Source organism: Jonesia denitrificans DSM 20603 (assembly GCF_000024065.1).
Taxonomy (GTDB): Bacteria; Actinomycetota; Actinomycetes; order Actinomycetales; family Cellulomonadaceae; genus Jonesia; species Jonesia denitrificans.
Window position 1 is genome coordinate 862,658 of sequence record NC_013174.1, and the last position, 57,671, is coordinate 920,328.

Annotated in this window: 56 protein-coding genes and 1 pseudogene (2 of these 57 running past the window's edge); 34 read left to right on the forward strand and 23 right to left on the reverse strand. The window is 57.9% G+C overall.

The window, feature by feature from the left end; genetic code table 11:
- Window positions 1–113: the beginning of a hypothetical protein gene (locus JDEN_RS14070; RefSeq protein WP_015771090.1), read on the reverse strand. Its footprint begins 196 nt before the window's first position; only the first 113 of its 309 coding nucleotides appear in the window; the start codon lies at window positions 111–113; its stop codon lies beyond the left edge, outside the window.
- A gap of 138 nt (window positions 114–251) precedes the next feature.
- Between JDEN_RS14070 and fdxA the strand changes: the two genes are divergently transcribed.
- The 3 genes from fdxA to JDEN_RS04025 all read left to right on the forward strand — a co-directional run bounded on the left by fdxA (window position 252) and on the right by JDEN_RS04025 (window position 3,317).
- Entirely contained in the window at window positions 252–569 is a 318-nt protein-coding gene (gene fdxA, locus JDEN_RS04015; RefSeq protein ID WP_015771091.1) for a ferredoxin, read from the forward strand.
- 6 nt (window positions 570–575) lie between these two features.
- Window positions 576–1,754 (forward strand): succinyldiaminopimelate transaminase, encoded by a 1,179-nt coding sequence (dapC, locus tag JDEN_RS04020; RefSeq protein ID WP_015771092.1) that lies wholly within the window; start codon window positions 576–578, stop codon window positions 1,752–1,754.
- Between the two features lie 240 nt (window positions 1,755–1,994).
- A complete protein-coding gene (locus tag JDEN_RS04025; protein WP_015771093.1) occupies window positions 1,995–3,317 on the forward strand; it encodes a citrate synthase in 1,323 nt (440 codons plus the stop codon).
- An 87-nt stretch (window positions 3,318–3,404) separates the two neighbouring features.
- On the opposite strand, the gene dapD is transcribed toward JDEN_RS04025, so the two are convergent.
- Window positions 3,405–4,361 (reverse strand): 2,3,4,5-tetrahydropyridine-2,6-dicarboxylate N-succinyltransferase, encoded by a 957-nt coding sequence (dapD, locus tag JDEN_RS04030; RefSeq protein ID WP_015771094.1) that lies wholly within the window; start codon window positions 4,359–4,361, stop codon window positions 3,405–3,407.
- A 121-nt stretch (window positions 4,362–4,482) separates the two neighbouring features.
- Between dapD and dapE the strand changes: the two genes are divergently transcribed.
- From dapE to JDEN_RS04050, 5 genes are all read left to right on the forward strand, one after another.
- Entirely contained in the window at window positions 4,483–5,598 is a 1,116-nt protein-coding gene (dapE, locus tag JDEN_RS04035) for a succinyl-diaminopimelate desuccinylase (RefSeq protein ID WP_015771095.1), read from the forward strand.
- A 60-nt stretch (window positions 5,599–5,658) separates the two neighbouring features.
- Window positions 5,659–6,462 carry an LOG family protein gene (locus JDEN_RS04040; RefSeq protein WP_015771096.1) on the forward strand — a complete coding sequence of 268 codons (804 nt, stop codon included), beginning with the start codon at window positions 5,659–5,661 and terminating at the stop codon, window positions 6,460–6,462.
- A gap of 85 nt (window positions 6,463–6,547) precedes the next feature.
- On the forward strand, window positions 6,548–7,414 hold the full coding sequence (gene folP, locus JDEN_RS04045) for a dihydropteroate synthase (RefSeq protein ID WP_015771097.1): 867 nt from the start codon (window positions 6,548–6,550) through the stop codon (window positions 7,412–7,414).
- A 129-nt stretch (window positions 7,415–7,543) separates the two neighbouring features.
- Window positions 7,544–7,711: a DUF3117 domain-containing protein gene (locus JDEN_RS13385; RefSeq protein WP_015771098.1), complete on the forward strand. Its 168-nt coding sequence runs from the start codon at window positions 7,544–7,546 to the stop codon at window positions 7,709–7,711.
- A gap of 3 nt (window positions 7,712–7,714) precedes the next feature.
- Window positions 7,715–9,328 (forward strand): leucyl aminopeptidase family protein, encoded by a 1,614-nt coding sequence (locus JDEN_RS04050; RefSeq protein ID WP_015771099.1) that lies wholly within the window; start codon window positions 7,715–7,717, stop codon window positions 9,326–9,328.
- 45 nt (window positions 9,329–9,373) lie between these two features.
- Here JDEN_RS04050 and JDEN_RS04055 read toward each other — a convergent pair whose 3' ends face one another.
- The gene (locus JDEN_RS04055; RefSeq protein ID WP_015771100.1) at window positions 9,374–10,009 is read right to left on the reverse strand and encodes an O-methyltransferase; all 636 of its coding nucleotides are present in this window, start codon (window positions 10,007–10,009) and stop codon (window positions 9,374–9,376) included.
- Between the two features lie 113 nt (window positions 10,010–10,122).
- On the opposite strand from JDEN_RS04055, the gene sigE reads away from it, so the two are divergent.
- The 7 genes from sigE (at window position 10,123) to JDEN_RS04090 (ending at window position 16,201) form a co-directional block, all read left to right on the forward strand.
- On the forward strand, window positions 10,123–10,656 hold the full coding sequence (gene sigE, locus JDEN_RS04060; protein WP_015771101.1) for an RNA polymerase sigma factor SigE: 534 nt from the start codon (window positions 10,123–10,125) through the stop codon (window positions 10,654–10,656).
- A complete protein-coding gene (locus JDEN_RS04065; RefSeq protein WP_015771102.1) occupies window positions 10,653–11,591 on the forward strand; it encodes an anti-sigma factor family protein in 939 nt (312 codons plus the stop codon). Before sigE ends, JDEN_RS04065 begins: the two co-directional genes overlap by 4 nt.
- Window positions 11,592–11,779: 188 nt before the next feature.
- Window positions 11,780–13,045, forward strand: coding sequence for a S1C family serine protease (locus JDEN_RS04070; protein ID WP_226926605.1), 1,266 nt, complete (start codon window positions 11,780–11,782; stop codon window positions 13,043–13,045).
- 45 nt (window positions 13,046–13,090) lie between these two features.
- Window positions 13,091–13,516 carry a Sec-independent protein translocase family protein gene (locus tag JDEN_RS04075; protein ID WP_015771104.1) on the forward strand — a complete coding sequence of 142 codons (426 nt, stop codon included), beginning with the start codon at window positions 13,091–13,093 and terminating at the stop codon, window positions 13,514–13,516.
- A gap of 88 nt (window positions 13,517–13,604) precedes the next feature.
- Entirely contained in the window at window positions 13,605–14,630 is a 1,026-nt protein-coding gene (gene trpS, locus JDEN_RS04080) for a tryptophan--tRNA ligase (RefSeq protein WP_015771105.1), read from the forward strand.
- A gap of 2 nt (window positions 14,631–14,632) precedes the next feature.
- The gene (locus JDEN_RS04085) at window positions 14,633–15,172 is read left to right on the forward strand and encodes a 2'-5' RNA ligase family protein (protein WP_015771106.1); all 540 of its coding nucleotides are present in this window, start codon (window positions 14,633–14,635) and stop codon (window positions 15,170–15,172) included.
- Window positions 15,173–15,253: 81 nt separating this feature from the next.
- Window positions 15,254–16,201: a YihY/virulence factor BrkB family protein gene (locus tag JDEN_RS04090; RefSeq protein WP_015771107.1), complete on the forward strand. Its 948-nt coding sequence runs from the start codon at window positions 15,254–15,256 to the stop codon at window positions 16,199–16,201.
- Window positions 16,202–16,324: 123 nt separating this feature from the next.
- On the opposite strand, the gene JDEN_RS04095 is transcribed toward JDEN_RS04090, so the two are convergent.
- The 4 genes from JDEN_RS04095 to sdhC are packed head-to-tail and all read right to left on the reverse strand — an operon-like array spanning window position 16,325 to window position 19,780.
- Window positions 16,325–17,083, reverse strand: coding sequence for a succinate dehydrogenase iron-sulfur subunit (locus JDEN_RS04095; RefSeq protein ID WP_015771108.1), 759 nt, complete (start codon window positions 17,081–17,083; stop codon window positions 16,325–16,327).
- Window positions 17,083–18,912, reverse strand: coding sequence for a succinate dehydrogenase flavoprotein subunit (gene sdhA / locus JDEN_RS04100; protein ID WP_015771109.1), 1,830 nt, complete (start codon window positions 18,910–18,912; stop codon window positions 17,083–17,085). Before sdhA ends, JDEN_RS04095 begins: the two co-directional genes overlap by 1 nt.
- 47 nt (window positions 18,913–18,959) lie before the next feature.
- A complete protein-coding gene (locus JDEN_RS04105) occupies window positions 18,960–19,400 on the reverse strand; it encodes a succinate dehydrogenase hydrophobic membrane anchor subunit (RefSeq protein ID WP_015771110.1) in 441 nt (146 codons plus the stop codon).
- The gene (gene sdhC / locus JDEN_RS04110) at window positions 19,400–19,780 is read right to left on the reverse strand and encodes a succinate dehydrogenase, cytochrome b556 subunit (RefSeq protein WP_015771111.1); all 381 of its coding nucleotides are present in this window, start codon (window positions 19,778–19,780) and stop codon (window positions 19,400–19,402) included. Before sdhC ends, JDEN_RS04105 begins: the two co-directional genes overlap by 1 nt.
- A gap of 249 nt (window positions 19,781–20,029) precedes the next feature.
- Between sdhC and JDEN_RS04115 the strand changes: the two genes are divergently transcribed.
- From JDEN_RS04115 to JDEN_RS04170, 12 genes are all read left to right on the forward strand, one after another.
- Window positions 20,030–21,187, forward strand: coding sequence for a mannose-1-phosphate guanylyltransferase (locus tag JDEN_RS04115; protein WP_015771112.1), 1,158 nt, complete (start codon window positions 20,030–20,032; stop codon window positions 21,185–21,187).
- 64 nt (window positions 21,188–21,251) lie between these two features.
- Window positions 21,252–22,451 (forward strand): amidohydrolase, encoded by a 1,200-nt coding sequence (locus JDEN_RS04120; protein ID WP_015771113.1) that lies wholly within the window; start codon window positions 21,252–21,254, stop codon window positions 22,449–22,451.
- A 303-nt stretch (window positions 22,452–22,754) separates the two neighbouring features.
- Window positions 22,755–23,831, forward strand: a complete 1,077-nt coding sequence (locus tag JDEN_RS04125; protein ID WP_015771114.1) for a BMP family lipoprotein — start codon at window positions 22,755–22,757, stop codon at window positions 23,829–23,831.
- 141 nt (window positions 23,832–23,972) lie between these two features.
- Complete coding sequence (locus tag JDEN_RS04130) at window positions 23,973–25,556, forward strand: ABC transporter ATP-binding protein (RefSeq protein WP_015771115.1); 1,584 nt, start codon at window positions 23,973–23,975, stop codon at window positions 25,554–25,556.
- Entirely contained in the window at window positions 25,553–26,797 is a 1,245-nt protein-coding gene (locus tag JDEN_RS04135; RefSeq protein ID WP_015771116.1) for an ABC transporter permease, read from the forward strand. The genes JDEN_RS04130 and JDEN_RS04135 overlap by 4 nt, the downstream gene beginning before the upstream one ends.
- Window positions 26,794–28,083 carry an ABC transporter permease gene (locus JDEN_RS04140; protein ID WP_015771117.1) on the forward strand — a complete coding sequence of 430 codons (1,290 nt, stop codon included), beginning with the start codon at window positions 26,794–26,796 and terminating at the stop codon, window positions 28,081–28,083. Before JDEN_RS04135 ends, JDEN_RS04140 begins: the two co-directional genes overlap by 4 nt.
- 122 nt (window positions 28,084–28,205) lie before the next feature.
- Entirely contained in the window at window positions 28,206–28,640 is a 435-nt protein-coding gene (locus JDEN_RS04145) for a cytidine deaminase (RefSeq protein ID WP_015771118.1), read from the forward strand.
- Complete coding sequence (locus tag JDEN_RS04150) at window positions 28,637–29,932, forward strand: thymidine phosphorylase (RefSeq protein WP_015771119.1); 1,296 nt, start codon at window positions 28,637–28,639, stop codon at window positions 29,930–29,932. Before JDEN_RS04145 ends, JDEN_RS04150 begins: the two co-directional genes overlap by 4 nt.
- A 70-nt stretch (window positions 29,933–30,002) precedes the next feature.
- Entirely contained in the window at window positions 30,003–30,851 is an 849-nt protein-coding gene (locus JDEN_RS04155; RefSeq protein ID WP_015771120.1) for a hypothetical protein, read from the forward strand.
- Entirely contained in the window at window positions 30,848–31,930 is a 1,083-nt protein-coding gene (locus JDEN_RS04160; protein WP_015771121.1) for an adenosine deaminase, read from the forward strand. The genes JDEN_RS04155 and JDEN_RS04160 overlap by 4 nt, the downstream gene beginning before the upstream one ends.
- Window positions 31,931–31,934: 4 nt before the next feature.
- Window positions 31,935–32,645 carry a deoxyribose-phosphate aldolase gene (gene deoC, locus JDEN_RS04165; protein WP_015771122.1) on the forward strand — a complete coding sequence of 237 codons (711 nt, stop codon included), beginning with the start codon at window positions 31,935–31,937 and terminating at the stop codon, window positions 32,643–32,645.
- 84 nt (window positions 32,646–32,729) lie between these two features.
- The gene (locus tag JDEN_RS04170) at window positions 32,730–33,533 is read left to right on the forward strand and encodes a siderophore-interacting protein (RefSeq protein ID WP_015771123.1); all 804 of its coding nucleotides are present in this window, start codon (window positions 32,730–32,732) and stop codon (window positions 33,531–33,533) included.
- Between the two features lie 108 nt (window positions 33,534–33,641).
- Here the strand turns inward: JDEN_RS04170 and JDEN_RS04175 are convergent, their stop codons facing one another.
- Together JDEN_RS04175 and JDEN_RS04180 are read right to left on the reverse strand one after the other, a co-directional pair.
- The gene (locus JDEN_RS04175; protein WP_015771124.1) at window positions 33,642–35,444 is read right to left on the reverse strand and encodes a phospho-sugar mutase; all 1,803 of its coding nucleotides are present in this window, start codon (window positions 35,442–35,444) and stop codon (window positions 33,642–33,644) included.
- Between the two features lie 11 nt (window positions 35,445–35,455).
- Window positions 35,456–36,292 carry a purine-nucleoside phosphorylase gene (locus JDEN_RS04180; RefSeq protein WP_015771125.1) on the reverse strand — a complete coding sequence of 279 codons (837 nt, stop codon included), beginning with the start codon at window positions 36,290–36,292 and terminating at the stop codon, window positions 35,456–35,458.
- A gap of 215 nt (window positions 36,293–36,507) precedes the next feature.
- Between JDEN_RS04180 and JDEN_RS04185 the strand changes: the two genes are divergently transcribed.
- Entirely contained in the window at window positions 36,508–37,983 is a 1,476-nt protein-coding gene (locus tag JDEN_RS04185; RefSeq protein WP_015771126.1) for an NAD(P)H-quinone dehydrogenase, read from the forward strand.
- Window positions 37,984–37,986: 3 nt separating this feature from the next.
- Here JDEN_RS04185 and JDEN_RS04190 read toward each other — a convergent pair whose 3' ends face one another.
- On the reverse strand, window positions 37,987–38,412 hold the full coding sequence (locus JDEN_RS04190) for an NUDIX domain-containing protein (RefSeq protein ID WP_226926628.1): 426 nt from the start codon (window positions 38,410–38,412) through the stop codon (window positions 37,987–37,989).
- On the opposite strand from JDEN_RS04190, the gene JDEN_RS14075 reads away from it, so the two are divergent.
- Both JDEN_RS14075 and JDEN_RS04195 read left to right on the forward strand, forming a co-directional pair.
- Window positions 38,362–38,715 (forward strand): hypothetical protein, encoded by a 354-nt coding sequence (locus JDEN_RS14075; RefSeq protein WP_226926659.1) that lies wholly within the window; start codon window positions 38,362–38,364, stop codon window positions 38,713–38,715. The two genes, JDEN_RS04190 and JDEN_RS14075, sit on opposite strands and share 51 nt — an antisense overlap.
- Window positions 38,712–39,818 carry a glycosyltransferase family 2 protein gene (locus JDEN_RS04195; protein ID WP_015771128.1) on the forward strand — a complete coding sequence of 369 codons (1,107 nt, stop codon included), beginning with the start codon at window positions 38,712–38,714 and terminating at the stop codon, window positions 39,816–39,818. Before JDEN_RS14075 ends, JDEN_RS04195 begins: the two co-directional genes overlap by 4 nt.
- On the opposite strand, the gene JDEN_RS04200 is transcribed toward JDEN_RS04195, so the two are convergent.
- The 9 genes from JDEN_RS04200 to JDEN_RS04240 form a co-directional block, all read right to left on the reverse strand.
- Window positions 39,815–41,029 carry a DUF6716 putative glycosyltransferase gene (locus tag JDEN_RS04200; protein ID WP_015771129.1) on the reverse strand — a complete coding sequence of 405 codons (1,215 nt, stop codon included), beginning with the start codon at window positions 41,027–41,029 and terminating at the stop codon, window positions 39,815–39,817. The genes JDEN_RS04195 and JDEN_RS04200 overlap by 4 nt on opposite strands.
- Window positions 41,026–42,024 (reverse strand): hypothetical protein, encoded by a 999-nt coding sequence (locus tag JDEN_RS04205; RefSeq protein ID WP_015771130.1) that lies wholly within the window; start codon window positions 42,022–42,024, stop codon window positions 41,026–41,028. The genes JDEN_RS04200 and JDEN_RS04205 overlap by 4 nt, the downstream gene beginning before the upstream one ends.
- Window positions 42,021–43,388 carry a polysialyltransferase family glycosyltransferase gene (locus tag JDEN_RS04210; RefSeq protein ID WP_015771131.1) on the reverse strand — a complete coding sequence of 456 codons (1,368 nt, stop codon included), beginning with the start codon at window positions 43,386–43,388 and terminating at the stop codon, window positions 42,021–42,023. The genes JDEN_RS04205 and JDEN_RS04210 overlap by 4 nt, the downstream gene beginning before the upstream one ends.
- Window positions 43,381–44,424 (reverse strand): glycosyltransferase family 2 protein, encoded by a 1,044-nt coding sequence (locus JDEN_RS04215; RefSeq protein WP_015771132.1) that lies wholly within the window; start codon window positions 44,422–44,424, stop codon window positions 43,381–43,383. Before JDEN_RS04215 ends, JDEN_RS04210 begins: the two co-directional genes overlap by 8 nt.
- A 2-nt stretch (window positions 44,425–44,426) precedes the next feature.
- A complete protein-coding gene (locus JDEN_RS04220) occupies window positions 44,427–45,317 on the reverse strand; it encodes an N-acetylneuraminate synthase family protein (protein ID WP_015771133.1) in 891 nt (296 codons plus the stop codon).
- Window position 45,318: 1 nt separating this feature from the next.
- Complete coding sequence (locus JDEN_RS04225) at window positions 45,319–46,590, reverse strand: acylneuraminate cytidylyltransferase (protein ID WP_015771134.1); 1,272 nt, start codon at window positions 46,588–46,590, stop codon at window positions 45,319–45,321.
- Window positions 46,591–46,697: 107 nt separating this feature from the next.
- The gene (locus JDEN_RS04230; protein ID WP_015771135.1) at window positions 46,698–48,485 is read right to left on the reverse strand and encodes an acetyl/propionyl/methylcrotonyl-CoA carboxylase subunit alpha; all 1,788 of its coding nucleotides are present in this window, start codon (window positions 48,483–48,485) and stop codon (window positions 46,698–46,700) included.
- 155 nt (window positions 48,486–48,640) lie between these two features.
- Window positions 48,641–49,297, reverse strand: a complete 657-nt coding sequence (locus JDEN_RS04235; RefSeq protein WP_015771136.1) for a Maf family protein — start codon at window positions 49,295–49,297, stop codon at window positions 48,641–48,643.
- A gap of 2 nt (window positions 49,298–49,299) precedes the next feature.
- Window positions 49,300–51,003: a DUF885 domain-containing protein gene (locus JDEN_RS04240; RefSeq protein ID WP_015771137.1), complete on the reverse strand. Its 1,704-nt coding sequence runs from the start codon at window positions 51,001–51,003 to the stop codon at window positions 49,300–49,302.
- A 165-nt stretch (window positions 51,004–51,168) separates the two neighbouring features.
- On the opposite strand from JDEN_RS04240, the gene JDEN_RS04245 reads away from it, so the two are divergent.
- On the forward strand, window positions 51,169–51,831 hold the full coding sequence (locus JDEN_RS04245) for a vitamin K epoxide reductase family protein (protein WP_015771138.1): 663 nt from the start codon (window positions 51,169–51,171) through the stop codon (window positions 51,829–51,831).
- A gap of 70 nt (window positions 51,832–51,901) precedes the next feature.
- On the forward strand, window positions 51,902–53,014 hold the full coding sequence (locus JDEN_RS04250; RefSeq protein WP_015771139.1) for an acyltransferase family protein: 1,113 nt from the start codon (window positions 51,902–51,904) through the stop codon (window positions 53,012–53,014).
- Here JDEN_RS04250 and JDEN_RS14285 read toward each other — a convergent pair.
- A pseudogene (locus tag JDEN_RS14285) lies at window positions 52,986–53,153 on the reverse strand (acyl-CoA carboxylase epsilon subunit); the annotation flags it as partial. The gene JDEN_RS04250 and the pseudogene JDEN_RS14285 overlap by 29 nt on opposite strands.
- Entirely contained in the window at window positions 53,150–54,730 is a 1,581-nt protein-coding gene (locus JDEN_RS04255; protein ID WP_015771140.1) for an acyl-CoA carboxylase subunit beta, read from the reverse strand. The gene JDEN_RS04255 and the pseudogene JDEN_RS14285, both read right to left, overlap by 4 nt.
- A 134-nt stretch (window positions 54,731–54,864) precedes the next feature.
- Here JDEN_RS04255 and JDEN_RS04260 point away from each other — a divergent pair, with 134 nt between their 5' ends.
- Together JDEN_RS04260 and JDEN_RS04265 are read left to right on the forward strand one after the other, a co-directional pair.
- On the forward strand, window positions 54,865–55,701 hold the full coding sequence (locus JDEN_RS04260) for a biotin--[acetyl-CoA-carboxylase] ligase (protein ID WP_015771141.1): 837 nt from the start codon (window positions 54,865–54,867) through the stop codon (window positions 55,699–55,701).
- A gap of 36 nt (window positions 55,702–55,737) precedes the next feature.
- Window positions 55,738–56,841, forward strand: a complete 1,104-nt coding sequence (locus JDEN_RS04265; RefSeq protein ID WP_226926604.1) for an adenylate/guanylate cyclase domain-containing protein — start codon at window positions 55,738–55,740, stop codon at window positions 56,839–56,841.
- Here the strand turns inward: JDEN_RS04265 and JDEN_RS04270 are convergent.
- Both JDEN_RS04270 and def read right to left on the reverse strand, forming a co-directional pair.
- Window positions 56,804–57,616, reverse strand: a complete 813-nt coding sequence (locus JDEN_RS04270) for an SOS response-associated peptidase (RefSeq protein WP_015771143.1) — start codon at window positions 57,614–57,616, stop codon at window positions 56,804–56,806. The genes JDEN_RS04265 and JDEN_RS04270 overlap by 38 nt on opposite strands.
- 14 nt (window positions 57,617–57,630) lie before the next feature.
- A protein-coding gene (def, locus tag JDEN_RS04275; RefSeq protein WP_015771144.1) for a peptide deformylase crosses the window boundary here: on the reverse strand, window positions 57,631–57,671 show its 3' end. The gene runs 607 nt beyond the window's last position; 41 of the gene's 648 nt are visible here — the last part of the coding sequence; its start codon lies off the right edge, out of view; the stop codon is at window positions 57,631–57,633.

Sequence of the window (57,671 nt, forward strand, 5' to 3'; positions counted from 1 at the left end):
ATGACGCGTTGTCCCACCGGCCACTGTCGCCACACCGAGGCGTGCATCACATCAGGGGGTGCTTGGGGCTGTGGGTTGTTGGCTTCGCCGGGCTCAGTTGTATCGTTGCTCATGACAAGTCCACGGTACACCGAGCACGGTGAGGTTGTTTGTTAACGAACAGCCGCCTACTGATCGAGAGTGCTGCCTGGTGCACTGGTGGGCGATAATAAAGGGCAAGCACCATCTGCCGGTTGTGAAAGGACAAGCACGTGACCTACGTGATCGCCAAGCCTTGCGTCGACGTCAAGGACAAAGCGTGCATCGAGGAATGCCCCGTTGATTGCATTTACGAGGGAAACCGTTCGCTGTACATCCACCCTGATGAATGTGTGGATTGTGGTGCGTGCGAACCGGTGTGCCCGGTGGAGGCAATCTACTACGAAGATGATGTCCCTGAAGAGTGGTCAGAGTTCTATCAGGCGAACGTTGAGTTTTTTGACGATCTCGGTTCCCCTGGTGGTGCAGCAAAGATGGGGCAGATCGATAAGGATCACGCCATCGTTGAGGCACTTCCACCTCAGGCGTGATGCCGCGTGGGGTTTGCTGACATTTCCCACATTGCATTTCCGTGGGACCTGCTTACTGGCTTTGCTGCGCATGCGCGTGCACACCGGGACGGCTTGATTGATCTGTCTGTGGGGACTCCCATTGACGACACCCCTGAGATTATTCAACAGGCGCTTGCGCAGGCTGCTAGTGCTCCTGGATATCCGGCGACTGCGGGTAGTGTTGATCTGCGTCAGGCGGTGGTTGAGTGGTTTGCGCGCCGCCGTCAGGTGCCAGGGCTTGATCCACGCGGAGTGATGCCCACGGTCGGTTCCAAGGAGTTTGTGGGACTGGTGGCATCATTGTTGGGGTTGGGACCAGGCGACGTTGTCGTGCACCCTGATGTTGCTTACCCCACCTACGATGTGGGTGCGCGGCTTGCCGGGGCGGCACCTTTCGCGGCGTCTGATGTGGATCAGTGGCGTCATAACCCTCGGGTGCGGTTGGTGTGGGTGAACTCGCCAGGGAACCCCCATGGCCGTGTTGCCTCAATTTCTGAGTTACGCGATGTTGTACATGCTGCTCGAGCGCTTGGTGCAGTGGTCATTAGCGATGAGTGCTATGCAGAGTTGGCGTGGTCACCTGAGTTACGAGACGGCGGTGTACCGAGCCTGTTGGATCCACGGGTCACTGACGGTGATCTTTCCAACCTTCTGGTGACGTATTCGTTGTCGAAACAGTCCTCAATTGCGGGTTATCGGGCCGCGTTTGTGGCAGGTGACGTTTCTGTTGTGCAGAGGCTCATTGCGACTCGTAAGCACCTGGGAATGATTGTTCCTGCACCGGTGCAACACGCGATGGCTGTTGCTCTTCGTGACGATGCGCATGTTGCTGATCAGCGTGCCCGCTATGGTCGCCGCCGAGCGCTGATGCGTCCTGTTCTTGAGAGTGCTGGTGTTGCGTTGTCACATTCTGAAGCTGGATTGTATCTGTGGGGATCGGCATCACGTGCGCTGGGTACGTTGTCTGATGAAGCGACCCGACTCGCAGTGACTGCGAGGGGAGAACTCCCCGGTGAGTGCTGGGATGTTGTCGGTTACTTCGCTGACCGGGGAATTCTTGTGGCGCCAGGGGCTTTTTATGGTCGGGCTGGTGCCGATCACGTTCGGATTGCTTTGACCAGTTCCGACTCAAGTATTGACCAATTCATTACCCGACTCTCATAATTGCATGAAGATCATTGTGGGTTCCTCCAGTAAATAGAGGCTCTCGTTGTGATTGTTATCACGTGAACATTAGGTCTTTTGGCCCCATCGAACTTCAGTTTTCGAGCAATTGGCGGGTACCGTCAGATACAGACAGCACAAGTGGCTGCTGGAACCGGATGCGTAACGATGACCGAACCGTTACCCGGTGACACGGCGTTCTGCGGCTGATGACGGCGTCAGTGCGCAAGAAAGGATGACATGTCTGACAACCCACAGGCACATGTATCGCTGCACGTAGGGGATGACACCCATGAACTGCCCATCGTGCGGGCGAACGAAGGAAATGACGGAATCGTTGTTTCATCTTTGCTGAAGTCCACGTCGATGGTGACCGTAGACCCAGGCTTCATGAACACCGCATCATGCGAATCACAAATCACCTACATTGATGGTGATGCTGGGATCCTTCGCTACCGTGGTTACCCCATTGATCAACTAGCGGAGAAATCCTCGTTCCTCGAGGTCGCCTACCTCCTCATTCATGGGGAACTACCCACAGCAGACGAGCTGTCAGCCTTCGAAGCTCGCGTCAACCGGCACACCCTTGTTCCTGAAGGGTTCCGTACCTTCATGGGAACATTCCCGGTGAAAGCGCACCCAATGGCCGTCATGGCGTCGGCCATTAATGCACTGTCGACCTTCTACCCGGAGTCGCTGAACCCCTTTGACGACGACACTGTCGAACTCGCCACTGTGCTGTTGCTAGCAAAAGCGCGCACAATCACCTCCTACCTTCACCGGCGCCGCCATGGTGAACCGTTGCTCTACCCCGATTACTCACGCGGGTACGTGGAAGACTTCCTCCGCATGACATTCTCCGCGCCCTACCACAGCTACGATGTGGACCCCACGGTGGTTGACGCACTCGACAAACTCCTCATCTTGCACGCAGACCATGAGCAAAACTGCTCCACCTCAACCGTGCGTGTCGTCGGGTCAAGTCACGCGAATCTCTACGCATCTGTTGCCGCGGGGATCAACGCATTGTCTGGTCCACTCCACGGTGGCGCCAACGAATCTGTCCTTCAAATGCTCACGGCCATTTCCGAAAACGGGGGAGACCCCAAACAATTCATGGAGCGTGTCAAGAACAAAGAAGACGGCGTACGCCTCATGGGCTTTGGCCACCGGGTCTACAAGAATTACGACCCACGGGCCGCGATCGTCAAAGAGTCCGCACACGCTGTGTTAGCGACCCTGGGACAGCAAGACGAACTCCTGGATATCGCCATGGAACTTGAAGAAATCGCTCTCAACGACGACTACTTCATCTCCCGTAAGCTCTACCCGAACGTCGACTTCTACACCGGGCTCATCTACAAGGCAATGGGATTTGAACCAGCCATGTTCACCCCACTCTTTGCGCTAGGGCGCATGCCAGGGTGGATCGCCCAATGGCGCGAGATGATGAAGGACCCACAAACCAAGATCGGGCGACCACGTCAGATCTACACCGGGGCAACAGAGCGCAACTACGTTGATCTAGCGAACCGACCACCATCGGGCAGCGCCACTCACTAAGTACAGCAGACGCCGTGCACACAACATAGCGGGGGCCAACCACACAATGTGGTTGGCCCCCGCACGTGTGACGAAAAAAGGTGACGGTTAGTTTGCGTGGAGATCCGCGTTCAACGTAATCCCATGACCAGTGCGCTCCACAACCTCAACCTGACCAGTGAGCGAGTTGCGACGGAACAAAAGATTCGGTTGCCCTGACAGTTCACGGGCCTTCACAACAAGTGGGTACCCATCTTTATTCGTTTGCCCAACGACATGAACCTTCGTGCCCGCAGTCACATACAACCCAGCTTCGATGATGCAATCATCACCCAGAGAGATTCCCAGACCAGAGTTCGCGCCAAGCAATGAGCGTTCCCCGATCGAAATAACCTCTTTACCACCACCAGATAGCGTTCCCATGATTGATGCGCCACCGCCGATGTCAGAACCATCACCGACAACCACACCAGCCGAAATCCGGCCCTCGACCATAGAAGTCCCCAGGGTACCCGCGTTGAAGTTGACGAACCCTTCGTGCATCACAGTGGTGCCCTCAGCGAGGTGAGCTCCCAAACGGACACGGTCCGCATCAGCAATACGCACACCACTTGGCAGAACGTAGTCAACCATGCGAGGGAACTTATCCACCGACTGGATGGTCACAGTTCCCCGTCGCCGTAACCGCGCACGTGTCACTTCAAAGTTGTGCGGAGAACAGGGACCAGCACTGGTCCACACCACATTGGCAAGCGCCCCAAAGACACCGTCAAGGTTGATCGTGTGCGGGCGCACGAGACGGTGAGAGAGCAGGTGCAGCCGAAGATACACGTCTGCAGCATCTGCAGGTGCCTCATCCACATCAATTACGGTCGTCACTGTTGACAGGGAGACATCCCGGTCGTCGTCACGGCCTTCCAACGCGGTCAATTCTGAGGGGACCGTAAGGTCATCAGGTGCAGGGGTCAGCGCCGGAGACGGATACCACACATCCAGCACAGTACCGTCAGCAGCGATCGTCGCGAGGCCATGGCCCCACGCAGTTCGAGAGAGATTATCAGCCATAACACCAGCCTAAAACCAAAAAGCAGAACATGGGTTGGCATGTCCGATAATGAACACCACCAACGATGCGTGGTGCGTTATCGTGGAACACGACGACACCCATCACAGGAACGGAATCTGCGTGCACCAGCACACGACGAACCCCTTGACCGCTGCAGCTGCCCACGGCCCCATCGCTCTCACTCGCGCAGTGTGTGACATCGAATCAGTCAGCGGGAACGAACGCGAACTCGCAGACGCCGTTGAGGACCTGCTCACGCAAGCCACCCACCTCACAGTGACGCGCATCGGCAATAACGTTATCGCGCGCACCAACCTGGGACGGGACCGTCGAGTCGTCATCGCTGGGCACCTCGACACAGTCCCCGTTGCGAGCAACCTTCCCAGTGAACAACGCACCATCGACGGACGTGAGTGTATTTGGGGTCGCGGAACCGTCGACATGAAAGCAGGAGTTGCAGTTCACCTGGCACTCGCACTCGAACTGGACAACCCACACCACGACATCACCTGGTGCTTTTACGACAACGAAGAAGTTGACGCCCACCTCAACGGCCTTGGCGTGGTCCACCGAACCCAACCTGAACTGCTCACAGGTGACTTTGCCATACTCGGGGAACCATCGAACGCCATCATCGAAGGGGGCTGCAACGGCACACTCCGCGCTGTCATCACCACCAAAGGAATTGCCGCGCACTCCGCACGATCGTGGATGGGAGACAACGCAATCCACGCAGCAGCTGACATCCTCGTACGCCTCTCCGCCTACGAACCAGCGACGATCACCGTGGACGGGCTCGATTACCGCGAAGGACTCAACGCAACCGGCATCACCGGAGGAATCGCAGGCAATGTGATCCCCGACCTCTGCGAAGTGATGGTGAACTACCGGTACGCCCCATCCCGGAGCCTCGACGAAGCAGAAGCCCACGTACGTAGCGTATTTCACGGCTACGAGGTGCGCATCGTGGACAAAGCACCCGCCGCTCGGCCAGGACTGGACGCACCCATGGCGGCCGACTTCGCTAAAGCCGTCCGCTGCGCTACAGGGCAACAACCAGCCCCCAAATACGGGTGGACAGACGTGGCGCGCTTCGCCGAACTCGGCATCCCCGCTGTGAACTTTGGACCAGGAAACCCTTCGCTAGCCCACCACGACAACGAACACTGTCCAACCAGCGACATCACGGCAGTCTACAACTCACTGAAAGCCTGGCTCAGCGCCCCCAACTCCTAACGCACACCGCCTCAGGCTGCTACACCCGCCTCACGCATCCAACGACGAAAGGTGCACCCCATGACGACGTCCTACCGCCACCTTGGCCCGGGCTACCGCAAAGGCCCCATCCTGCTCCGTGGTAACCAAATTCCCGGTGAAACCTCCGACAAGCGCCTCCTTGACAAGTCAGAATCCGCTGACTGGGTTCACCAAGACCCCTGGCGTGTGCTGCGCATTCAAAGTGAGTTCGTCGAAGGGTTTGGTGCCCTGGCTGAACTAGGCCCAGCCATTTCGATCTTTGGCTCAGCACGGACAAAACCTGATCACCCAGACTATGAGCTTGCCCACACCTGCGCTCGCCTCGTTGTGGAACGGGGCTACGCGGTGATCACCGGTGGTGGACCAGGCGTCATGGAAGCGGGAAACCGAGGGGCCTATGAAGCAGACGGCGTGTCCGTAGGGCTCGGTATTGAACTTCCGTTCGAGCAAGGGATGAACGAGTACGTCAACCTTGGAGTCAACTTCCGTTACTTCTTTGCCCGCAAAACCATGTTTGTGAAGTACGCCTCTGGGTTTATCGTTCTGCCCGGTGGCTTCGGTACCTTCGATGAACTTTTCGAAGCACTGACCCTGGTACAAACGCATAAAATCACCGAATTCCCCATCGTTCTCGTGGGTAAAGACTACTGGGCGGGGCTGATCGCCTGGTTGAAAGACTCCGTGGCTAAGCGCGGCATGATTAACCCCGCCGACGTCGACCTTTTCCACGTCGTTGACACTGCTGAAGAAGCAGTGCAGATCGTGGCCGACCACGCCGACTCAGTGCACGCAGCAGCCCTGGAATCCTTCAGCGACAGTGACGAGGAACCCGTTGAAGGATAACGGGCCACATGTTCCGCCCTCAGGAACTCGGTTCGTCGTTCGAGGGCAAACTATTGGCGGAAGTGGGGGTGCTGCTCCAGCTGTCATGGCAATTGTGAACAGAACCACCGATTCCTTTTGGTCTGGCGCACGCCAATGGGACATTGATGTGGCACTGCGGGCGGTGGAGGATGCTGTCACCCATGGAGCTGACATTGTGGACATCGGTGGCGTTCGCGCAGGTGTGGGCCCACCCATCAGTGTGGACGAGGAAATCGGCCGTGTTGTTCCCTTCATACACCAGGTGTGTCAGCTATTTCCTGACACGGCGTTTTCCGTGGATACCTACCGTGCCCCTGTCGCCCAGGCCGCCGCACAGGCCGGCGTTCACATCATTAATGACACCTGGGCTGGGCACGACCCCAACCTTGTGACTGTTGCTGCCACATATCACCTTGGCCTTGTGTGTTCCCACACCGGTGGATTGCTTCCCCGAACTGACCCCTATCGAGTCGCTTACCCACGTCGGATCGACCAGGCCACCGCCGCAGGGCCAGACAACGGCGATCCACGTGATGGCGTCCTCGACGATGTCCTGGCAACCGTCCTCGCCACAGCGAACCGTGCAGAACAAGCAGGAGTGCCGCCCGAATCTCTTCTGATCGACCCGACCCACGACTTCGGGAAAAATACGTGGCACTCACTTCATCTTGTCCGGGCAACACAACAACTCGTCGCCACCGGCTATCCCGTTCTGATGGCGCTGTCGCGAAAAGACTTTGTCGGTGAAACACTCGGCCTCGGCCCTGACGAACGCCTCGAGGGTACCTTGGCGGCAACTGCTGTGGCTGCCTGGAACGGCGCCAAGGTCTTTCGGGCGCATGACGTCAAAGAAACGAGGCGAGTCCTGGATATGGTGGCGGCATTACGAGGAGATATCCTCCCCCAGCGTGTGACAAGGGCCACAAACTAGGGGGGTTTCTGTGGCTGACCTCATGGTAAGGGCTGTCAAGACTTCCGTGATTAGGTAAAATAGACGAACGCGCCGCAGACGCGCAAGCGACGCTCCTCTGAGTCATGCACAACGAATGGAGAACACCAGATGGCCGCGATGAAGCCCCGAACAGGTGATGGACCCATGGAAGTCGTACGAGAGGGTCGCGGCATCATCATGCGAGTCCCACTCGAAGGCGGCGGACGACTCGTCGTCGAACTCAACCAAGCCGAAGCCAACGAACTCGGCACCGCCATTCAAGCAGTCATGGATTAACACGTGAGCCCCAACACTGATACCCACCACCTCGACACAACACGTGGGCGGGACCTCCCCTCCATCGTGGTCCACCCAGGAACACTCGAAGACTACGAAATCCTTGGACCCGACCATGTCGATGCACTCGCTGTAGGTGTCGGGGCTCCAGTTGACGACGACGACGAACTTCAACCGCGGGCAGGAGTGGTTCACGTTTCCGCTCGCTACCGAATCAACCTCTCCGAGCTTGCAGAACGTGCCCGTTTTCGGGGAGCCGCCGGGACAACTCACATCATTGACCTGCCACGGGTCCACACAGGATCAACCACTGAACTGCCCTGGGACGGCCTGCCACTACGGATCATCCTCGTGGGCGTAGGGCACTCAGAAGCCAACGATATGGCCAAAGCGGGCGCTGCCCTCGGTCAAGCAACACGCGGGCTTCACCGAGTTGTCACCACAGTGGCAGCCACCGGCAACCCCAACGATGCGCGTGCCTTTGCCCGCGGCTACCTCCTTGCCGCGCCCCGCCCCTGGTCAGCCAAGTCACGCACACAACCAGGTCCCGCCGACGAACTCGTCCTTCTTGTTCCCGACCACGATGTCACCGAAACCACTGAGCAACTCCCCGCAGCACGCACCTCAGCATGGGCCACCTGGTTCGCACGCGACCTCACCGCGACCTCGTCGAACATCAAAACACCCAAATGGTTCGCCGACCAACTGGTGACACAAGCGAAAAACTACGACACCGTGACAGTCACAGTTCGTGACCACACCTGGTTGGACAAGAAAAAATACGGTGCACTGCTCGCAGTTGGCCAAGGTTCCCAACACCCACCGCTCCTGGTCGAGGTTACACACACCCCACAAGCCAAGACTCGCCAGCACGTTGCTATCGTCGGGAAAGGCATCACCTTTGACACCGGTGGAATTTCGCTGAAACGGCCACGCGAAACAATGATCCCCATGAAAACGGACATGGCTGGGGCCGCCAGTGCTGCAGCAGCGGTCTTCGCCGCCGCCCAAAACAACCACCCCACAAAAGTCACCGCGATCCTGGCGCTTGCTGAAAATCACATCGGTGCGCGATCCTACCGTCCCGGTGACATTCTCCGCACCCACCGTGGCACCACCATCGAAATCACCAACACAGACGCAGAAGGTCGTCTTGTCCTTGCAGACGCACTCGAACACGCCGTTCACACCGTGAAGGCTGATCTTGTCATCGACATCGCAACCCTCACAGGGGCCGCGTCCATGGGATTGGGACGTGACCACGGAGCTCTTTACACGGTGGACCCGATCCTTGCAGAACGCATGAAAGCAGCAGGTGAAGCAGTAGGAGAACCGGTCTGGCACATGCCTCTCGTGACCGACTACGCCGATGACCTCCAGTCTGATGTCGCCGATGTCGCCAACACCTCGCGCACCCCCGGGGGTGGGTCCATTACCGCAGCGCTCTTCCTTCAACGATTCGTGCCCCAGGTGCCATGGATTCACCTTGACATCGCAGGACCCGCCAGAAGCGACAAAGCTCGAATTGACGCCCCGCAAGGGGCAACCGGGTATGGGGCTCGGCTCCTGACAGAGTTCCTCCACCGACACGCAACCTCGTCAAGCACACAACTGTGATGCGCATCGGCTGACATCACCTCACGATGCGCGAGCAGCGTTGTCCTACACGTCCTGTTTCATCAAACACAACAGCCCGTCACCCATCGGCAAGATAGACGGTGCCCACAACGTGGAATCACCCAACGATCGATACCACTGGCGAAGGCCAACAACTGCCTCATCACGGTTCGCAGGGTCAGACAGACGACCCGAAGCAAAAGCATGAGTGATCACCGCGACGCCCCCGGGGCGTAACAGCCGGTATGCCTCATCGCAGAGAAGTTCCGCCTGGAGTGCGCCAGAAGTCACCACAAAGAGGTCATAGCCGCCATCGGCGAGGCGGGGGAGGACCGCATCAGGATCACCCGTAATTGCTCGCGTACGATGCGTGGTCACCCCTGCGTCTGAGAATGCTTGTTTCACCGCACGCTGATGAGCAGGGTCAGGATCAATCGTTGTTAACACCCCGTCACGAGGCATCCCTTCAAGTAACCACAACGATGCCACGCCGGCACCAGAACCCACCTCAACCACCGTGCGAGCCTGAGCGGCAGCAGCAAGAAGCCGCAATGCAGACCCTGTTGATGGACCGATAGTCGAACACCCCAATTGGTGAGCACGTTCACGAGCCGCGACAATTGCGTCAGGTTCCTCGATGAACCCCTCCGCGAACGCCCAGTTCGCAGCCATGTGCGACATGCGTGCCACCCTCTTTCTCCATCTCCCTAGGTATCTTACGGTGACATCGGCGTCAACGCTGGGAATACAAGGGTTTTCAGCAACCTTCCAGCCGATTGCCTTAGTGTTCTCACATGGAGCCACAGCCCTGGGAAGAGATCGTCCGCAACCACTCTGCACGCGTGTACCGGCTCGCGTACCGTCTCACCGGGAACCAACAAGACGCTGAAGACCTCACCCAAGATGTTTTCGTCCGTGTCTTCCGTTCACTTGACACCTACGAACCAGGTTCTTTCGAAGGGTGGCTCCACCGCATCACCACCAACCTCTTCCTCGACTCTGTGCGTCGTCAACGCCGCATCCGCATGGACCATATGGGAGACGAAGACTACGCTGTCATCGATCACAACACCCAAGCTCTGCCAGAGCGTGTCTACGAACACAACAACCTTGACGTTGATATTCAACGAGCACTCAGTTCTTTGTCGCCTGATTACCGTGCCGCAGTCGTCTTGTGCGACATTGAAGGGCTATCCTACGAAGAAATCGCCACGACTCTCGGTGTAAAACTTGGAACTGTGCGCTCCCGCATTCACCGGGCACGTACGCAACTGCGCCGAGAACTTGAGCACCGAACTGTCCCCACACCCGCGGAGGTGACGCAGTGAGTCCACACTTGGGGCCGTCGATCTCTGCGTTCATCGACGATCAACTCACCCCACACGAGAGAGATGGGGCACTGAACCACATTGCGTCCTGCTCATTGTGTGCCAGTCTTGTGCGCGAGGAACGCATCGCGCGTGGATTACTGCACCAGTGCACTGATCCGACTCCTTCTGACGGATTGATGGCAGGGCTTTTGCAACTTGCTCCTTGCGAATCAACAAACCCTACAGACGCACCCAGCCGCCGAAAACCAGATCCATTTGTGCCCTGCACAGCCCTGAGCACACATGCGTGGTCGGGCACAGTGCGCTCACCGTCACGTGCCTGGTTCACTATCGCCGGGTCGATCCTTGCACTCGGAGTGCTCTCGCCCATTGTGATGTGGTCAATGGATGAATCACAGCTTGTAACACCACTGACCGACCAGCGTGCAGTTCACGACCACATCAACGAACTCGTCGATGACCCAAACTTTGCCCCTATCGCCGAACTCAGCGAGCCATCGCGAGCATTGGAACCAGATCAAGTGAGCCAATGGGCTCAATCAGCGGGCTGGATTGCTCCGATGATCACCCAGTCAGACTCCACCGTCACCATCGACCGTGTGGGGTTTTCTTCGACCGCCCCCACGCATTTAGAAATCGTCTTAAGAGCAGGTGACACCCGCGCACTGATTAGGCAAACCCGTGGCACGCTCGATCGTGGGGCTCTGGGGGACGCGAAACACGTCATGGTTAATGGGGTCCCGCGAACCATGATGTCCACAGACCCCATTCACGTTGTTTGGCAAAGTGACTCGACGGTGTTTGAATTGATCGCGCCGCGCGACACAGCGACCGCGATGGACATGGTTGCGCTATTTCCCGCTTCTGAACCGCACCAAGGGTTGTCCTCAGTGGTGACGGCACTTTCTGACTTCGTAGGAGGAGCACGATGACCTACCCGCCATCACACGAGCGGTTCGCTCCTCGACCGCTCCCGCAAAACCACGGTGACGCGTCACAACACCCACCAGCGCCTCAACCTGAACCAGCCCCGCAACATGCGGAGCCAGAACCTCAAACGTCTCCTGTTCCCCAACCTCTGCCACTTGCGTCGCCAACACCGCCCCCACACTCTGGGCCTGTGACCGGATTTGTCGTTCCCGGTACTCGTGGACCACAGCAGCGGCCACCATCTGCTCCACAATCGAACTCGACAAGTGCCTTCACCACAGGGGTTCCTCAACCGCCACAACCACCTACCTGGACGTCCACCCAGCCTGGTCCCTCCTCACCACCCCGCGCTCCTCGCCGCCGAGGGGGAACGGTCGCCCTCGTCTCAGTTGTTGCCGTTGTTGCCTCGCTTATCGGTGGTGCACTGGGCTCACGGTTGGCAACCAATGACTCAGTAGCGCGATCCTCAGTGATCTACCAGTCGGCAGAACAAGACAATGCGGCACTGTCGCGACAAGAGGGCAGCGTCGCAGACATCGCTGCACAAGTTCTTCCCTCAGTTGTTGCTATCGAGGTGTACTCGTCTTCTGGCGGATCAACTGGTTCCGGATTTGTTATGACTAAAGATGGCTACATTCTCACCAACGAACACGTGGTCGCTGAGGCTTCGTCAGCGAACGACGTGATTGTCACCTTCTTCGATGGCACCGAGCACGAGGCGGAGGTCGTTGGGTCCACGGTTGAGTACGATCTTGCGGTGCTTAAGATTGACCGGGACGATCTCACTGCCCTTCCCTTAGGAAATTCTGACGATGTTGTCGTCGGAGACACCACCATTGCTATCGGAGCTCCACTTGGCCTGCAGGGGACTGTAACCACGGGAATCGTGTCGGCGTTGAATCGCCCTGTGAGTGCAGGCGGCGGGGAAGACGACATCTCCTACATCAACGCCATCCAAACAGATGCTGCCATTAACCCTGGTAACTCAGGCGGTCCTTTAGTCAACGCCCGCGGCGAGGTCATCGGCGTGAACTCTGCCATTGCTCAACCGCCAGGCTCAATGGTCACCTCCCCAGCAGGAAGCATTGGATTGGGATTTGCTATTGGCTCCAACCAGGCAGCACGCACCGCAGGTGAGATTATCGAACGAGGATACGCAACCTATCCAATCATCGGGGTTGTGCTCGACTCCACTTATCAAGGGCAGGGCGTCCAAGTGATTCGTAGCCCGCAAGGGGGAAGCGATCCGGTCACCCCAGACGGTCCGGCTGATCGTGCCGGGATAGAAGCTGGCGATGTGATCACTGCCATTGACGAGCGGCCAGTCACCTACGCTGACGAACTCATTGTCGCGATCCGCGCAAAAGCACCTGGAGACACGGTCACGCTGACTGTGCGCACCTCAGGCGGTGAACGACAAGTCAAGGTAACCCTTGATGAGGCACGAAGCGAATAGGCTAGGCTGAGAACACACAATGGTTCAACGGCTCGAGGTGCACTAATGTTTGGGATCAATGGCGGAGAGTTCCTCGTCATCCTGCTCGTTGTTGTTCTCGTTGTTGGACCAGAGCGGCTCCCGCAATACACTGAACAGCTCGCGAAATTTGTCCGGGGTGCACGCACATTCATCACGGAAACAAAAGCGAAGGTTGACCAAGAACTTGGTCCGGAGTTTCGGGATGTTGACTGGCAAAAGTTAGACCCCCGCCAGTACGATCCTCGTCGTATTGTCCGTGACACCTTACTTGAGGACACCATTCTTGATCCCGCACGTCATCAGGCGGCGGTGAGTGCACCTGCCGCGGCAACGTCAGCGATGGCAGCTGCTCGTGCACGGTCCTCACAGGCCGCTTCACCACCGGCATTTCCCACGTTTACCCCGCTACCTCACGGGACTCCACCACCGTACGACCCGGAGGCAACTTGAGTGTCCTGCAAGATGGCTCATAACGAGCGCCACAGCGTATAGTTCGCCAGTTTTTATGAAGTACCGCCAACCTGATACAAGAGAGACCATGACGACACCATCAGCCCGCCAGCGCATCTTGTCTGGAATGCAACCCACCAATGATTCCCTCTCTATTGGAAACTACATTGGTGCGATGACCCAATGGGTGAGCCTCCAAGATGACTTCGATGCGTTCTACATGGTGGCGGACTTGCATGCGCTGACAGTCAACCCAGACCCTGACAAACTCCGGGAGCGGACCCGCCGCACCCTCGCCCAGTATCTTGCGGGGGGAGTGGATCCGGAACGGTCCACTCTCTTCTTGCAGTCGCACGTGCCGGCCCACGCTGAACTGTCGTGGCTGTTGTCCTGCCACACAGGTTTTGGCGAATTGAGTCGAATGACGCAGTTCAAAGACAAAGCAGCGAAACAAGGGACGGAAACCGCCACAGCTGGACTGTTTAGCTACCCCGTCCTCATGGCTGCCGACATACTTCTTTATGACGCGGCCCGTGTTCCTGTGGGTGAGGACCAACGTCAGCACCTTGAATTGACACGCAATCTCGCCGAACGCATGAACAGCCGTTACGGTGCGGACACCTTCGTGGTTCCGGAACCACACATCGTCAAAGCAGTAGCAAAAATCTATGACTTGCAACAACCAACGCAGAAAATGTCGAAATCTGAGGTTGGTAAAGGAACAATTTGGTTGCTGGACGACCCGGCGAAAGCAGCTAAAAAAATCAAATCAGCTGTCACTGACGCTGGAACTGACATTACCTATGACCCGGTGAACAAACCAGGGATCTCGAACCTGCTCACAATATTTGCCTACCTGACCGACCGAACCATCAGTGATCTCGAGCACGAGTTCGAGGGACAACAATACGGCCATCTCAAGGTCGCACTCGCAGACGTTGTCGCTGAGTTCCTGACTGAGTTCCAAACGAAAGTCCACACATTTTTGGATGACCGCGCTCAACTTGATGCGATCCTCCGTGTTGGTGCGCACAAGGCTGGCGACGTTGCACAGGACACCCTTCGGCGAGTCAACGACCGGCTGGGGCTGCTCCTGAGCGGTGAGCAGGCTTAAGGATGTCTCACCAAGGACGTGAGGGTGGCCTCCAACGTATCGGTGTGTCCATTGCTGTGCCACCTCCCTTTGATGAGGAACTGTCAGCTGCACGGCGCGCTAGTGGCGATCCCTTGGCTGATGCTATTCCTCCGCACATCACGTTGTTAGGTCCCACAACGATCGCAACAGACTCCATGGATGTCATCTGCGATCACATTACGCGAGCATGCCACGCAATTGATCCCTTTGATGTTCATTTACGGGGCAGTGCGACTTTCCGTCCTGTTTCACCAGTTGTTTTCATTCAAGTGGTTCAAGGAATCGCAGAATGTGAACGCCTTGAACAAGCGATTCGCTGTGGTCCTTTGGCTCAGGAACTTCGCTTCAACTACCACCCACACGTCACCATTGCTCACGAAGTTCACGACGACGCACTTGACTCCGCATTTCACACAATGGCTTACTACGAGGCGCGATTTACCGTATCAAAGATTCATCTCTTCGAACACGGTGATGATGATGTGTGGCGACCAGTGCAGGAGTTCGTGCTCGGTACTTAAGCCCAGGCACTAATCAGTGGTGGGGAGTGGGGCCATACTCTTCGACATGCCCGGTAGGACGCTCTCACCTAGGCTAAGGGGGTGAAAACAACAGCTGACTCATCGTCAAAAAAGCCTCTTGACCGTTGGAAAGATCGGGCGCGCTCGTTTATTGCTTGGGTTAAGGAAACGCGTGCTGTTCGTGCCGTGCGGCGTTACCAGTTGGCAAATGGGTCCATTCTTGCTGGTGGTATCACCTACACGGCGCTTTTTTCTTTGTCCGCTGCCCTCACCATCGGTGTGACGCTCCTGATGAGGGTTTTTGGAAACAACGAACAGTTGCGTGACCAAATATTCGAGTCGCTTGATCAGTCTGTGCCCGGGCTCATTAATACTGGTGACAACGGGGGGCTTGTGCGCCCTGAGGACCTGACAGTGTCTCCCACTGTGACGTTGACAAGTGCGATCGCGGTGGGTGTGTTGTTGTTCACGGCGCTTCGTGTGATGGCCGCGTTTCGTAAGTCGTTGCACGCCATGTTTGGGATGGTGACTGCCCGAAAGAACAAGCCCATTGATAAGCTCCGCGAGCTCATTGGTTTTGCGGTAATCGCGGTGGGTGTGTTTGTGTCAGCGGTGGCCACGATCGCGGTGAGTGCAGTGGGCCGCTGGATGTCTGGTCAACTTGTTGGCGGTGAACTGTGGTCGGCGTTGATTCCGGTAGGAAGTATCCTCGTGGGGGTTCTTGTGGACGCAGGGATGTTTGTCTTGCTGATGCGGGTCCTTGCCGGGTTGAAGATGCCACGCAAAGACCTCTTTGCTGGAGCTGCTGTTGCCGCAGCAGGGCTGGGGTTGTTACGGGTGCTTGGGACTTCTGTTGTGGCAGGATCAGCCACCTCAAATCCGTTGTTTGCGTCCGCAACAGTCATCATCACGATTCTGGTGTGGATCAACACGTCAGCGCGCATTATTTTGATCGCGGCTGCGTTTGCCGCTGATCCACCGCACGCCATATTGACTCGGGAAGAGGAGATGTCAGCGATGTCAGTGTGACGTGAACACGGATCGCTGTGAACTGCGTGTGGGCGGTCACCATCATGGTGATGGTGACCGCCCACACGTGTATGACGTTGTTGCTGTGACGATCGACGACGACAGCTGTGGCTTGCTGAGAGATCAGAAAGCTCGGCGGATCATTGCCTGCTTCACTTCCTGGATGGCCTTGGTTACTTCGATACCTCGAGGGCATGCTTCAGTGCAGTTGAAGATTGTGCGGCACCGCCACACCCCTTCTTTGTCGTTGAGGATTTCGAGGCGTTGAGTGGTGCCTTCGTCACGCGAGTCAAAGATAAACCGGTGAGCGTTGACGATCGCAGCTGGCCCAAAGTATTGGCCGTCAGTCCAAAACACAGGGCAGGAGGATGTGCACGCAGCGCAGAGGATGCACTTCGTGGTGTCATCGTAGCGTTCTCGCTGTTCAGGGCTTTGCAAGCGTTCTTTGGATGGTTGGTTACCAGCTGTGACAAGGAACGGCATGATTTCACGGTAGGACGCGAAAAACGGTTCCATGTCGACGACGAGGTCTTTGATGACCGGCAACCCTTTAATGGGTTCCACAGTGATGGGACCCTTTTCTGGGTTGAGGTCTTTGAGGAGCACCTTGCACGCCAACCGGTTGCGACCATTGATACGCATCGCATCGGAACCACAGATCCCGTGAGCGCAGGAACGACGGAATGTCAGCGACCCGTCGTGATCCCACTTGATTTTGTGGAGCGCGTCGAGCACACGGTCGGTGCCGTACATCGTGAGTGTGTGTTCTTCCCAGAATGCTTCGTCAGATTGTTCTGGGTTGAAGCGGCGTACTTTGAGGGTGACCTCGAAGGAAGGGATTTCGCCGGCCGTGGTTTCTTGGGTGTCGAGTGTCGCAGTCATCAGTACTTACGCTCCATCGGCTCGTACCTTGTTTGCACGACGGGTTTTGCGCCGAGCACAACCTTGTAGTCGTCAAATTCGCTGACGTGGGAGAAAGCCTCGTCGGTGATGTTTCCAGACACCGAAGAGTCGAGCGGGCGCCGGTACACCATGGTGTGGTGCATGTAGGCCTCGTCGTTGCGGTCTGGGAAGTCTTCACGGAAGTGACCACCACGAGATTCACGGCGGTTTAATGCTGCGATGACGGTGACCTCAGCAATGTCAAGGAGGAACCCAAGTTCAAGCGCTTCCAGGAGGTCAGTGTTGAACATTTTGCCTTTGTCCTGAACTGAAACTCGGCTGTAACGCTCTTGAAGGGTGCGGATGTCGGCGAGCGCCTGGGTGAGTGATTCCTCGGTCCGGAAGACCTGCGCGTTAGCGTCCATGGTTTCTTGGAGTGTTTTGCGGATATCCGCCACACGTTCACCGTCAGGACGTGAGCGCAACTCTTCCAGTTGTCCCACGACCCAGGATGCTGCTTGGTCGGGAAGATCAACGAAGGACGCTGTCTTTGCGTAGGCTGCTGCGGCACGTCCAGCACGTTTCCCAAACACGTTGATGTCAAGGAGTGAGTTCGTGCCTAGACGGTTCGCGCCATGGACGGACACGCACGCGACTTCACCAGCGGCATAGAGACCTTTGACAACATCGTTCGGGTTCCGCAGAACCTCAGAGTCGATTGTGGTGGGGATCCCGCCCATAGCGTAGTGGGCGGTGGGGTAAACCGGAACAGGTTCGGTGTAGGGCTCAATGCCGAGGTATGTGCGTGCGAACTCGGTGATATCGGGCAGCTTAGCGTCGATGTGTGCGGGTTCAAGGTGGGTAAGGTCCAACAGGACATAGTCTTTGTTGGGTCCTGCTCCACGACCTTCACGGACTTCGTTTGCCATGGAACGAGCCACAATGTCACGTGGTGCAAGGTCTTTAATGGTTGGGGCGTACCGTTCCATGAACCGTTCGCCTTGGCCGTTGCGGAGAATCCCACCTTCTCCTCGTGCAGCTTCGGACAGCAAAATGCCCAGTCCAGCAAGACCTGTGGGGTGGAATTGGAAGAATTCCATGTCTTCGAGGGGGAGCCCGCGCCGCAACGCCAGGGCCATTCCGTCACCGGTGAGGGTGTGGGCGTTGGAGGTTGTTTTGTAGATCTTGCCGGCACCACCGGTAGCGAACACCACTGCTTTTGTTTGGAAGATGTGGATCTCACCGGTGGCGAGGTCGTAGGCGACAACACCGGTCGCGGTGACTTCTTCGCCCACGGGGACATCTCCAGCGGAGAGGTCGTGGTCAACAATGAGGTCAAGGACGTAGAACTCGTTGAAGAACTCCACGTTCTGTTTCACGCAGTTTTGGTAAAGGGTCTGCAAAATCATGTGCCCGGTGCGGTCTGCTGCGTAGCAGGCACGCCGGACTGCGGCTTCTCCGTGGTTTCGGGTGTGGCCACCAAAACGCCGCTGGTCGATGCGCCCCTCGGGGGTGCGGTTGAAGGGTAACCCCATGCGTTCTAAGTCGAGCACGGCGTCGATTGCTTCTTTGGCCATGATCTCGGCGGCGTCTTGGTCAACGAGGTAGTCGCCACCTTTGACGGTGTCAAAGGTGTGCCATTCCCAGTTGTCTTCTTCGACATTGGCCAGTGCTGCACACATGCCGCCTTGGGCTGCGCCTGTGTGGGATCGGGTGGGGTAGAGCTTAGAAATAACAGCGGTTCGTACCTCAGTTGATGCTTCGAGGGCGGCGCGCATGCCGGCGCCACCTGCGCCGACGATGACGACGTCGTATTGGTGGAATTGCATCGTGTCCGATGCCTCCTTACGGCTCAGTGCGATGGGGCTGACACGGGTCAGCAGAACGACGGGAGAAGATCAGCGGGTGCGTTGGCGGGGCACGGTTCGAAGGTGAAGATCACGAGTGTGCCCAGGACGACCGTGAGAATGAACGCACTGTAGAGAGCGAGTTTGAGGATCAGGCGTGTGATGTGGCGTTCGGAGTAGTCGTTAATGATTGTGCGGACACCGTTGGTGCCGTGAATCATGGCAAGCCACAACATGAGCAGGTCCCAGGTTTGCCAAAACGGTGACGTCCATTTTCCACCGACGAAGGCGAAGTCAATGCGGCTCACTCCTTCGCCCACCATGAGGTTAACGAACAGGTGCCCGAAAATGAGAACGACGAGGATCACGCCGGAGCCGCGCATGAAGAGCCAGCCCCACATCTCAAAGTTGGAGCGTGTGATTTTTTGGCGGCGGTAGGGCGCGCGGGGGTTGTCGATCTGGGTGGTCATCAGTGGCCTCCGAAGACGTTCATGAGGTGGCGAGGAAGGAACCCAGCCATAGTGACGATGACAAGGCCGATGACGACCCAGAGCATGATGCGCTGGTACCGGGGTCCTTTGGCCCAGAAGTCCACCAGGACAATACGTAGGCCGTTAAATGCGTGGAACACGATAGCGACGACGAGGCCTGCTTCTCCAAGTCCCATGATGGGGGTTTGGTAGGTCCCGATGACGGCGTTGTACGCCTCAGGGGACACGCGAACAAGTGCGGTGTCGAGGACGTGGACGAAAAGGAACAGGAAAATGAGTAGGCCGGTCACGCGGTGTGCGACCCACGACCACATTCCTTCGCGGCCGCGATAGAGCGTTCCTGCAGGTGCGCTGGGCACTGTGGCGCCTCCTGTGTGCGAGATCGTTGTGCCGGATGTGGAAGGTGGCTGTCCATTGGCTGGGGACTGCGTCGTCCAGATCCGCGTATGCTTCCACTTTAGTGAACATTTTGTGTGCTGAGGCACAGCGGGTGCGGGTTTCTCCGAGAATGACACCTGTTTGTGACTTATCCCACAGGTTTTGTGGTAGGTGGGGGCTCCACGGAGAGGTCCCAACGATTACCCGAACGATTGAGTAGGCTAGTGCGCATGACCTCCCACGCCGCCATCCCAGATCGACCGTCCCACCCGCCGGTCACGCGCATCGATGATTTCTACGCTGTCATCCCAGCAGGTGGGGCCGGAACTCGATTGTGGCCGCTGTCCCGTGCAGGTCAGCCCAAGTTTTTGCATGACCTCACTGGATCAGGGCGTTCACTGATTCAAGCCACATTCGACCGGGTCGCCCGCCTCGCAGACCACGATGGGGTCCTTGTTGTCACCGGAGAGTCCCACGCATCAGCAATTGTCGACCAACTCCCAACTCTCAGTCGTGGTGGCGTTCTCACTGAGCCATCACCACGCGATTCCATGGCAGCAATCGGCCTTGCCGCCGCTGTTCTTCACCGCCGTCATGGTGACGTTGTTTTCGGATCTTTCGCCGCCGACCACGTCATTACCGACCTCACCGGGTTTGATGCTGCTATCCGCGAAGCCGTCACCGCAGCTCGTGAGGGGTGGGTTGTCACCGTCGGCATCTCAGCCACCCGCCCATCGACCGCGTTCGGGTACATTCATGCCGGTGAGTCACTGAATATCGAGCGCGCACCTTCGGTGCGTGCCGTGGCTAGCTTTACCGAGAAGCCAGACGCTGCCACCGCTCGCACCTACCTATCCACCGGTGAATACCGGTGGAACGCGGGTATGTTCATCGCCCGCGTCACTGTTCTTCTTGACCATCTGCGCAACCAACGCCCTGCGTTGTATCAGGGTTTGATGGAAATTGCCGATGCGTGGGACACCGACCAGCAAGACGCTGTCGTTGCGCAGGTGTGGCCAAAGCTGGAAAAAATCGCTATCGACCATGCGGTTGCGGAACCGGTGGCGGCACTGGGTGGGGTTGCCGTTGTCCCGGGAAATTTTGGCTGGGATGACGTCGGAGACTTCAATTCACTAGCTGCTCTCCTTCCCTCAGATGATTCCCATGGTTCAAAAGTGTTGGGCGATCACACAGACGTCGTGCGAGTGGGGAGCGCTGGCTCGGTCATTGTCCCGCAATCGGGCCGTCTCGTGACCGTTTTGGGTCTTGACGACGTTGTCGTTGTGGACACTCCAGATGCCCTGCTTGTCACCACGCGAGCGCGCGCCCAACAGGTGAAAGACATGGTGACCGAACTTCGAGACCGTGGGCTTGACGAGTACATGTAGGCTACGGAGCACCCGGATCTGGGACGCCAGGCGCGCTGATCAATGACCGGAGTAGGCTCGAAGTGTGAATTACCCACTCGCATCACAGATTGACGACTACGCCAACGCCCTGCGTGAGGAACTCATCACGTTCCGACGTGACATCCACGCGCACCCAGAAACTGCACGACAGGAACATCGCACGACACAGCGCATCGCTGAACGGCTCGCTGCTGCCGGGCTCGAACCACAGTTGTTGTCCGGAACTGGGCTGATCTGCGACATCGGGCCGGGACCTGAAGAGTGTGGGGCGCCACGGGTTGCGCTTCGCGCTGACATCGATGCTTTGCCGTTGCAGGAAACCTCGGGGCTGTCCTTCGCATCGGTGAACGAAGGGGTCAGTCACGCGTGTGGGCATGATGTCCACACAACTGTGGTCCTCGGTGTTGGATTAGTGCTGGCGCGGCTTGCGCAGCACGGCGAACTGACGCGTGGAGTGCGGCTCGTGTTTCAGCCGGCAGAAGAAGTCCAACCCGGCGGCGCTTTGGACCTGTTAGCGCAAGATGTCCTTGACGATGTGGGGGAGATCTACGCACTACACACCGAGCCAAAGCTTGATTGTGGGCTTATTGGCTCGCGTATTGGGCCCATCACCTCGGCATGCGACACAATCACTGTGACGGTGACGTCGCACGGGGGCCATACCTCCCGACCTCACCTCACTGGTGACGTGGTCTATGCGCTGGGGGAGATCATCACCGAAGTGCCCGCAGTGTTGGGCCGGCGGATGGACCCTCGAGCTGGTGTCAACCTCACCTGGGGCACGGTGCAGGCTGGGTCAGCGCCCAACGCTATTCCCGCATCGGGAATCCTCATGGGAACGTTACGGTGCCTCGAAGTCAGCACCTGGGAGCAAGCTCAGCATGTCCTCAATGACACGGTGACCCATGTCGCATCCGCCTACGGTGTTGAGGTGGCGGTTCACCATCAACGGGGAGTGCCCCCGGTGGATAATGATGAAGAATGCACTCTGTCCATTGAAGCGGCGGCTCGCGATGCGCTGGGGGCTCACAGTGTGACGCTCACCGAGCAGTCTCTCGGCGGCGAAGACTTTGCGTGGTACCTCACAAAAGTTCCTGGGGCGCTCGTGCGGTTGGGTACCCGAACTCCGGGTGGAAAAACGTACGATATTCACCGAGGCGACCTGCAGATTGATGAGGAGTCACTTATGGTCGGATTGAGGACGCTTGCACGAGTCGCGACGGCAACGGTTGACGTTTCCTGACGCTCGGCAGACGGCCCCTCATCGGCAGTCTCGCGATGCGGACTGCGCCATTCCGTCAGGGAGGATATCGCTTCCAGATTGGTAACGAACTCGATTCGTTACCCAATCGACACAGAACGTTAACGGCTTAACGTCTACAGTTAACTGTAAGGCGAGTCACCCTGACTCGAGATACCGGAAAACCGCAACGTCGAGGTGACGGTCCCCGTTCACCGAGCGCGATGCACACCTCAACGTGAGGCCCGCACCAGCCGGTGCGGCATCCGCTGAGTTCCCTACCCCAATAGACACAGGAGAACTTACGTGAAGAAGTTCGCGCAGATCGCCGCCATCTCAGCGGCGGCAGCACTCGCCCTCGCAGCGTGTGGGGATGCCCCAGACGACGCAACCGCACCCGACAACGCCTCAGCAGACTTCAAAGGCTGCATGGTGTCTGACTTCGGTGGCTTCGATGACAACTCATTCAACGAAACCTCCTACTCCGGCCTCGAACGTGCAGGTAGTGAACTCGGCATCGAGATCGCTGATGCAGAATCCACAGACGCAGGTGAGTACAACACCAACGTTGACGCGATGGTTCAAGCCGGTTGCAACCTCATTTTCAACGTCGGCTTCAACCTCGCTGACGCGACAGCAACCTCAGCAGAAGCAAACCCTGAGCAGCACTATGCATTGATCGACTCCGGTGTTGAACCAGCAATGGACAACGTCAAGCCACTTCTCTTCAACACCCATGAAGCGGCCTACCTTGCTGGTTACGTGGCCGCAGGTGTCACCGAAACCGGTACCGTTGCCACCTTCGGTGGTATGCCTTACCCATCCGTGACAATCTTCATGGACGGATTTGCTGACGGTGTTGCTAAGTACAACGAAGACAACGACGCAGATGTCAAGGTTCTTGGTTGGGACAAGGCAAAGCCAGATGCTGGCTCCTTCACTGAAACCTTCGAAGAAATCGGTAAAGGTAAGGAAATGACTGAGCAACTCATCGCTCAAGGCGCAGATGTCATCATGCCTGTTGCTGGTCCTGTGGGTGAAGGTGCCATGGCAGCAGCGGCAGAGCACGACGGCGTCTACGTCGTTGGTGTGGACACCGACGCGTGGGAGAAGTACGAATCCTACCGTCCGCTCCTGCTCACCTCAGTTCTCAAGGCCATGGACCAGGCTGTCTTCGACACCGCGCAAACTGCGTTGAACGGTGAGTTCGACGCGACCCCATATGTGGGCACCCTCGAAAACGGCGGTGTTGGGATCGCTGACTTCCACGACCTCGCAGCAGAGGTCCCAGACGAGGTCAAAACCAAGGTCGAGGAACTCAAAGCAGCGATCATTGATGGTTCGCTGACCGTTGAGTCACCATCAGCTATTTCGGTGAACTAACCCCCGGCTGACCCCAGCCTGTGTGGCCTCGAAGCTCCCACGGCTTCGAGGCCACACCCCCCAATTCCCCCTGACACACGCAACGATGCGTGTGGACCCACCTGGCGGTTGCGTTCAAGCGCAGCGCGAAAGGCGTAGAGCATGAAGCTGGAACTACGCGGCATCACCAAGGTGTTCGGAACTTTCACAGCAAATGACAGCATCGATCTTGTTGTCGAACCTGGACAAGTTCACGCTCTCCTTGGCGAAAATGGTGCCGGTAAGAGTACGTTGATGAACGTCATCTATGGGTTGTATGACCCAGACGGTGGCGAGATCCTTCTCGATGACGCACCTGTCACGTTCGCGGGGCCTGGAGATGCCATGGCAGCCGGAATTGGAATGGTGCACCAGCACTTTATGCTGGTGCCCGTTTTCACAGTGGCTGAAAACGTCATCCTCGGGTTTGAACCCACCTCCATGGGCGTCATCTCGTTACGTGAAGCACGGAAGCGAGTCAAGGAGATCTCAGACCGGTTCGGCTTCAATATCGACCCCGATGCTCTTGTTGGTGACTTGCCCGTAGGTGCCCAGCAGCGTGTAGAGATTATTAAAGCCCTCTCCCACGACGCGAAGATCGTCATCCTTGATGAACCCACCGCCGTGCTGACCCCTCAGGAAACCGACGAGCTTCTGTCGATCATGCGCCAGCTGAAGGAGTCGGGAACCTCGATCGTTTTTATCACTCACAAACTTCGTGAAGTGAAAGCGATTGCAGACAAAATCACTGTGATCCGGCGGGGCAAGGTGGTCGGTAGTGCCGACCCGTCTGCCTCAGAAAAGGAACTAGCCTCCGCAATGGTGGGGCGGTCGGTGTCGCTCACTGTGGACAAGAAGGACGCGGAACCCCAAGGCACTCGGTTGACGGTTAAGGACCTATCGCTTGTCACACCAGATGGTCTCACTCTTCTTGACCACGTCTCCTTTGATGTTCAGTCAGGTGAAATCCTCGCGATCGCCGGTGTCCAAGGAAACGGACAAACTGAACTGACTGAAACACTTGTGGGGATGCACCCGAAAGCTCGGGGAAGCATCACGTTGAATGGTGATGAACTCCTTGGCCGTTCGATCCGCCAAGTCCTTGATGCTGGAGTGGGGTTCGTTCCTGAAGACCGCTCAAAGGACGGATTGATCGCGGGATTCACGATCGAGGAGAACCTGATCCTTGACCTCCACGACAAGGCCCCGTATTCCAAAGGGCTCGCACTGGACAAGAAGGTTATCGAAGACAACGCTGTGAAGTACGTTGAAGAATTCGATGTTCGTACGCAATCAGCGAAAGCTTTTGCCTCACAGTTGTCGGGGGGGAACCAGCAAAAGGTTGTTCTTGCTCGCGAAATGTCGCGACCGTTGCAGGTGCTCATTGCGTCTCAGCCCACACGTGGGTTGGATGTTGGTTCCATCGAGTTTGTGCACAAGCGTGTCATTGCTGAACGTGATGGTGGAACCGCGGTCATTATTGTGTCCACCGAACTTGATGAGGTCCTTGGGCTCGCTGACCGAATTGCTGTCATGTATGAAGGCAGCATTATCGGCATCGTTCCTAAAGACACCTCTCGTGACGTGCTGGGTCTGATGATGGCAGGCATGAAGTACGACGACGCGCTGGCAAAAGCTGCGCAGCACGAGACCGAACTGAGTGCCGTTGAATCTGACGGTGATCTTTCCCAAGGAGGCGCATTGTGAGCGTCGAGAGCCCTGACACATCAGCGCAAGCGCCCAAATCTGATCCGACACCTATAAACAAACCACACAATCCACCATCGCGGTGGGGAACTGTAGCGCGAGACATTGTGTCATCCAACGCCAGTGTGGTTGTGTTCGCGGTGATCGCAGCGTTGCTCATGGCGGCGGTACTGGTTGCTGCTGCGAACGCAGAGGTGCAGCGCACGGCCGGGTACATTTTCGCCCGTCCTACTGATTTCTTCACAGCTGTGTGGGATTCAGTTTCTGGCGCATATTGGTCATTGTTCCGTGGATCGATTTATGATCCGGAAGCACCAACCTTCTTGCGTCAGATCAAACCCATCACTGAGACCCTGACTGCAGCGACACCGCTCATTTTTGCCGGTCTTGGCCTTGGAATTGGTTTCCGTTCTGGCATGTTTAACATTGGTGCCCAAGGTCAGGTGATCCTTGGAGCAACAATCTCCGCGTTCATCGGATTCACCTTCCAACTGCCTGTGGGGCTGCACCTTCTGGTTGCTGTTCTTGGAGGTGTCCTTGGTGGGGCCGTCTGGGCCGGGATCGCCGGTTACCTGAAAGCACAGTTTGGTGCTAATGAAGTGATTGTGACGATCATGTTGAACTCCATTGCCGGGTTCCTCATGTCATACCTACTCACCACCGATCTTTTTAAACGCGAAGGATCGAACAACCCCATTTCTCAGCGGATCGACAGCGATGCGATGTTCCCTCAGTTCTTAGGAAGCGAATTCCGCCTCCACCTTGGGTTCGTCCTGGCGCTCGTTGTGGCTTGGGGTGTGTGGTGGTTGCTCGAACGGTCGACACTGGGGTTCAAGTTCCGCGCAGTGGGTTTGAATGCAGACGCAGCCCGCACTGCCGGTATCAAGGTCAACCGCATCTACCTGTACGTCATGCTCGTTGCTGGCGGGTTGGCAGGCCTGGGTGGTGTGTCACAGACCCTTGGAACAGAAGGTGTTCTGCAGGAAGGTGTTGCAGGATCTATTGGGTTTGACGCAATCACTGTTGCTCTACTCGGTCGGTCCCGCCCGATGGGAATCGTGGGTGCTGCCATTCTGTTTGGCGCGTTGCGTGCAGGGTCCCCGTTGATGCAAACCGCGAGTAACACTCCGGTGGACATCGTCCAGGTTGTGCAAGCTCTCGTTGTGTTACTGATCGCCGCCCCACCGTTGGTCCGCGCGATCTTCCGACTCCCTGCTCCGCGGAAGGAGGGCGCAGCATGAGCGCCACGACGCAGGCTCCCTCGTTAAAACACTACGAGGGTAACGTCCTCGCCCCAATCTCGTGGAAGGGCCCGATCACCTATGTGATCCTTGGGCTCCTCACTATTGGGTGGTTCGGTTTTGGTTCGCCCTCTGGAGCCCAAACCCGGTTTTTGCTGTCGCAGGGACGCGACGCGATTAAGCTGGATCCGCTGTTCCTTGCCGCACGTCCATGGGCGTTGTTCCTTGGCTTTGTCATCCTTGCGCTTGCTGGGTTTGCGGCATATGCAGCAGTCAAACGCTACCGATTCGGTGTGTGGTTGCCCGTGCTTGTCGGTGTCGCCGCAGTGTTCGCCTTCCTCTTGTGGTCAGGCGCCGGAAAAGAAGCGGCCATCCCGTTGTCACAGCTGTTGGCCCAGGGAATTGTGTTTGCCGTGCCGCTGGCCTTTGGGTCGATGGCAGGGTTGATCTGTGAACGTGTCGGTATCATCAATATCGCCATTGAGGGACAATTGCTTGCGGGTGCGTTTGCTGGTGCTGTTGTCGCCACAGTAACTGGTAACCCGTTCACTGCGCTGTTGGTGGCTCCGATTGCCGGGGCCCTGGTTGGTGCGCTGTTGGCGTTCTTCTCGATCAAGTATCGGGTCGATCAAATTGTTGTCGGTGTTGTGCTCAACGTCCTGGTCATTGGGGTCACGAGCTACTTGTTCTCCACCATTTTGAAAGACAACAAGTCGCTGTTGAACCAGCCCCCAGGGTTGCCGACGATACGGATTCCACTTCTCGCGGACATCCCTGTTTTTGGTGGGGTGTTCTTCAACCAGAACGTGCTCGTCTACATCATGTTTGCTGCTGTGTTCGTGTTGCAGTTCATGTTGTTCCGGTCCAAGTGGGGGCTACGGATGCGTTCTGTCGGTGAGCACCCGAAGGCTGCTGACACGGTGGGAATCAAGGTCAACCGGACTCGGTGGCTGAACACCATGCTCGGAGGGGCTGTGGCTGGTCTTGGCGGTGTTGCTTTCACCACGATGATCGCGGTGACTTTCGGTAAGGAAATGACCGCAGGTAAGGGGTATATCGCTCTTGCCGCGATGATCCTTGGCCGCTGGAACCCTACTGGTGCGTTTGCGGCCGCGTTACTCTTCGGCTTTGCTGAGGCGCTGCGCGGGACGCTCTCGATTGTGGGAACACCTGTTCCTACCCAATTCTTGGCGATGCTTCCCTACCTTGCCACGATCTTTGCGGTTGCTGGATTGGTGGGCAAAGTTAAGGCACCAGCTGCTGAAGGCATCCCGTACGTTAAGTGAACCGAGGGGGCTGAGCGCCCCCTCGGTTTCTTTCACCCCAACACGTTAAGCGTTTTAGGTATAGGCTGAGAACAGCATGCTTTGGCACGGCATCAGCCCCGCAACTCACTGAGGAGAGTGTGATGACACACGCTGACGATCTAGCAGCTGTCGTCGACTGGAACCAACTAGTCGCTCAAGCCCAAAAGATGACGAAAATGTCCTATGTCCCGTACTCCCACTATCCCGTTGGAGCTGCAGCGATCACCACTGATGGTCGCATCGTCTCTGGGTGCAACGTAGAAAACGCTGGGTACGGCGTCACCCTCTGCGCTGAGTGTGGACTCATCTCAGAGCTGATCGCTACAGGTGGCGGCACATTAGCTGCCTTCGTGTGCGTCAATGGGCAAGGTGAGGTCATCATGCCCTGTGGTCGATGCCGCCAGCTGCTGTGGGAACACGGCGGACCCAACCTCGTACTTGACACTGTCTCTGGGTACCGCACCATGGCGCAGGTGCTCCCCGACGCTTTTGGTCCTAGCGACCTTGATGACTACACCAAAGGACAACACTCATGACCACCCACCTCTTCGACACTGTTGATGTCATCCGGGCCAAGCGTGATGGACGTGAACTGACCAGCGAAGAAATCGCCTGGGTCATCGATGCCTACACCCACGACCACGTGGCCGATTACCAAATGGCTGCCCTGAACATGGCCATCTTGCTCAACGGCATGACCCGCCGGGAAATCGCTGACTGGACCCGGGCGATGATCGAATCAGGCGAACGCATGAACTTTGATCAGTTGTCCCGCCCCACCGCGGACAAACACTCCACCGGCGGAGTGGGAGACAAAATTACTCTCCCATTGGCACCCCTCGTTGCCGTGTTTGACGTGGCCGTCCCCCAACTGTCTGGGCGTGGACTGGGGCACACTGGTGGCACGCTCGACAAACTCGAAGCGATCGCCGGGTGGCGCGCTGCACTCACCAACGACGAAATGATGCACCAACTGGACACGGTGGGGGCGGTGATCTGCCAAGCGGGTTCAGGTCTTGCACCAGCGGACCGGAAGCTGTACGCACTGCGCGATGTCACGGGAACCGTTGAAGCGATCCCACTGATTGCATCGTCAATCATGAGCAAAAAAATCGCAGAAGGAACGTCTGCGCTGGTTCTTGACGTCAAAGTCGGCTCCGGGGCATTTATGAAAAATGTGGACCAAGCACGGGAACTCGCCCGGACAATGGTGGATCTGGGGACCGACGCTGGTGTAACAACAACTGCGCTACTCACCGACATGTCCACGCCGCTCGGACTCACCGTTGGAAATGCCCTTGAGGTGCGTGAATCCATTGAGGTGTTGGCCGGAGGCGGCCCTGCAGATGTTGTTGATCTGACAGTTGCCCTCGCAGCAGAAATGCTCGCTGGAGCTGGGAAGACAACCGCAGAAGACGACATCCGCGCAGCACTGAACGATGGTCGTGCGATGGATGCGTGGCGTGCCATGATCGCAGCGCAAGATGGTGACAATGATGCAGCATTGCCCGTGGCAGCAGAGCAGCATGTCATCACCGCTCCGCGCAGTGGGTACCTCACCACCCTTGACGCATACGCGGTCGGTGTCGCCTCGTGGCGGCTCGGTGCAGGCCGCGCCCGAAAAGACGATCAGGTTCAAGCCGGTGCCGGAATTGAACTGCATGCAAAGCCAGGGGACAAGGTAACGGCAGGAGCCCCACTGATGACTCTGCACACCGACACCCCAGAACGGTTCGACCGTGCGATCGAGATCGCTGAGGAAGGTGTTGTGATCAGTGATGACGCACCAACCAACTCGCCATCGCTCATTATCGACCGGCTCGCATGACCCCACCGGGTATCACGGGTATCGTGAGAAGCAGCGAGCTTGTCACGTACACCTCACAGATGGGAGATCTGTGGTCCAGTCTGGATACCAGCTATCCACATTTTTGTATGGTTTAGGTGCGGGGCGCCGTCGTCTACCGACGCTCCCCGCACCAGCCCCATTCCCTGACGACCCCAACGGGTGGTTACTGGGTGTGCAACCTGGTGAGGTGTCGATTCCGCAAGGAGGTGACACCTCACCCCACGGGCGCACCTCCGCACGTCAAACTGATCCCACAACGTGTGGGTCAGTCAGTGTCCTGTTAAGCCAAGCCTGCCTTGACGCGGTTCACCCACAGGACGCTCCTGATTCTCCTGCGACTACACCACTGAACTCGGGTCAACCCGCGACATCACCGTCAGCACGACAGCGCATAGTGACGGATTATGGTGCAGCGCAGCATGAGACAAAGAAACGAACAAACTCCCGCGCCTTTGCTGGCATATGGACATGGCCTCACCGATGGGGGACTCCACCTTGGGGTGCAGCGCGGGAACTTGGTACCACCGGTGTGCGCTACCGGCACCAGATCGTGTCACCTGCTTCGCTACCTCATACCCGCAAGGTCCTCACGTACGCGGTAGATTGTGCGATGCGTGGCTACCCGGTGTTGCTCTACACCGGTTCGGACACCCGCGTGTCCGTGTCCGCAGCAGTGCCCCGGCACGTTGTTGTTCTTCACAGCCCGCCAGTGGTTGCAGACGCTGCACCTACTCTCTTCCTCTTTGACCCCGCTACTGGGGTGAACCACGCAGTGAACCGTGACGAATTGACGAACCGGGACACCCCGCCAGAGTTTCTCGGTGGATGGCGACACATTGTGTGGGCAGTGTTCCCTAACCAACCAGCACAAACAACACAACAGAAGGTGGAACCATGACGTGGCTTGATGAACTTCCCTCACTGCCGAAAGTTGTCCTTCACGATCACCTCGATGGAGGGCTACGTCCCGCAACCATTATTGAACTCGCCGCACAGGTGGGGCATACCCTGCCGACCACTGATGAGAAAGAACTTCAACAGTGGTTTGTGGATGCAGCGAACTCCGGGTCCTTGGAACGCTACTTGGAGACCTTTGACCACACCATCGCCGTCATGCAGACAGCAGATGCACTCACACGTGTTGCCCGAGAAGCTGTTCTTGATCTTGCCGCGGATGGTGTGATTTACGCGGAGTCACGGTGGGCACCGGAGCAGCACCTGGCTGGTGGGCTGAGCCTGGATGATGCGGTACGGGCAGTGCAGCGGGGCTTAGAACAGGGGATGGAGGAAGCCCGTGCGGGCGGCCACGACATTGAGGTTGGTCAACTAATCACGGCAATGCGGCACGCTGACCGTTGGGAAGAGGTCGCTGACCTGGCGCTTCGTCACCGTGATCAGGGAGCTTACGGTTTCGATATCGCTGGGGCGGAAGCTGGGTTCATGCCTGACCGGTTCCCACAGGTGTGGTCAACCCTCAACGATGCGCACTTCCCGGTCACCATTCATGCTGGTGAGGCAGCGGGTGCTGAGTCCATCGCACAGGCGGTGGGGATGGGTCACGCGCTGCGGGTAGGACACGGCGTGCGCATCATCGATGACATCGAAGGATTTGGTACAGACTCCCCACGTCTTGGTCGTCTGGCGCATTGGGTGCGTGATAACCAGATTGCGTTAGAAATGTGTCCCTGCTCGAACTTGCAAACAGGTGCTGCTCAGTCAGTCGCAACCCACCCGATCACTGGTTTACGTGACTTGGATTTTGCAGTGACAGTCAACACCGATAACCGGCTCATGTCGGGCACGTCTATGTCCCACGAAATGCGATTGCTTGCCACTGAGGCTGGGTGGGATGTGGAAGATTTCCTCGACGCAACCTTGGCTGCTGTGTGGTCTGCTTTTATTCACCACGACGCACGCCACGCTTTGGGTGAACGTGTGATTGCTGGTTTTGACCCCTATGTGAATCAAGGAGAGTAAAGAAATGCCTGAGAAAGTTACTGCTGCGTCTGTTGCCTCGATGGTTGACCACACGTTGCTCAAGCCAGAGTCGACCCCAGCCGATGTGGCCGCGTTAATTGACGAGGCTGTGTCGTTGGGTGTGTTTTCGATCTGTGTTTCGCCCTCGTTGCTGCCTGTGAAGATTCCTGAGGGAAGCGAACTGAAGGTGGCCACGGTTGTGGGGTTCCCTTCGGGGGCGCACCACCCTGAAGTCAAGGCCGCAGAAACGGCTCGTGCGGTGACAGATGGTGCACATGAGATTGACATGGTCATCAACCTGGGGGCAGTGAAATCGGGTGATTGGGAGCTTGTGGAGCGTGACATTCGCGCTGTCCGCGACGCTGCTCCCGCCCCTGTTGTGCTGAAGGTCATCATTGAGTCAGCTGCCCTCACCGATGAGGAGATTGTGGCTGCGTGTGAGGCGAGTGAACGGGCTGGGGCTGATTTTGTCAAAACTTCCACGGGGTTCCACTCCACTGGTGGTGCCAGCGTTCATGCAGTGCGTCTGATGGCTCACACTGTGGGGCAGAGGTTGGGTGTGAAGGCGTCCGGTGGGATTCGCACTGGCGATGCGGCACTTGCGATGATCTCCGCAGGGGCGACCCGTTTGGGATTGTCCGGGACTGCCGCGGTTCTCGATGGGGTGGAGAACCCTGATACTGCTGTCGAGAGTGGTGACGGGTCGGGTTACTGATCGTTGCTCGCAGACGTCACGTAGTAAGGTCCACCTTACCTTGATGGGGTAAGGTGGACCTTACTACGTGATGAAGGGGTATGTGTGTCCACGATTACTGATTTCTCTGTGCCACCGGTTCGCCGTCAAGAACGGTTTCAGGCGACCGTCACTGGCCGAGAACAACTGACTGACTCGATGGTGCGGGTGACGTTTTCGTGCCCGCAGTGGGTTGATTTTGATTTCCCCACATGCACGGACACCTACATGAAGTTGATTCTTCCGGGACCAGATGGGCAACCAGTCATGCGGTCGTACACTATCCGCCATGCGGATGCGGTGTCGGGAAGCGTCGATATTGATTTTGTTGTGCATGGGGATCATGGTGTTGCCGGGGTGTGGGCATCAACAGCGCAGGCGGGTGACACGGTCACGTTTGCTGGTATCGGTGGTGGATATGCGCCATCTTTGCAGGCAACAGCACACCTCCTTGTGGGAGATGAGTCAGCGCTCCCCGCGATAGCTGTCGCGCTTGAAGCGCTCGCAGACTCAGCGGATGTCACAGTTTTTCTGGAGGTGGAGGCCCCTGGCCATGAGGTTCCAGTTGCTCACCGTGAGAAGGTGACGTGGTTGTACCGGCAGGGGAAAGCTCATGGGGCGGCTCTTGTGCACGCTTGTGAGGAGTTGGGGGCTGTGCCAGCGGGGACGCAGGTCTTTTTACATGGTGAGGCGATGGCGGTCCGCGAAATCCGCCGTTCCCTTCGTGCGATGGGTGTGCCCCGGCAGGCGATGAGCGTGTCAGGGTACTGGCGTGCTGGGGCAAGCGACGAACAGTGGCGGGAGAGTAAAGCGCAGTGGAAGCGTCGTGTTCAGGCCGACGAGGAGGCTCTTCGCTCATCTGATTCGTGACTGTTCGACCAACCGACAGCGCCATCGTGTGGGGGGGAAGCCACCATGTGGGTTGCCCCCACGTGGTGAGGGCAACCCACAGGAAACATGGCTGATGTGATGGTCGTGCTAGTCGAGTCCAAGCGCTCTGGTCATGTCTGCGCGTACCGCTGTGATCTTTTCTCGTGCTTCGTGGCGCACGGTGGTGAGTTGTGCTGTGTCTGCGTCACTGTCCACGGGACTGATCACTTCGATGTAACACTTCACCTTTGGTTCAGTGCCTGATGGGCGCACAATGACTCGGGTGTCATCGTCAGTGAGCAGGAGTAGGCCGTCAGTTGGGGGAAGACCTTCGTAGCCGTCAACAAGGTCAACGACCTGGGTGATTGGGCTACCTGCGAGGGCTGATGGGGGAGTGGCACGAAGACGTGACATGGTGGCGGGAATTTGTGACAGGTCTAAGAACCGTGCCGAGAGTTGATCGGTGAGGTATAGGCCGTGTTCTCGCGCGAGGTCATCGAGTTCGTCGATGAGGGTTTTGCCTTGGGCGTGCAGCGTGGCAGCGAGCTGAGCGATGACAAGAGCTGCGGAGATTCCATCTTTGTCTTTGACGAGTTCAGGGGCAACACAGTAGCCGAGGGCTTCTTCGTACCCGTAGACGAGGTCCTTTGCACGGGCGATCCATTTGAATCCCGTGAGTGTGGATTGGTACCCCAATCCGTGTTTCTCAGCGATTTTCGACAACAGCCGTGAGGAGACAATTGAATTGGCGAGGACTGCGTTTGCGGCTGTTTTGCCTTCTGCTGCGGCGCGTTGGGCGATGACGTTTCCGAGCAATGATCCCACTTCGTCGCCGTGAAGCATCCGCCAACCCGCCGCCTGAGGGGTGGTGACGCGGTGGGCGTGGGCTGCCGCGGTTCGGGGATCTTTGACTGCAACTGCGCACCGGTCAGCGTCAGGGTCGTTCGCAATGACAAGGTCTGCCTGGAACCGCATCGCATAGGTTAACGCAAGGTCGATGGCACCTGGCTCTTCTGGGTTGGGGAAGGACACTGTGGGGAAATCGGCATTGGGTTCGTATTGTTCTGCCACAGAGATGAGCTTGTCAAAGCCGGCGCGGTGGAGAACCTTGTCGACCACAGACCCGCCGACACCATGTAGTGGTGTGAGCACGATGGTGAGGTCGCGAGGGCTGGGTGTTTTTAGTGTGAGGACCGCGTTGACGTAACTGGTCACCGCGTTGTCATCAAGGGTGAACCACCCACTTTCGGCCCGTGGAATGTCTCGTACCGGTGGGGTTGCGGCAATTGCTTGGGCGATTTCACGGTCGTAAGGGGGCACAATTTGAGCGCCTTGACCGGCGTCCACAACGATGCGTCCACCTAGGTACACCTTGTAGCCGTTGTCTTGCGGCGGGTTGTGGCTTGCGGTAACCACGATGCCTGCGTCAGAACCCAGGCGTTTCATGGTGTAGGCAAGCACGGGGGTGGGTAGTGCGTGGTTGAGGATTGTGACAGAGCAGCCTGCGGCGGTGAGCACTGCTGCGGAGTCGAGTGCAAACTGCTTGGAGTAGTGCCGGGCATCGTAACCGATGACAACCTGTGGAGTGGCGTGCGGGAGTTGACCGGTGAGATAGGCGCCAAGACCGGCCGCTGCTTTGATGACCACAGACCTGTTCATCCGGTTTGGGCCTGCTTCTAGGGCGCCGCGTAGCCCGGCGGTACCAAATTGGAGGCTGCCGTTGAAGCGGTCTTTGAGGTCTCCGAGCGCTTGAGACGAGCGGCCTTTGGACGCGGAGGAGTTATCAGGGTTGGTGATCACGTCGAGCAGGCGTTGAAGCTCGTGACGGGTGAGTCCTTCTGGGTCGTTGTCAATCCAGGTACGTGCTTCGTCGAGGAGGAGGAGCTCGTCTTCTGTCAGTGGGATGGCCATGGGTCCTCGTCTCAGAGTGATTTCACGATGTGTGCTAGGAGTGTGCTGATGCGTGGTCCGGCTGCTTGTCCCGCTTCGATAACTTCTTCGTGGGAGAGTGCCTGCTCAGATATTCCGGCAGCCAAGTTTGTGACGAGCGAGATTCCCAGAATTTCCAAACCAACGTGACGGGCCGCGATCGCCTCAATGGTGGTTGACATTCCGACAAGGTCAGCGCCGAGTACTCCCGCCATTTTTACTTCGGCGGGTGTTTCATAGTGCGGGCCACGGAACTGTGCGTACACCCCTTCAGGAAGGTCAGCGTCAATGGTGTGCGCAATGTCGCGCAGGCGTTGTGAGTAGAGGTCGGTGAGGTCAACAAAAGTCGCACCTTCAAGAGGAGAGGTTGCGGTCAGGTTGATGTGGTCACGAATAAGCACGGGGGTCCCAGGCACCCAGTTGGGATTGAGCCCACCGCATCCGTTGGTGAGGATCAGCGTGGAACAACCGGCTGCTGCGGCGGTGCGTACCCCGTGGACAACGGGACGAACTCCGCGACCTTCGTACAGGTGGGTGCGTGATCCCAGGACAAGTGCGTGGCGGTTGGTTCCCTCGATGCGAATGGAGCGTGTGGTGGCAACGTGGCCTGCGACAGCGGGTGCGGAGAACCCGGGGATGGTGTGGCTGGGGATTTCACTGACTGTTTCGCCCAGGAGGTCGGCGGCACCTCCCCACCCTGATCCAAGGACGAGGGCGACGTCATGCGATGCGACGCCTGATTGGGCGGCAATAAAGTCCGCGGCTTCACGGGCAAGGTTGAAGGGGTCAGGTGCTGTGGTGTCGTCAACGGTGACGTGCGAAGAGCTCATGGTTCGAGAGTACCGCGATCAAACGCTTAACGCGATGGTGGGACACGTTTCTCGCCTATGGATTCATCCACGTCCCATCACGTTCCCACAGTGTTCAAGCCAACCCACAGGAACGATCGCCACCAGTGAACTATGGTGTGAGACTATCCGTCTCACACCATGTATGAAACCTTGTCCTCACCGTGCCCCACGGCGATCGCTGACATACTAGTGCGGTGAACCAAACTCCCCAGCATGACGATTCACTGACCACCACACAACCCCGCGTCGCAATCCTAGGCGGCGGACCAGGCGGGTACGAGGCAGCCCTCGTCGCCGCCCGCCTCGGCGCCCACGTCACCATCATCGAACGAGCCGGATTTGGCGGATCTGCTGTTCTCACTGACGTCGTCCCGTCCAAAACCCTCATCGCCACCGCAGAACTCATGGACATCGGCCGGGGCGCAACAGAACTTGGCATCCGAGTAGCCCGCGACGACACCCACAACCCGATCGATGCGCTCAGCGTGGACCTGGCCGCAGTCAATGCTCGGGTCAACGCGCTCGCGGCCGCGCAGAGCGCAGACATTAAAGAGCGACTTCTTGCGTCGGGTGTGGTGACTGTGCACGGTGAGGGACGTTTCACCTCCCCTCACTCGATCAGCGTGACCGGATGTGTGACCGATGACGGTACCCCAACAGATGATTGCACTGTGGATGCTGACATCGTGTTGATTGCCACCGGCGCTGCGCCGCGGATGCTTCCCGAGGCCCGCCCTGATGGGCGGCGCATTCTCACCTGGACACAGCTGTACCACCTTGATGAGATGCCCACCCGGCTCATTGTCGTGGGATCGGGGGTTACTGGTGCAGAGTTTGCCGGCGCCTACCACGCGTTGGGTTGTGATGTTGTTCTTGTGTCATCGCGTGACCGGGTTCTCCCCGGTGAAGACGAGGATGCTGCCCGCGTCATCGACGATGCATTTCGTACCCGCGGAATGACTGTCATGTCACGGTCGCGCGCATCGGCTGCCACAGTGGTGGGGCACGGCTCAACTGAACACGTGGAAGTGACACTTGATGACGGTCAAGTCATCACGGGCAGCCACGTTCTCATGGCAGTGGGTTCCATCCCCAACACGGCGGATAACGGCGCGGACAAGGTCGGGTTGACACTGACGGAACGCGGTCACATCCAGGTGGACAAAGTCTCGCGAACCAATGTTCCGGGCGTGTATGCAGCCGGTGACTGCACCGGCGTTTTACCGCTTGCCTCGGTCGCCGCCGCCCAAGGACGCATCGCCATGTCGCACGCACTGGGGGATTCTGTGTCACCACTGGTTTTGCGTGACGTCGCAGCCAATATTTTCACATCCCCTGAGATCGCCACAGTTGGATGGTCCCAACGCGACCTTGACGATGCAGGTGTGCGCTACACCGCCACAACCTTGCCACTCCCCACGAACCCGCGCGCCAAAATGATGGGGGTCCACGAGGGATTCGTCAAACTCTTCACCCGAACGGACTCCGGAACCGTCATCGGAGGGGTGATCGTTGCCCCGCGCGCATCAGAACTGATCTTCCCCGTCACGCTCGCGGTCGCACACAGGTTGACCGCAGACATGGTGGCCGGTGCGATCACGATCTACCCATCATTGTCAGGGTCCGTTGCGGAAACAGCGCGGATGAGCCATCAGCGCGCCCCCCACTGACAGTCAGCTGCCAGGTGTGTGGTTCAGCGCATCGTCAAGGTGTGTCAACACAACGGGGAGCGAGCGGGCAAAGGACGGCAATAACTCAACCGAAGGGGTAACTGAGGTGAGGTCGTCCAACGCAAACCATTGCACATCAAGTGACTCCATGTCGGTGGCTTGCACCGGAAGGAACGGGGTGCGAGCCACCGCAATGGCGGTGGTGTAGCTCCACTGAGGGTGCTCAAAAATGTGTGTGCCCACAATAGTGACACGGTCTGGGTCAATGCCTGCCTCTTCACGTGCCTCACGCAGCGCGCCCTGATGTGGTGTTTCATGTTCCATGATTGCGCCGCCCGGGATTCCCCAAGTGCCACCATGGTGCGACCATAGGGCGCGATGCTGCAGGACAACGTGGGTGGGGCGTCTATTGTCATCGAGCGTGACCAAGAACAGGCCAGCGGCTCCAAAGAAACCCCAGTGGCGCTGACCGCAGTCGCACTCAACCCAACCGTCGCCAGATTTTTTGATGAAGGGCCGTTGTGGTCGTTGCACGACACCCACGCTATCGCACGGTCGCAGGGCTGTGCCCGGTTAACGATGAGCGTCACACCTGATCGTTTGTCAGTGACTGCCGGACATGAGCGCGACACGTACTGTTCACTCAGGTTCTGTGCTGTTGCGTGGATTTCACGGTTCGTTGTGGTGGGCGTCACGATCACGCCACGTGGTTGTTTTAGCCTGTCGCCATGACGTTGTCGAGTCGCGAGGTTTCCGTGAACCACCCAGAACTTTCTTGGCCAACCACCCCGTCACCCACGGAGCAGGTGGATGGTCAGCGCGATGATCAGCACCGTGGGCGCACCCGCGTGTGGCCGGTTGTGTGCGTGTTCGCGACTGTGCGGAATGAAGAGAAATACTTGGAAGCAGCGTTGGATTCTGTTCTTAGCCAACAGTATCCCGGGCAGATGCGGTTCGTGGTGTCGGTTGGCCCCTCCCATGACAATACCTACGGCATTGCCGTTGAGTGCGCGCGGCGTGATCCTCGCCTCCATGTCATTGAGAACCCACAGGGGTTGATTCCTCATGGGCTGAACATTGCGATCAATGCGGCTCCCGCGGACACCGACATCTTTGTTCGCTTCGATGGGCATACCCGGCTGCCCGGCGGGTACGTGCATGCAATGGTCGATGCACTGCTTCGCACTGGTGCTGACAACGTCGGTGGGCGGATGTTGCCCGTGGGACAAGCGCCACTGGAACAAGCGATCGCGTTTGCGATGAGTCACCCGTTGGGCATTGGGGGAGCATCATTTCACGTCGGTGGGATTGAAGGACCCGAAGAGACCGCCTACCTTGGGTCGTTTCGTAAGGAAGCGGTGATCGCTGCTGGGCTGTATGACGAATCGTTCCACCGTGCCGAGGACTGGGAACTGAACTATCGGATCCGTCGCAACGGTGGGTTAGTGTGGTTTGTCCCGTCCATCGAGGTGGAGTATCGGCCACGGTCCACGTGGCGTGCACTAGCGAAACAGTTCTTTGACACCGGCGGGTGGCGCCGTCAGGTGATTGCAGCCGACCGGAGCACCGCATCGCTTCGGTACCTCGCTGCCCCGACCGCGGTTGTCGCAAACACGGCGGGACTCCTGGCTACCGTTCTGGGTGTCATCACCCCATGGACCTGGCTGACTCTTGGTGCGATCGCCCCGCTTGGATACCTCGCCCTGGTCACCATCGGTGGACTCACCGCCGCGCGGCACTTGCCCTGGGCGGCACGAAGCCGAGTCCCCGGTGTGCTCACCACCATGCACATGATGTGGGGACTCGGCTTCCTCAAAGGCACTCCGACCAACTAGCGCCGGCCCCGCACGACCTTTGCCGCCTCAACGACCTGCTCAGGAAGTGTTGAGCGCAATCGATTTCGGTATTTGCGCCGCCACTCACGGACCCCCTTCGACGCCGGGGACGTCACCAACGTGCCAGAATCCCGCAACGCAAGGAGCGCATCGAGAGTTGCCGGTAATTCCGAGGGAAAGTCATGAAAGTAGTTCGTGCGTAACCACGTGGGATCAGGCTCAGGGAACTGCAAGTGGGGAATATCCTCCAGCGCCATCACGCACCCAGAATCAAGGAACACCGCATTAAGAAGACGCTCATTGACGCCAAAGTCACCAATAATCCCCGTGGGTAACCCCACTGCAAGAGATTCCAACGCGGCAGTTGACGACACTGTCACGTGGGCGGTTCCTGGGATCAGCCAATCAGACAATGGCCCGGACGCAAAAGTGATGAGGTGGGCATCCAACTGAGGTTGGTTCGCACACATGTCCTGCCACAACACATCATAAGGAAATAGTTCATTGTGGGTTTGTTGCTCTCCAGCGACCGCACGCACCTTCACCACAACAGACACATCTGGGTGTGCGACAGCGGTGTCATGGAGAGCCATCAAAATCGCTTCGCGTTGGTGTCGTGCGGAGGGGACTTTCGCTTGGGTGGTGAACACAAGCCTGTCGATGCGCGGGCTGGAACTGCCCGCGTGGTCGCCGTGTCTGCGTGGCAAGAACGGTAAGGGGGACACGATGAGGGTGCACTGCTGTTCTTCGTCATCCAGGAGCGCCTGGTATTCGGTTTTTTCCCGTAAAGAGTGGACGATCCACCCATGAACGCGGCGTCGAAATCGCAGACCACGGCGTCGGGCAGGTAGAGCCATCCCTGGGATGCCAGTCAATAACACCGGTGGGGCGGGTAACGCGGCAGCCATGTCGGCAACCCACTCCACGACCGGTCCTGTTGCTGCAAGGAGAACACAATCAGGTGACCAGTCTCGCAATGCCTGGCGTAGTTCGCCGGGCTTCATTACCTCGAGCGGCTTCTGTGACCAGCGGGTCTCCGCCGTCGCTGCGTGCTGCTGGACCACACTGGGGGCAATCGGTGACGATGCAATCACCACCCGCAGTTCATGGTCCACCCCCCACTGCTCCGACAACCGTTCCAGCGTGGTCGCAGCCCACTTCAGGTACGAATCAGAATCAACAACAGCGAACACGCGGCGTACTGAACTCACGAAGCTATCCTTAACAATTCAACGGGACGAATGAGTTGGGTGCGAAGATCAGCGGGGGTCGAAGGACACCACCAGGTGTCAGGGATGTCATACATTGTGACCTGCACCCCGCGCTGAGAAAATCGGCGATGCAACGTCAACAGTGACGTCGAGGGGAGGCTGTGCACATGGTGTTCCGGTCCAAGACCACGCAATGCGATCTCAGCCAGGGGGAGGTCACGGGCCACTGACACTGATGGGATCTCACTGATATGAGCTAACACGTCAGGACGCTGACGACGATGCGGTAGATACACGGCATCACCACAGGACGCGATCTGACGGATCCACTGAACATACGCATCGGTAGTGATATAGCGATCGGCCGCAAAAGCGCTACCCACGATGACTTGTGGGGGGAAATGCGCATCCTCGAGAATGTTCGCTGACAACCACGGAAACGCATGGGTGATGACTGATATGTCTAGCGTTCCTGCCGCATGGAGAACTGATTCACTCAACGGCAACGAGGTGAAGAACGTGACTTTGCCAGCAAAAGCTCGCCGACGGATCACATGGGTCATTGCTCTACCCAATGCAAGACGAGCAGGAGATGACGCGGATGTAGGGCGCACCAGTGGCCTGTTTGCCGCCAAATCCTCAAGCACTGATAGCGTTGATACGCCATCATCAATGATGACGAGATTACCCACGGAGTTGCGCCGCAACAACAGTGACTGCTGTTGGCCGGACAAGGGGTCACCTAACACGTGAGTGAACCTGCCTTGTGCGGAGGTGTGCCCTGGTAACCAGCGGGTGTCGCGTGCCCCAAATAATCGGATGCCTTGGGGCAACCCCATCCGTTCCACATATCTCACAGTGGACTCATACTGCCGATTCGCGTCACGCACCACAATGTCAGTGTTACTTCCCAGCACACCATGAGCGTGCGCCTCCACGGCAGATAACAACTGTAACGGCGACTCTACGTAAGCGACAGAACGCCACCCGTTCATTGATTCCCCCGCACCTGGGCACGCACCCGGCGGCCCACCGCACGGCGCACCCGACCATACAACGACGCCGGTGGTCGCGGACCAGCCTCAACAACCGGTTGAGGCTTAGGAGGGGAAATGAGACCCAAGGACTCCGCACGCCGTTTCTTGATATATCGGCGCCACGGCAAAGAGGAACCAAGACGATGCGTGTCCACAAAACGCTGTGCATCATCACGAAGGTGCGGCAACGTGCGAGCCTGCATGCAATAACCCACCGCGTTCACCAGTTCTTGCACCTCTTCAACCGACAACGACGGGCTATCAGCTCGGAACAAGAGATCGCACAACGTCACCGGCACACGGTTCGAATTCTGGTAGGGAGTGAGAGCCTCCAACAAGAGCTCCGTGCCTACAGCCTCCACAGGTAAGCCACCCCCAATACTTGCGGTAGCTAACGCGGTTGAAAACACCGAGAAAACCTTTTCGGGGGGATTAAGGATGTAGCGAAACTCAACGGGAGTAGGACAGTCGTCAACAGTGATATCAACACCCACAAGGTGTGCGTACTGAACGAACGAACGGACCGATGTTGGGGGTGCACTGGGATGAGGACGGAATACCACAGCAGAAAAACCCTGGGTAACGGCCCGATCCAGCATTCCACGATAGAGATCGTCTTCTTCAGATTGTGTGAGCACACCAAGTTGGGAAAGGTACTGTCCCAGGATGAGCGCGTACGAAGAAGTCGGAGAGCTCCGCACAGGCAACGAAGAAGACCCTGAAGCCGACAACGACCTGATCGTTGAGTCACATGCTGCTAACGGAACAGGGGTCCGTGTTATCGCGAGCTCATTGAACAACAAAGGAGAGATACCCGGAAGGAAATCAGGGTAGACCAGTGAGTGGATCCGTTGAGTCAGTGTGGGATCAAGATGAAAACGAGTGGGACTGTATACCATGAGACCATCAGCATGGACACTCAACGGTGAGTCACCAAAGATCATTGCTAGTGCTCGCGCGGGATTGACCTGCAGCGACTCAACAGTCAGATGGACACGTGAGTCGTGTGGAACAGCAAAATAGTCTCGCAGTAACCGTTGCCATATGTGCCGCTGTGAAGGAGATGGGGAAAAATCCTTGGGACGCAACGGGTAAGTCAGATCATTGAAAAGAACAACTTTTCCGAAGTAGAGGTCCGCTAACTGTTGAACTTCGTCGCTGAGCACGAACGGGTGAATCTCAGGTATCGGTGTGTTGTTGCACACAAGTAGTGTGCTTGAACGCTTGTCAATGGGCACTGCCCCATGTTGGATTGCGGCGCATAAAGCAAGAATCTGAAACTGCGACGACACTTGAACGATGTGGTGAACTGACTTACTCATAAACCGGCACCAGTTCCTCTAAGACGCGCCAATCGGTTCTCAGCGCATCAATGACAGTGCGCCGTTCAGGGGTACAGGTCATATACGCGTGGCTCAACCACTCGTCATGGTCCCAAGCCGTACGTAGACGGTTGTGCAATCCGTCAAGAAAAGCCTCCGCCTCCACACTGTCATCACCATGCGCAAGCGGGAGAACACGGTTGGCATGGAAAGCACTGATCGCAATGAATTGACGAGCACGTTTCAGAGAAAGCGCCTGCCACTGTGCCTCAGTGATGCGTCGTCCGATTTTTGCCACGTGAAGGTGGTCAGCGATAAGGTCAAACGCCGTTGAAAAGGCCAACTGCCTGGAAGTGACAGCCGCGGTGAGAGAACCATCAATGTCTCGCCGATAGAAGAAACCAGGCTCACTGATCACGGCATAGACATCAGTTGCCAGGTGAAGACGCCACATCATTTCCCGGTCTTCTGCGGTCGCAAGTGACTCGTCAAAGCGTAAAAGACCTGTGTCCCGAAGATCTGAGCGAAATATACCAGTACACGGATACGGATAGTCCAACATTGTCGAATACTCAACTGCTTCCACACCGGCAAGAGGATGAAGTCGTTGGGATCGCCGCCCTTCTGGCGCACGATTGACCTCACGGGTAGTTCTTCCATGTCGCGTGTGATCGGTCCTTACAAAAGGGACATCAAGAGATTCTGATGCCTCAACACAAGTCCTCAAATACAGTGGTCCGTACCAGTCATCAGGATCCAAGTACGCGAGATACCGACCAGACGCCATCTCAGTCCCACGATTACGAGCCGCAGAGACCCCGTGTGGCGTGGGGTGTGAATTGGTGAGGAGCTTCGGAAACCACGAAGAAAACGAATCCACGACATCCATGGTGTGATCCGTAGAACCGTCATCGATCACCACCACTTCCAGGGCATCACGGTCGATGCCCTGGAAGCGCAAGCTTGACAGCGCATCTGCAATAAAAGCTTCCTGATTGTGTGCTGGGAGAATAACGCTGACAAGCGGTGTGGTCATGGTCAGGCGTCCACCCGGCGCAACCGAGACAGGGGTGCCAACTCACCGGGGAAGACGCGCTTTTCACCGTCACCCATGGCCTGCTCGAGGATCCGGATGTCACGAACCAGGTTTGTGAACCCGGCTGGTTCGAGGCTTGCCGCCTGATCTGACCCCCACATCGTGCGGTCCAAGGTGATGTGACGTTCAACAGTCACCGCACCCAAAGCCACAGCAGCGAGCGAGATTTGGAGGCCACGTTCGTGACCCGAGTACCCGACGGGAACCTGGTAGCGCTCGGTGAGGGTGTGAATGGTCCGCAGGTTCGCTTCTTCGGGAGGCAACGGGTAGGTGGAGGTGGCGTGCATCATGACCAGTCGGTCGGTACCGAGGATGTCCACCGCCGCATCGATCTGCTCGATGGTGGACATCCCCGTGGACAAAATGATGGGTTTGCCCGTGTCAGCGAGTGCACGAAGGAGCTCATGGTCGGTGACCGATGCGGACGCCACTTTGTGGGTGGGGACGCCTTGGTTTTCCAGGAACTCAACGGAAGGAACATCCCAAGGCGACGCGAACCAGTGCAACCCGCGGTCAGCCGCGTGCTGTGCAATCTTTTGGTATTCGGCTTCTTCGAACTCGACCCGGTAGCGGTAGTCGAGGTACGTCATCTCCCCCCATGGCGTTTGACGGATTTGGTCACGCTGAGCCATGGGGGTGGCAATATCTGGGGTGCGCTTTTGGAACTTCACGGCGTTCGCACCTGCAACGGCGGCGACGTCAATGAGTTTTTTGGCGATGTCAATGTCACCGTTGTGGTTGATTCCGATTTCCCCGATGACGTACACGGGTTGTCCGCCGCCAACGAGTTGGTCTCCGATAGCGACCGGGGCGATGTTCGTTTCGATGCTCATGTCAGCTCCTTGCTGGTTGTGGTTGTGTGTCGCGTGCTGGTGTGGGGGTATGTGAGGGTTCCGGGGGAATCACAGGAGAAGGTGGAGTGAGGCGGGCGTAGCGGATGCGGTCGGTGATTTCTCGAACTGCGCCGTCACCGCCGCGGTGGTCCAAGATGATGCGTGCCGCTGCCTTCACCGCAGGTTCTGCGTCGGCGGTGGCGATAGGCCAACCGACCAAGGCCATTGCGGGAAGGTCATTAATGTCGTTCCCGACATAGGCGACCCGTGACGGGTCGAGGCGTTGGGCACTCATCCAGGTGCGGAGTGCATCTGCCTTGTCATCAACACCGTGCAGTACATCGACGGCCAGTTTTTTGGCGCGTGCCCGGACGATTGGGTGTCGTTCGGTGGACAAAATGAGCATCGGGATGCCGAGGTCGCGCAGGCGTGCCACGCCCATTCCGTCTCGTCGGTTGACGGTCACGTATTCATTTCCGTGCTCGTCGAGGTGTGCACGATCATTGGTGTGAACACCGTCAAAGTCGGTGACTAGTGCGTCGACATCAATGTGGTCGTGTGGGCGGGGGGCCTGTTCATCGCGTGCAAGCCGCTGGGCGACGTCGAGGTCGAGGGGTTCATCGATTTCTAGTGCTTGGTCTGCGGGGACAAGTTCCACGCCGACGGTTCCAAAGAACCGGCTTCCATGGTCACGAAAACCTTCTGTGCGCATGACATAGAACGCGCCGGTTTCGCGCACCGTGGTGGGAAGGTCTTGGCGGCGGGGACGCGACTGGCGTGAATGGCCCAGCGGGTGGGCGTCGCCTTGGTCAGTGACCGTCCAGCGAAACCCGTGATCGAGGACACCGGAGAAAATAACATCAGCGTCACCGTCGCTGACTCGTTGAATTGCGGAAGCCAGAGCTGCGGGGTTGATAAAGGGAGATGTGCATTGGACGAGCACTGTGATGGCTGGCATCGAATGCCCGGCGGTGTGCCACTGGTCAAGTGCGTCCAGAACAGCGGACTCGGAACTAGCCTCGTGGGTGGCTGTTGCGGCATGGCGATGGATGACACTCGCCCCGTGGGTCACCGCAGCTTCGGCAATGAGGTCATGGTCGGTGGATACCACCACAGCGCGGGGCTGAACGTGGAGGCAGGAGGTGATCGCACGCTCAACAAGTGAACGCCCTGCGACCGGTTGGAGGTTCTTCAGTGGGATGCCTTGCGACCCGCCTCGGGCAGGAATGATGACAAGGGCATCAGCGGATGGGGTGTTGACTGTCGTGGTCACACCATGGACGGTATGTGTCCCAGGTTACGTCGTGTTGGCCCCCATGTGGCACGTTCGTGATCTCTGGTTGCTCATTACATGACGTTCAGGTGAACGGCGTGCGTGATTTAGTCGTTGATGTCGCAGATGAGAGCGCCTGCGGTCACAGAGTCACCGGCAGATACGTGAATGCTTGTCACGGTTCCAGCCCGGTGTGCTGTCAGTGGTTGCTCCATTTTCATGGCTTCGAGAACCACAATGAGGTCACCTGCTGCCACTGTTGTTCCTGGTTCAACCGCGAGTTTCACGATCGTGCCCTGCATGGGTGAGGTCAAAGAGTTCCCGTGAACAGCAACCGATCCACCGTTGTTTCGGCGTGCTGGGCGGCGGGCACCGGCGCGGGCTTGGGTGGGGTGTGACGCCCGACTGGCCAGTGACAACCCAGCAGGAATAACAACTTCCAGTCGTTTTCCGCCGACTTCGACAACAACTCGTTCGGTGGTGGCGGGTTCAGGTTCACCGGCAACAGCGGGCGTTGCGGTGAGGGTGCGGCAGGTGTCGTGAAACTCTGTTTCAATCCATGATGTGTACACGGAGAATGGTTCTGATGGGTCTGAGGGAGCAAATGCTGGGCAGTCAAGGACAGCGCGGTGGAAGGGCAGCACCGTGGGTAGCCCTTCGATGCGCGTCTCAGCCAGGGCACGCCGGGCGCGGGCTATCGCTTGTGCCCGGTCGCGTCCAGTGACAATAATTTTGGCGACCATCGAGTCAAACGCACCGGAGATGACATCGCCTTCAACGACTCCAGAGTCCACCCGGACCCCTGGCCCGCTGGGCATGGTGAGTGCGGTGATTCGCCCGGGTTGGGGCAGGAAGTTCGCGGCGGGGTCTTCACCGTTGATTCGGAATTCTAGCGAGTGTCCACGTGGGGTGGGTTCGGTGAAACCGAGTTCGTGTCCTTCGGCAATGCGGAACTGTTCGATGACCAGGTCAATTCCGGTGATTTCTTCGGTGACAGGGTGTTCGACCTGGAGGCGGGTGTTGACTTCAAGGAAGGAAATGGTTCCATCATTTCCGACAAGAAACTCGCATGTTCCAGCGCCGTGGTACTTTGCCTCTTTTAAGATGGCGTGTGACGCCTCGATGAGACGAGTGTTTTGTTCCTCACTGAGGAAGGGTGCAGGCGCTTCTTCAACGAGCTTTTGGTGGCGTCGTTGCAGGGAGCAGTCGCGTGTGGAGACGACGACAACGTTTCCGTGCGTGTCCGCGAGGCATTGTGTTTCGACGTGTCGGGGACGGTCAAGGTAGCGTTCCACAAAGCACTCACCGCGGCCAAAAGCGGCTGTTGCTTCACGAACAGCAGAGTCGAACAGTTCGGTGATGTCTTCGGTGTTGCGGGCCACCTTCAACCCACGCCCGCCGCCACCAAAAGCGGCCTTAATAGCAATGGGGAGCCCATGTTCTGCCGCGAAGGCGTGGACGTCTTGAGCGGATTCGACTGGGTCTGCGGTGCCGGGAACTAGTGGTGCACCCGCGCGTTGGGCGATGTGCCGGGCGCTGACTTTGTCCCCCAAAGCGTCGATGGCGGCGGGGGAGGGGCCAATCCACATCAACCCAGCGTCAATGACTGCTTGGGCGAAGGCTGAGTTCTCTGCTAAGAATCCGTATCCTGGGTGGACTGCGTTGGCGCCAGATCGTTTGGCCACGTCAATGAGTTTGGCGATGTCGAGGTACGTATCTGCAGCGCGAGCTCCGTGTAGTGAGTACGCTTCGTCGGCGAGGCGCACGTGGAGTGCTTCACGGTCGGAATCAGCGTAGACGGCAACTGAGCCGACTCCATAGTCAGCGCACGCGCGGATTATGCGGACAGCGATTTCGCCGCGGTTGGCGATGAGGACCTTCGAAATAACGGGCACTGCCTTACCGTAATGCCTGGGCGCAATGAAGGGAAAGTGTGCACCGTGTCGGTGAGAATTATTGGACTGAACGATAAGGCAGTGCCGTGCTGTTTGTATGAACCCTCTATAGATTCTTCCCGAATACTGGGTTCAGTTGCGTCTCATTGGTGCGCTCACGATAAACCCGAGTCAGGTGGGCAATCCCAGAGGGCTGTCCACGGTACCCCCAAGGTGGTCACAAGTGAGCGCAGAAGCGGAAGGGACAGCCCAACGACGAGGTGGTGGTCGCCGTCAATGCGATCAATGAACGCTCCACCAAGTCCATCAATGGTGAAGGCGCCAGCCACGTGGAGAGGTTCCTCTGTGGCCACGTAGGCTGTGATCTCCTCATCGGTGAGTTGGGAGAACCACACAGTGGTGACACCAGCCTTGGTGACTTCCTGGTGTGTTCCATTGGCGATCAAGATCACGTGATGCCCGGTGTGCAGGTGACCGTGTTGTCCGCGCATGCGGCGCCACCGTTGGACTGCAACATCAGCTGAATGTGGTTTCCCAAGGATCTCACCGTCGAATTCGAGCATGGAGTCGCACCCGATCACGAGGGTGGGTTCATTGCCGATGTGGGCGCTGAGTTGGTTGGCCACTTCTCGTGCTTTTGCCACCGCTAGGGCGCTCACAGCCTCAGCAGGACGTTTCTGCGGGGGGAACGGTAAGGAGGACAAAATGGCGTCCTCATCCACATGGGACACCAGCACGCGCGGGGTGATCCCCGCGCGTGTCAGTGTGGTCAGGCGTGCCGGTGACGCTGACGCAAGAACAACGTCAACCATGATTAATGATCGAGCGCTTCTTTGAGGACATCCAGTCCTACCGAACCAAGGGCGAGGGCGCGTGCGTGGAAAGCAGCGATGTCAAATTCTTCGCCGTTGTCGTGTGCGCGAGTGCGTGCGTTGTCACGAATGCTTTCCCACAGTCGTTGCCCGACCTTGTACGCGGGTGCTTGCCCCGGCCACCCCAGGTAGCGGTTAAGCTCGAATTGGACGAATTCAGCTGGCATGTTGACGTTGGCGCTGAGGAATCGGTGCGCTTTGTCTGCGTCCCAGATTCCGCCTCCCCATTCTTCAGGGCAGGGCTTTTTCAGGTGCACACCGATGTCAAGCACGACGCGGGCGGCACGGAGCCGTTGACCGTCGAGCATACCGAGACGGTCCGCTGGGTCATTGAGGTATCCCAGTTCTTCCATGAGCCGTTCAGCGTACAGTGCCCAGCCTTCTCCGTGGCCTGAGACCCAGCACATGAGGCGACGCCACGAGTTGAGGTGCGCGCGTTGGTACACGGTTTGCCCAAGTTGGAGGTGGTGGCCAGGAACACCTTCATGATAGACAGTGGTCTTTTCACGCCACGTGTTAAATGTGGTTACCCCCGGTGGTACGGACCACCACATCCGTCCTGGTCGGGAGAAGTCATCGCTGGGTGGGGTGTAGTAGATTCCACCGTTTTGGGTAGGCGCGATCATGCACTCGAGGGTGCGCACTGGTTCGGGGATGTCAAAGTGGGTGCCGGACAGGTCAGTGATGGCCTGGTCGGAGGTTTCTTGCATCCACGCCTTGAGCGCGTCAGTGCCATGGAGCAGGTAACGTTCGTCCTCGTCGAGGCGTTGAACAGCTTCGTCGATGCTGGTTCCAGGTCCGTAAAGTTCCTCGGCAGTTGCTTGTTGCTCGGCCACGATTCGGGCGAGTTCTTCTAGGCCCCACTCATAGGTTTCGTCCAGGTCGATGCGCGCACCAAGGAACAGCTGGGACGCAAGTTCGTAGCGTTCGCGGCCAACCGCATCGTCTGTGGGGGCTTGTAACGCCAACTCAGAATCGAGGAAGTCAGCAAGGCGACCATAGGCCGCAGCGGCCTGAAGGGCCGCCTCAGACAGTTGAGTTGACAGTTCACCGGCGTTGGGGGCTTGTGACACAACGGCTTGTGCATCAGCGGATGCGACGAAGGACACGAAGAATGATGTTTCTGGGTCTGCGATCTCGCGTGCTTGTTTGACACCTTCGTTGACCTGTCGAAGCGCGGGAACACGCCCTTGAGCGGCTCCGTGGCGCAGGAGCTCAATGTAGGAATCGACTGACTGTGGAAGGCGGCCCAACCGGGAGGCGATATTGGTCCAGTCCTCAACGGTTGCGGTGCGTGCAATGTCGAACACGTCACGCATCCCCTGCAACGGCGACGCCAGCACGTTGAGGTCAGCAAAGTCCCACCCAGATTCATAGGTGGCGAGCTCAAGGGACATTCGCTCACGCATTGCCGCTTTGGTGACGTCATCAATCTCATCGATTGTGGGGGTGTCTTCGAGAGCAGCAAGGGTGCGGCGCACAAGATCAATACGTTGTTCCATAGCTGCAGGGGAGTACAGGGTGACATCGTGGTCGTAGCCTGGTAGGCCAAGGGCCGTTGCGCCAAAGGGGTCAAGCGGGGCAAGTTGGGTGACAAAGTCGTCAGCGAGAGCGTCAATCGCGGACGGGGTGCGTTCAGGTGTCATATCTCGACGTTACCGCAGGAAACGCCGTACTCGCACGCATGGCAGTGTGAACAATTCGTTGTCGACAACACGTTTTCCCAGGTAATACACAGGCGGGGACCATTGTCCTGGCGGTGTCACCGGTTATCATGCAAGGGTTGTGACCACAGACGCCCAGGGGGAGAGATGACCGCGACAATGACAAAGGACGAGGGGCACCTCGACGATCCCACCGACGGCCAGTACGTGTTGTACGGGCGCCGTCACAGTAACCAGCGCATCTTCACGAAGATGTTGATTGCGGCGTTATTGTCGCTTGTTGCTGCTTTTGTATTGGCGGTGGAGGCGCTACACCTTGCTGAGGACCCCACCGCGTCACTGGCATGCGACGTCAACGCTGTGCTGAGTTGTGGAACAGTTGCCCAGTCCTGGCAAGCTGAAGCTTTTGGCTTCCCCAACGTCTTTTTGGGACTCATGTTTGAGTCCGCCGCGATCATGATGGCTCTGATTGGTTTGTCAGGGGTGCGAATCCCTCGTTGGTTGGCCATCGCTGAACAGGTGATTTACACCTTCGCGCTTCTGTTCGCGCTGTGGCTTTTTAGCCAGTCCATGTGGGTCATCGGTGCGCTGTGCCCATGGTGCATGCTCATCACCTACTCCACCGGGTTCATTTTCCTGTCCATGCTGCACTACAACATCCGCGAACGGAACTTGTGGCGCAGCGGACGAGGCGCGAAGATCGCCCACGCTTTTGTGCAACGAGACATCGACCTGTACGTGGGGATTGGGTATGTGGCGCTGATTACTGTTCTTGTTGTCGCAAAGTATGGCCCCCAACTCGTTGCTTAGGCGTTGCTTGGTCGTTACCGTAGCGCTTTAACGTGACGGTGTGACAACTTCCGGTCAACTACCGCGACCAGTGCGCGACCCGTTGTGGGACAACACCCGCCTCTTGGCAGCGTTGCTGATTTGCGCTGGGCATTTCACTGACCCGTTTATCACTCCAGGAAACAGTTGGGCTGCGTTGTGGGTGGCGTTGTGGCCGCTGCGGGTGCCTGTGTTTGTGGTATTGGCTGGCCGGTTCACCTCCACGGAACCGCTCACCTGGGGGCGAATGTGGCGGCTGGTGCGCGACGTTGGGTTTGTGTATGTCATCTTCCAGACCATCGCGATTGTGCAAACTGGATGGTACCGGGGCCTGTGGGATTGGTCCTACGATGAGCCTGGTCTCGCCCTATGGTTCCTGATGTCACTGCTGGTCTGGCGGGTGTTGGCCCCGCTGTTGTGGCGACTACCAGGACGGTGGTGGTGGGCATTCGCACTGGGGTTAGGGAGCGGCTTCCTTGATGTCACCACTCAATGGGCGTGGGCTCGAACCCTGGGGTGGCTGCCGGTGTTCATGGTCGGGCTTGCGCTCCGTGACCCTCAGGTGGTGAACTTTTTACGCCGTCCTCGGATGCGTGTCCTTGCCGGTGCGGTACTAGGTGTGGGGGTGGCCGCTGGCGCACTGTGGGGCGGTTCGGTGCGTCGGTCGCCCATGATGATGCGCTCCGGCTACAGCGGAGACTTCAGTGCCCAACTGGGCGAGATGGTTGGACGCGCTGGCCTCTATGCGGTGGCTATTGCGCTTGCGCTTGCCCTGATCGCGGTGATGCCGCGCCGCCGCGTGTGGGGGTGGACAACACTGGGGGCGGGGTCCTTTACTGTGTACCTGCTCCACCCGGTTGTGTTGCGCTACGTCGCTGATCTTGGTGTGTACACCGACCTTGTCACCACGGCACGGTGCGTGGCGTGGGCGGTTGCCGCAGTGGCGTTAGGTGTGGTGTTAGCGTCCGCTCCGGTCCGTCACAGTGTGGCGTGGTTGGTGCGTCCGGCTACTGTGGAACGTCGCCTTGTCCGTGTATTTACCGATGCGCCCAGCGCCATCCACCGGCTCGTGCGCCCCAGCCCCCCGCGTGTGGAGACACCTGACGTTGATGGGCACGATTTGTCCATGCAGAGATCGCCTCAGGGTGTTCACCCTCATGTGTGACGTGGTGTGACACGACGGCGGCAAGTCCAGCGACCAGAGCCGCAACTTCAACCTCGTCAGGGTTGCCAGCTACCACGTGAAGACGGGCAGCCGCTTCTTGTGCGGCTTTGAGGATGTCGGATTGGGAGGCCTCACTCATAGCGGGATGTTTCCATGCTTTTTCGTGGGAAGTGTGGCGCGTTTTGTTCGCAGCGTCCGTAACGCACGCACCACCTGTGTCCGGGTTTCGCGGGGGGCGATTACCGCATCGACAAATCCGCGTTGGGCTGCGTCCCACGGGTTCACGATGGCTTCTTCATAGTCTGCGGTGAGCCGTGCGCGTTCCGCTTCAACGTCACCACCATTGTCAGCGACCGCTTTGAGAGTAGAACGTTGGAGAATGTTGACGGCACCTGAAGCGCCCATGACGGCGATCTGTGCGGTGGGCCACGCCAGGTTGATGTCCGCGCCGAGTTGTTTGGACCCCATGACAATATAGGCGCCACCATAGGCTTTACGGGTGATCAGCGTGATGAGTGGCACGGTTGCCTCAGCGTAGGCGTAAATGAGTTTCGCACCCCTGCGAATGATTCCGTTCCATTCTTGGTCTGTTCCGGGAAGGAACCCAGGCACGTCCACGAGCGTGAGAATGGGAATGTTGAAAGCGTCGCATGTGCGCACAAAACGAGCTGCTTTCTCTGCCGCGTTGATGTCGAGGGTGCCAGCCATGGATAACGGCTGATTCGCAACAATCCCTACTGATTGCCCGTCGACATGGGCAAAGCCAATGAGAATGTTTTGGGCATACAGAGGTTGCACCTCAAAGAACACGCCGTCATCAACAATGTGTTCAATGACTGTGCGCATGTCATAGGGCTGATTGTCTGAATCGGGGATGAGCGCGTCCAGTATACGGTCCTCATCACTGACGTCGAGATCAATGTCAGTGGGGTAATCGGGCGCATCGGAGAGGTTGTTTTGGGGAAGGTAGGACAACAACGTACGCACATAGTCGATCGCGTCATCTTCGTCAGTGCCCATGTAGTGGGCAACCCCAGAGCGTTGGTTGTGGGCGCGCGCCCCACCAAGTTCTTCAAAGCCTACGTTCTCCCCGGTCACTGCTCGAATGACATCTGGGCCGGTGATGAACATGTTTGAGGTACCGTCTGCCATCACAATGAAATCAGTCAATGCAGGCGAATAGACAGCGCCACCAGCGGAGGGGCCAAGGATGAGGGAGATCTGGGGAATGACCCCAGAAGCCGCGACGTTGCGGCGGAAGATCTCAGCGAACTGCGTGAGTGCGGCAACACCTTCCTGAATGCGGGCGCCACCTCCATCAGATATGCCGATCAACGGTGCGCCCGTTGTGAGCGCCAGGTCCATCACCTTGGTGATTTTTTGACCGTGCACCTCACCCAAGGAACCACCAAAGGTGGTGAAATCTTGGGAGTACACGCACACTGGGCGACCATCGATGGTGCCGTGACCGGTGACAACGCCGTCACCAGCGATTTTTTTCTTGTCCAAACCGAAGTTCGTGGAGCGATGCTGGGCGAAAGCATCCAGTTCGACAAAACTGTCAGGATCAAGAAGCGCTTCAATGCGTTCACGCGCTGTCTTCTTTCCTCGAGGGTGCTGTCGCTGTGCAGCGGCTTCCTCGTGCTCGCTGATAGCGCGCTCCCGGCGCTGCTCGAGGTCAGCAAGTTTACCCGCGGTTGTTGAAAGATCAGTCACATCTTAGAGCGTAGTGTGGACGACGGCGTGATGTACATCGTGGGGGGCGCACCAAAGGTCCTTATCTGTTGTGGGAACTCTACAAATAACGGGGGTCCCGTGACCTGGTCCGTGAAGAAAGGCAGGATAGAGGTATGCCCACCTATGACGAGCAACTGCTCACCGACCTTCTGTTAGCCCCCAACGGGCCGTTGGATGCGTTGATCATCGATGATGAAGTGACCTCAACCAACGATGTACTCAAAGATGTTCTCGCCTCGACATCGTCGCAATCGCGCACCATCCTTCTTGCTGCGACTCACCAAACACAGGGCAAGGGTCGTTCAGGGCGAACGTGGAGCACACCTCCTGGCGGGGCGCTCACAGCCTCGATTTACTACGAAACAACCCTTCCTGCGGAACGTATGACCTGGATTCCGCTGCTTGCGGGTCTTGGGATTGTCACCGCGATTCGTGGGACTTGTGGAATCCCTGCAGCTCTGAAGTGGCCCAACGACATTGTGGTCAACCACCGTGATGCTGCCTCGCTCGCAGGGTGGGATACGCTGCGAAAAGTAGGTGGGATCCTGGTTGAGCGGGTTGGTGAACGGGGCATCATCATTGGAGTGGGCATTAACGTCCACCAAATGCAACACGAGCTCCCCGTTGCCTCAGCAACCTCACTGACTGCCCTTGGCGCTCGCAATGTTGACCTCACCTCGCTGTTGGCAGCGATTGTGCGGTCCTGCACGGAGGTTCTTGCGCGAGCCGCCGAGAGCGGCGGAGATGTTGACTCTGCTGGATTGCGAGAGGACATTGAACAAGCCATGGTGACGTTGGGGTCACATATCACCGCTCAACAACCCGATGGGACCAGCATCGATGGTGTCGCGCAAGGGCTTGATTCGGCGGGGGGACTCCTTGTGCGACACTCATCGGGAGAAGTCACCTCCATCATTGCCGGTGATGTGCATCACCTTCGCCTAAAATAGCGGTGGCACACCCACCACCAATGCACTGCGGGAGACATGAACACCACACCCAATACGCCCACTACTGCGTCGCATCAGCACCCACCGATGGTGCCAGTATCCCAGGAGCTTGATCCACAACGCACGGATGCTCATCGCATTGACGACGCGTTCCTTCGTGGACCTGCAATCTACAACGAAGAAGCTCTTTGTGAAGTCACTGGGGCGACGTCAGCACAGGTCAACTCGTATTGGCAGGCATTAGGTTTACCTGTGACTGACCGCAGCGCTGTCATATTCACCAACGACGACGCCCACGCCCTGAAATCAATTCTTGCGTTGGCGGAGGCAGAACAGTTCGATCACCGTACCCTGACCTCACTCATCAGGTCAGTGGGGCACACAGCGGACCGGTTAGCGCTCTGGCAAGCCGAAGCGCTCGTGGAACATCTTGCCCACAACTTCGACCTTGATGATGTCCAAGCCCGCAGGGAGATGCTCCGCAAACTGCCAGACATCATTCCTGTGCTTGAAGAGCAAGTTCTCCACGCGTGGCGGCGCCAATTCGCGGCTCTCGCAGGCAGGTGGTCTGTGGAATTTTCCGGGGAACGGCCAGAACACACTCGTGGTGGTGGTGTCCTTCCGTTACCCCGTGCGGTGGGATTCGCAGATATTGTCTCGTTCACCTCCCAGACCGCGACAATGCGGTCATCCGAACTGTCGAACTTTGTGTCGAACTTTGAAGCGTCCGCACGTGATGTCATCACACGTGCGGGCGGTCGGGTTGTCAAAACAATCGGGGATGCTGTGCTGTACATCGCCGACGATGTGTACACCGGGGCGCACGTGGCGTTAGGTCTCGCGCAGGCAGGGCAGTCAACAGACGACGCTGATGCTGATGTCCCCCCGGTGCGAGTGTCCTTAGTGTGGGGCAGGGTGCTGTCACGATTTGGGGACGTCTTTGGGCCATCAGTGAACCTCGCTGCCCGTCTCACCGATGTTGCAGACCCTGGTGAGGTCCTTGTCGACCCCCACACCGCAGCGTTGCTCGCTGGCGATCACCGATTCGCGCTGACTGGTAAAGAAGAACGCGACATGCAAGGAGTGGGAGCTGTCGCACCCGTTAGGGTGCAGTGGGCGTACTCTCCACAGGGACGATAAGGTCAGGACCATTGGCCACGACGTTCCCCACAGTGCGCGCGACCCGATGAGCCTCAGCAGGGACAGGGGGCGCATCGAGAAGCGACAGAGCATGGTCACGGGGGGTGTCTGCACTGAGCCACGCCGCCCACGTATCTGGGGCAAGCATGACCGGCCGACGATCATGAATGTCAGCGAACTGGGGTAACGCGGCGGTCGTGATGATCGTGGTTGTGGTCAGCCACGGACCAGACGGATCGTTTGGGTCACGCCAAAATTCGTACAACCCAGCAAACATGGTGAGGTCCGTGTCACTGGGGTGGATAAACCAGGGTGTGGTGGGGCCAGAGTCATGGTGTTGCCATTCGTAATAGCCCATCGCGGGGATCAGACACCGTCGAGTGCGGACCGCAGCCCGGAACGCTGGTTTGTCCGCCACCGTCTCCCGGCGTGCGTTGATCATTTTATGGCCGATACGTGGATCTTTAGCCCACGATGGCACCAGACCCCAGCGAGCCAGGTGAACCTGCCAACATGAACAGTCAGTGTCAGCTTCGGTGTCGGGATCGGTTCGGTTGGTGACCGCCGTGCCAGCCGCATCGACAAGATCCACTCGACCCGTTGCTGGGGGTGGCCGGTCAACGACAATACGGACCATCTGGCCTGGGGCGATGTTCCACGACGGTGACCAGTGGTAAGCCTCAGACGAAAATAGGGGATCCATGTGATAGCCGGCCAACGCAAACGCATTGACAAGGTCAATGGTTTGCGCCGCGGATGCGTACCGACCACACATAGTTCCCCTCTTAGCTACTCATCAGAAGCGCTGTCAGTCTCCTGCACATCGCCGT

Coding starts and splice junctions, on each gene's coding strand:
- JDEN_RS04025 (WP_015771093.1), top strand. CDS start 1,995: ATGTCTGACAACCCACAGGCACATGTATCGCTGCACGTAGGGGATGAC.
- dapD (WP_015771094.1), bottom strand. CDS start 4,361: ATGGCTGATAATCTCTCTCGAACTGCGTGGGGCCATGGCCTCGCGACG.
- JDEN_RS04040 (WP_015771096.1), top strand. CDS start 5,659: ATGACGACGTCCTACCGCCACCTTGGCCCGGGCTACCGCAAAGGCCCC.
- folP (WP_015771097.1), top strand. CDS start 6,548: ATGGCAATTGTGAACAGAACCACCGATTCCTTTTGGTCTGGCGCACGC.
- JDEN_RS13385 (WP_015771098.1), top strand. CDS start 7,544: ATGGCCGCGATGAAGCCCCGAACAGGTGATGGACCCATGGAAGTCGTA.
- JDEN_RS04055 (WP_015771100.1), bottom strand. CDS start 10,009: ATGTCGCACATGGCTGCGAACTGGGCGTTCGCGGAGGGGTTCATCGAG.
- sigE (WP_015771101.1), top strand. CDS start 10,123: ATGGAGCCACAGCCCTGGGAAGAGATCGTCCGCAACCACTCTGCACGC.
- JDEN_RS04075 (WP_015771104.1), top strand. CDS start 13,091: ATGTTTGGGATCAATGGCGGAGAGTTCCTCGTCATCCTGCTCGTTGTT.
- trpS (WP_015771105.1), top strand. CDS start 13,605: ATGACGACACCATCAGCCCGCCAGCGCATCTTGTCTGGAATGCAACCC.
- JDEN_RS04085 (WP_015771106.1), top strand. CDS start 14,633: ATGTCTCACCAAGGACGTGAGGGTGGCCTCCAACGTATCGGTGTGTCC.
- JDEN_RS04095 (WP_015771108.1), bottom strand. CDS start 17,083: ATGACTGCGACACTCGACACCCAAGAAACCACGGCCGGCGAAATCCCT.
- sdhA (WP_015771109.1), bottom strand. CDS start 18,912: ATGCAATTCCACCAATACGACGTCGTCATCGTCGGCGCAGGTGGCGCC.
- JDEN_RS04105 (WP_015771110.1), bottom strand. CDS start 19,400: ATGACCACCCAGATCGACAACCCCCGCGCGCCCTACCGCCGCCAAAAA.
- JDEN_RS04115 (WP_015771112.1), top strand. CDS start 20,030: ATGACCTCCCACGCCGCCATCCCAGATCGACCGTCCCACCCGCCGGTC.
- JDEN_RS04130 (WP_015771115.1), top strand. CDS start 23,973: ATGAAGCTGGAACTACGCGGCATCACCAAGGTGTTCGGAACTTTCACA.
- JDEN_RS04140 (WP_015771117.1), top strand. CDS start 26,794: ATGAGCGCCACGACGCAGGCTCCCTCGTTAAAACACTACGAGGGTAAC.
- JDEN_RS04145 (WP_015771118.1), top strand. CDS start 28,206: ATGACACACGCTGACGATCTAGCAGCTGTCGTCGACTGGAACCAACTA.
- JDEN_RS04150 (WP_015771119.1), top strand. CDS start 28,637: ATGACCACCCACCTCTTCGACACTGTTGATGTCATCCGGGCCAAGCGT.
- JDEN_RS04160 (WP_015771121.1), top strand. CDS start 30,848: ATGACGTGGCTTGATGAACTTCCCTCACTGCCGAAAGTTGTCCTTCAC.
- deoC (WP_015771122.1), top strand. CDS start 31,935: ATGCCTGAGAAAGTTACTGCTGCGTCTGTTGCCTCGATGGTTGACCAC.
- JDEN_RS04175 (WP_015771124.1), bottom strand. CDS start 35,444: ATGGCCATCCCACTGACAGAAGACGAGCTCCTCCTCCTCGACGAAGCA.
- JDEN_RS04180 (WP_015771125.1), bottom strand. CDS start 36,292: ATGAGCTCTTCGCACGTCACCGTTGACGACACCACAGCACCTGACCCC.
- JDEN_RS14075 (WP_226926659.1), top strand. CDS start 38,362: ATGCTGCAGGACAACGTGGGTGGGGCGTCTATTGTCATCGAGCGTGAC.
- JDEN_RS04195 (WP_015771128.1), top strand. CDS start 38,712: ATGACGTTGTCGAGTCGCGAGGTTTCCGTGAACCACCCAGAACTTTCT.
- JDEN_RS04205 (WP_015771130.1), bottom strand. CDS start 42,024: ATGAACGGGTGGCGTTCTGTCGCTTACGTAGAGTCGCCGTTACAGTTG.
- JDEN_RS04210 (WP_015771131.1), bottom strand. CDS start 43,388: ATGAGTAAGTCAGTTCACCACATCGTTCAAGTGTCGTCGCAGTTTCAG.
- JDEN_RS04215 (WP_015771132.1), bottom strand. CDS start 44,424: ATGACCACACCGCTTGTCAGCGTTATTCTCCCAGCACACAATCAGGAA.
- JDEN_RS04220 (WP_015771133.1), bottom strand. CDS start 45,317: ATGAGCATCGAAACGAACATCGCCCCGGTCGCTATCGGAGACCAACTC.
- JDEN_RS04235 (WP_015771136.1), bottom strand. CDS start 49,297: ATGGTTGACGTTGTTCTTGCGTCAGCGTCACCGGCACGCCTGACCACA.
- JDEN_RS04240 (WP_015771137.1), bottom strand. CDS start 51,003: ATGACACCTGAACGCACCCCGTCCGCGATTGACGCTCTCGCTGACGAC.
- JDEN_RS04245 (WP_015771138.1), top strand. CDS start 51,169: ATGACCGCGACAATGACAAAGGACGAGGGGCACCTCGACGATCCCACC.
- JDEN_RS04260 (WP_015771141.1), top strand. CDS start 54,865: ATGCCCACCTATGACGAGCAACTGCTCACCGACCTTCTGTTAGCCCCC.
- JDEN_RS04265 (WP_226926604.1), top strand. CDS start 55,738: ATGAACACCACACCCAATACGCCCACTACTGCGTCGCATCAGCACCCA.
- JDEN_RS04270 (WP_015771143.1), bottom strand. CDS start 57,616: ATGTGTGGTCGGTACGCATCCGCGGCGCAAACCATTGACCTTGTCAAT.